This window comes from uncultured Pseudomonas sp. (genome assembly GCF_913777995.1).
GTDB lineage: Bacteria > Pseudomonadota > Gammaproteobacteria > Pseudomonadales > Pseudomonadaceae > Aquipseudomonas.
Genome location: NZ_CAJYVE010000054.1, coordinates 1 through 57,509 on the forward strand (window position 1 = coordinate 1; position 57,509 = coordinate 57,509).

Annotated in this window: 46 protein-coding genes, 1 tRNA gene, 2 pseudogenes and 1 riboswitch (1 of these 50 running past the window's edge); of the genes and pseudogenes, 26 read left to right on the top strand and 23 right to left on the bottom strand. The window is 64.6% G+C overall.

Going from position 1 to position 57,509, the window contains the following annotated elements:
* Positions 1-96 (top strand): annotated as a pseudogene (locus QZ497_RS21545) (IS110 family transposase); the annotation flags it as partial.
* Positions 97-259: 163 nt separating this feature from the next.
* Here the strand turns inward: QZ497_RS21545 and QZ497_RS21550 are convergent.
* Positions 260-1,006, bottom strand: coding sequence for an anti-sigma factor (locus QZ497_RS21550; protein WP_295479468.1), 747 nt, complete (start codon positions 1,004-1,006; stop codon positions 260-262).
* A complete protein-coding gene (locus QZ497_RS21555) occupies positions 1,003-1,512 on the bottom strand; it encodes a sigma-70 family RNA polymerase sigma factor (protein ID WP_295479471.1) in 510 nt (169 codons plus the stop codon). Before QZ497_RS21555 ends, QZ497_RS21550 begins: the two co-directional genes overlap by 4 nt.
* Before the next feature lie 159 nt (positions 1,513-1,671).
* Here QZ497_RS21555 and QZ497_RS21560 point away from each other — a divergent pair, with 159 nt between their 5' ends.
* The 3 genes from QZ497_RS21560 to mrdA all read left to right on the top strand — a co-directional run bounded on the left by QZ497_RS21560 (position 1,672) and on the right by mrdA (position 5,431).
* A complete protein-coding gene (locus tag QZ497_RS21560) occupies positions 1,672-2,709 on the top strand; it encodes a catalase family peroxidase (protein ID WP_295479474.1) in 1,038 nt (345 codons plus the stop codon).
* Positions 2,709-3,257, top strand: a complete 549-nt coding sequence (locus tag QZ497_RS21565; RefSeq protein ID WP_295479476.1) for a cytochrome b/b6 domain-containing protein — start codon at positions 2,709-2,711, stop codon at positions 3,255-3,257. The genes QZ497_RS21560 and QZ497_RS21565 overlap by 1 nt, the downstream gene beginning before the upstream one ends.
* Positions 3,258-3,538: 281 nt before the next feature.
* Complete coding sequence (mrdA, locus tag QZ497_RS21570; protein WP_295479480.1) at positions 3,539-5,431, top strand: penicillin-binding protein 2; 1,893 nt, start codon at positions 3,539-3,541, stop codon at positions 5,429-5,431.
* Positions 5,432-5,482: 51 nt separating this feature from the next.
* Here the strand turns inward: mrdA and QZ497_RS21575 are convergent, their stop codons facing one another.
* Complete coding sequence (locus QZ497_RS21575) at positions 5,483-5,734, bottom strand: DUF1161 domain-containing protein (protein ID WP_295479482.1); 252 nt, start codon at positions 5,732-5,734, stop codon at positions 5,483-5,485.
* Positions 5,735-6,230: 496 nt separating this feature from the next.
* On the opposite strand from QZ497_RS21575, the gene QZ497_RS21580 reads away from it, so the two are divergent.
* A complete protein-coding gene (locus QZ497_RS21580) occupies positions 6,231-8,084 on the top strand; it encodes an ABC transporter ATP-binding protein (RefSeq protein ID WP_295479485.1) in 1,854 nt (617 codons plus the stop codon).
* An 87-nt stretch (positions 8,085-8,171) separates the two neighbouring features.
* On the opposite strand, the gene QZ497_RS21585 is transcribed toward QZ497_RS21580, so the two are convergent.
* Positions 8,172-9,785 (bottom strand): methyl-accepting chemotaxis protein, encoded by a 1,614-nt coding sequence (locus QZ497_RS21585; protein WP_295479487.1) that lies wholly within the window; start codon positions 9,783-9,785, stop codon positions 8,172-8,174.
* Between the two features lie 250 nt (positions 9,786-10,035).
* Here QZ497_RS21585 and QZ497_RS21590 point away from each other — a divergent pair, with 250 nt between their 5' ends.
* Positions 10,036-10,476, top strand: a complete 441-nt coding sequence (locus QZ497_RS21590) for a hypothetical protein (protein ID WP_295479490.1) — start codon at positions 10,036-10,038, stop codon at positions 10,474-10,476.
* A gap of 181 nt (positions 10,477-10,657) precedes the next feature.
* Here QZ497_RS21590 and QZ497_RS21595 read toward each other — a convergent pair whose 3' ends face one another.
* From QZ497_RS21595 to QZ497_RS21605, 3 genes and pseudogenes are all read right to left on the bottom strand, one after another.
* Positions 10,658-11,134, bottom strand: a complete 477-nt coding sequence (locus QZ497_RS21595) for a hypothetical protein (protein ID WP_295479493.1) — start codon at positions 11,132-11,134, stop codon at positions 10,658-10,660.
* 136 nt (positions 11,135-11,270) lie between these two features.
* Positions 11,271-11,450 (bottom strand): annotated as a pseudogene (locus tag QZ497_RS21600) (ParA family protein); the annotation flags it as partial.
* Positions 11,451-11,646: 196 nt separating this feature from the next.
* Positions 11,647-11,722, bottom strand: a tRNA-Asn gene (locus tag QZ497_RS21605).
* Positions 11,723-11,881: 159 nt separating this feature from the next.
* Here QZ497_RS21605 and QZ497_RS21610 point away from each other — a divergent pair.
* Positions 11,882-13,507 (top strand): NADP-dependent glyceraldehyde-3-phosphate dehydrogenase, encoded by a 1,626-nt coding sequence (locus tag QZ497_RS21610; protein ID WP_295479496.1) that lies wholly within the window; start codon positions 11,882-11,884, stop codon positions 13,505-13,507.
* A gap of 57 nt (positions 13,508-13,564) precedes the next feature.
* On the opposite strand, the gene QZ497_RS21615 is transcribed toward QZ497_RS21610, so the two are convergent.
* The 4 genes from QZ497_RS21615 to QZ497_RS21630 all read right to left on the bottom strand — a co-directional run bounded on the left by QZ497_RS21615 (position 13,565) and on the right by QZ497_RS21630 (position 19,751).
* Positions 13,565-13,891, bottom strand: a complete 327-nt coding sequence (locus QZ497_RS21615) for a DUF2790 domain-containing protein (protein ID WP_295479499.1) — start codon at positions 13,889-13,891, stop codon at positions 13,565-13,567.
* Between the two features lie 158 nt (positions 13,892-14,049).
* Positions 14,050-17,178, bottom strand: coding sequence for a CusA/CzcA family heavy metal efflux RND transporter (locus QZ497_RS21620; RefSeq protein ID WP_295479502.1), 3,129 nt, complete (start codon positions 17,176-17,178; stop codon positions 14,050-14,052).
* Positions 17,179-17,189: 11 nt separating this feature from the next.
* On the bottom strand, positions 17,190-18,488 hold the full coding sequence (locus QZ497_RS21625; protein WP_295479504.1) for an efflux RND transporter periplasmic adaptor subunit: 1,299 nt from the start codon (positions 18,486-18,488) through the stop codon (positions 17,190-17,192).
* A gap of 60 nt (positions 18,489-18,548) precedes the next feature.
* Complete coding sequence (locus tag QZ497_RS21630) at positions 18,549-19,751, bottom strand: TolC family protein (protein WP_295479621.1); 1,203 nt, start codon at positions 19,749-19,751, stop codon at positions 18,549-18,551.
* Between the two features lie 261 nt (positions 19,752-20,012).
* Between QZ497_RS21630 and QZ497_RS21635 the strand changes: the two genes are divergently transcribed.
* Genes QZ497_RS21635 through QZ497_RS21645 form a run of 3 tightly spaced genes read left to right on the top strand, consistent with a single transcriptional unit; the run spans position 20,013 to position 22,571 of the window.
* Positions 20,013-20,687 (top strand): heavy metal response regulator transcription factor, encoded by a 675-nt coding sequence (locus QZ497_RS21635; protein ID WP_295479507.1) that lies wholly within the window; start codon positions 20,013-20,015, stop codon positions 20,685-20,687.
* Positions 20,684-22,147 (top strand): heavy metal sensor histidine kinase, encoded by a 1,464-nt coding sequence (locus QZ497_RS21640; RefSeq protein ID WP_295479510.1) that lies wholly within the window; start codon positions 20,684-20,686, stop codon positions 22,145-22,147. The genes QZ497_RS21635 and QZ497_RS21640 overlap by 4 nt, the downstream gene beginning before the upstream one ends.
* A complete protein-coding gene (locus QZ497_RS21645) occupies positions 22,119-22,571 on the top strand; it encodes a DUF411 domain-containing protein (RefSeq protein ID WP_295479624.1) in 453 nt (150 codons plus the stop codon). Before QZ497_RS21640 ends, QZ497_RS21645 begins: the two co-directional genes overlap by 29 nt.
* Before the next feature lie 113 nt (positions 22,572-22,684).
* On the opposite strand, the gene QZ497_RS21650 is transcribed toward QZ497_RS21645, so the two are convergent.
* Both QZ497_RS21650 and QZ497_RS21655 read right to left on the bottom strand, forming a co-directional pair.
* Positions 22,685-24,157, bottom strand: a complete 1,473-nt coding sequence (locus QZ497_RS21650) for an MFS transporter (RefSeq protein ID WP_295479513.1) — start codon at positions 24,155-24,157, stop codon at positions 22,685-22,687.
* A 60-nt stretch (positions 24,158-24,217) separates the two neighbouring features.
* The gene (locus QZ497_RS21655; protein ID WP_295479516.1) at positions 24,218-26,278 is read right to left on the bottom strand and encodes an ATP-binding protein; all 2,061 of its coding nucleotides are present in this window, start codon (positions 26,276-26,278) and stop codon (positions 24,218-24,220) included.
* Between the two features lie 253 nt (positions 26,279-26,531).
* Positions 26,532-26,724, top strand: a riboswitch (cobalamin riboswitch).
* Positions 26,725-26,859: 135 nt separating this feature from the next.
* Here QZ497_RS21655 and QZ497_RS21660 point away from each other — a divergent pair.
* From QZ497_RS21660 to QZ497_RS21670, 3 genes are read left to right on the top strand one after another with little or no spacing between them, the layout of a single operon-like run.
* Positions 26,860-27,873 (top strand): ABC transporter substrate-binding protein, encoded by a 1,014-nt coding sequence (locus QZ497_RS21660; protein ID WP_295479518.1) that lies wholly within the window; start codon positions 26,860-26,862, stop codon positions 27,871-27,873.
* Positions 27,870-28,892, top strand: a complete 1,023-nt coding sequence (locus QZ497_RS21665; RefSeq protein ID WP_295479627.1) for an iron chelate uptake ABC transporter family permease subunit — start codon at positions 27,870-27,872, stop codon at positions 28,890-28,892. Before QZ497_RS21660 ends, QZ497_RS21665 begins: the two co-directional genes overlap by 4 nt.
* A complete protein-coding gene (locus tag QZ497_RS21670) occupies positions 28,889-29,680 on the top strand; it encodes an ABC transporter ATP-binding protein (protein WP_295479521.1) in 792 nt (263 codons plus the stop codon). Before QZ497_RS21665 ends, QZ497_RS21670 begins: the two co-directional genes overlap by 4 nt.
* A gap of 18 nt (positions 29,681-29,698) precedes the next feature.
* Here QZ497_RS21670 and QZ497_RS21675 read toward each other — a convergent pair whose 3' ends face one another.
* Positions 29,699-30,382, bottom strand: coding sequence for an RraA family protein (locus tag QZ497_RS21675; RefSeq protein ID WP_295479524.1), 684 nt, complete (start codon positions 30,380-30,382; stop codon positions 29,699-29,701).
* 226 nt (positions 30,383-30,608) lie between these two features.
* Here QZ497_RS21675 and QZ497_RS21680 point away from each other — a divergent pair, with 226 nt between their 5' ends.
* On the top strand, positions 30,609-31,583 hold the full coding sequence (locus tag QZ497_RS21680) for a hydroxyacid dehydrogenase (protein WP_295479527.1): 975 nt from the start codon (positions 30,609-30,611) through the stop codon (positions 31,581-31,583).
* A 68-nt stretch (positions 31,584-31,651) separates the two neighbouring features.
* Positions 31,652-32,980, top strand: a complete 1,329-nt coding sequence (locus QZ497_RS21685; RefSeq protein ID WP_295479530.1) for an MFS transporter — start codon at positions 31,652-31,654, stop codon at positions 32,978-32,980.
* Between the two features lie 133 nt (positions 32,981-33,113).
* On the opposite strand, the gene QZ497_RS21690 is transcribed toward QZ497_RS21685, so the two are convergent.
* Together QZ497_RS21690 and QZ497_RS21695 are read right to left on the bottom strand one after the other, a co-directional pair.
* Entirely contained in the window at positions 33,114-33,803 is a 690-nt protein-coding gene (locus tag QZ497_RS21690) for a helix-turn-helix domain-containing protein (RefSeq protein WP_295479533.1), read from the bottom strand.
* A gap of 96 nt (positions 33,804-33,899) precedes the next feature.
* A complete protein-coding gene (locus tag QZ497_RS21695; protein ID WP_295479536.1) occupies positions 33,900-34,910 on the bottom strand; it encodes an AraC family transcriptional regulator in 1,011 nt (336 codons plus the stop codon).
* Positions 34,911-35,469: 559 nt separating this feature from the next.
* Here QZ497_RS21695 and antA point away from each other — a divergent pair.
* The 4 genes from antA (at position 35,470) to QZ497_RS21715 (ending at position 40,520) form a co-directional block, all read left to right on the top strand.
* Positions 35,470-36,867 (top strand): anthranilate 1,2-dioxygenase large subunit, encoded by a 1,398-nt coding sequence (antA, locus tag QZ497_RS21700; protein WP_295479539.1) that lies wholly within the window; start codon positions 35,470-35,472, stop codon positions 36,865-36,867.
* A gap of 2 nt (positions 36,868-36,869) precedes the next feature.
* Positions 36,870-37,361 carry an anthranilate 1,2-dioxygenase small subunit gene (gene antB, locus QZ497_RS21705; protein ID WP_295479542.1) on the top strand — a complete coding sequence of 164 codons (492 nt, stop codon included), beginning with the start codon at positions 36,870-36,872 and terminating at the stop codon, positions 37,359-37,361.
* 18 nt (positions 37,362-37,379) lie between these two features.
* Positions 37,380-38,405 (top strand): anthranilate 1,2-dioxygenase electron transfer component AntC, encoded by a 1,026-nt coding sequence (gene antC, locus QZ497_RS21710; RefSeq protein WP_295479545.1) that lies wholly within the window; start codon positions 37,380-37,382, stop codon positions 38,403-38,405.
* Positions 38,406-38,513: 108 nt separating this feature from the next.
* Positions 38,514-40,520: a U32 family peptidase gene (locus tag QZ497_RS21715; protein WP_295479547.1), complete on the top strand. Its 2,007-nt coding sequence runs from the start codon at positions 38,514-38,516 to the stop codon at positions 40,518-40,520.
* 133 nt (positions 40,521-40,653) lie between these two features.
* Here QZ497_RS21715 and QZ497_RS21720 read toward each other — a convergent pair whose 3' ends face one another.
* Both QZ497_RS21720 and QZ497_RS21725 read right to left on the bottom strand, forming a co-directional pair.
* A complete protein-coding gene (locus tag QZ497_RS21720; RefSeq protein WP_295479549.1) occupies positions 40,654-41,271 on the bottom strand; it encodes a hypothetical protein in 618 nt (205 codons plus the stop codon).
* The gene (locus QZ497_RS21725; RefSeq protein ID WP_295479552.1) at positions 41,261-41,773 is read right to left on the bottom strand and encodes a GNAT family N-acetyltransferase; all 513 of its coding nucleotides are present in this window, start codon (positions 41,771-41,773) and stop codon (positions 41,261-41,263) included. The genes QZ497_RS21720 and QZ497_RS21725 overlap by 11 nt, the downstream gene beginning before the upstream one ends.
* 398 nt (positions 41,774-42,171) lie before the next feature.
* Between QZ497_RS21725 and nirB the strand changes: the two genes are divergently transcribed.
* Together nirB and nirD are read left to right on the top strand one after the other, a co-directional pair.
* Entirely contained in the window at positions 42,172-44,733 is a 2,562-nt protein-coding gene (nirB, locus tag QZ497_RS21730) for a nitrite reductase large subunit NirB (RefSeq protein ID WP_295479555.1), read from the top strand.
* On the top strand, positions 44,733-45,113 hold the full coding sequence (nirD, locus tag QZ497_RS21735; RefSeq protein WP_295479558.1) for a nitrite reductase small subunit NirD: 381 nt from the start codon (positions 44,733-44,735) through the stop codon (positions 45,111-45,113). The genes nirB and nirD overlap by 1 nt, the downstream gene beginning before the upstream one ends.
* A gap of 2 nt (positions 45,114-45,115) precedes the next feature.
* On the opposite strand, the gene QZ497_RS21740 is transcribed toward nirD, so the two are convergent.
* Both QZ497_RS21740 and QZ497_RS21745 read right to left on the bottom strand, forming a co-directional pair.
* Positions 45,116-46,456, bottom strand: coding sequence for a sensor histidine kinase (locus QZ497_RS21740; protein ID WP_295479561.1), 1,341 nt, complete (start codon positions 46,454-46,456; stop codon positions 45,116-45,118).
* Positions 46,457-46,458: 2 nt separating this feature from the next.
* Positions 46,459-47,148, bottom strand: coding sequence for a response regulator transcription factor (locus tag QZ497_RS21745; RefSeq protein WP_295479564.1), 690 nt, complete (start codon positions 47,146-47,148; stop codon positions 46,459-46,461).
* 356 nt (positions 47,149-47,504) lie between these two features.
* On the opposite strand from QZ497_RS21745, the gene QZ497_RS21750 reads away from it, so the two are divergent.
* The 3 genes from QZ497_RS21750 to QZ497_RS21760 all read left to right on the top strand — a co-directional run bounded on the left by QZ497_RS21750 (position 47,505) and on the right by QZ497_RS21760 (position 51,572).
* Positions 47,505-48,830, top strand: a complete 1,326-nt coding sequence (locus tag QZ497_RS21750) for an OprD family porin (RefSeq protein WP_295479568.1) — start codon at positions 47,505-47,507, stop codon at positions 48,828-48,830.
* A gap of 304 nt (positions 48,831-49,134) precedes the next feature.
* A complete protein-coding gene (locus QZ497_RS21755; RefSeq protein ID WP_295479570.1) occupies positions 49,135-51,144 on the top strand; it encodes a DNA topoisomerase III in 2,010 nt (669 codons plus the stop codon).
* A 59-nt stretch (positions 51,145-51,203) separates the two neighbouring features.
* Positions 51,204-51,572: a hypothetical protein gene (locus tag QZ497_RS21760; RefSeq protein ID WP_295479573.1), complete on the top strand. Its 369-nt coding sequence runs from the start codon at positions 51,204-51,206 to the stop codon at positions 51,570-51,572.
* 307 nt (positions 51,573-51,879) lie between these two features.
* Here the strand turns inward: QZ497_RS21760 and yghX are convergent, their stop codons facing one another.
* On the bottom strand, positions 51,880-52,767 hold the full coding sequence (yghX, locus tag QZ497_RS21765; RefSeq protein WP_295479576.1) for a YghX family hydrolase: 888 nt from the start codon (positions 52,765-52,767) through the stop codon (positions 51,880-51,882).
* A 167-nt stretch (positions 52,768-52,934) separates the two neighbouring features.
* Here yghX and QZ497_RS21770 point away from each other — a divergent pair, with 167 nt between their 5' ends.
* Both QZ497_RS21770 and QZ497_RS21775 read left to right on the top strand, forming a co-directional pair.
* Positions 52,935-55,046: a TonB-dependent siderophore receptor gene (locus QZ497_RS21770; protein WP_295479579.1), complete on the top strand. Its 2,112-nt coding sequence runs from the start codon at positions 52,935-52,937 to the stop codon at positions 55,044-55,046.
* Between the two features lie 23 nt (positions 55,047-55,069).
* Complete coding sequence (locus QZ497_RS21775) at positions 55,070-55,801, top strand: DUF4198 domain-containing protein (protein ID WP_295479582.1); 732 nt, start codon at positions 55,070-55,072, stop codon at positions 55,799-55,801.
* Positions 55,802-55,852: 51 nt separating this feature from the next.
* Here QZ497_RS21775 and QZ497_RS21780 read toward each other — a convergent pair whose 3' ends face one another.
* The gene (locus tag QZ497_RS21780) at positions 55,853-56,311 is read right to left on the bottom strand and encodes a thiol-disulfide oxidoreductase DCC family protein (RefSeq protein WP_295479585.1); all 459 of its coding nucleotides are present in this window, start codon (positions 56,309-56,311) and stop codon (positions 55,853-55,855) included.
* 154 nt (positions 56,312-56,465) lie between these two features.
* Positions 56,466-57,509 carry the 3' portion of an MFS transporter gene (locus QZ497_RS21785; RefSeq protein ID WP_295479588.1) on the bottom strand. It continues 279 nt past the right edge of the window, so only the last 1,044 of its 1,323 coding nucleotides appear in the window; its start codon lies beyond the right edge, outside the window; its stop codon occupies positions 56,466-56,468.

Sequence of the window (57,509 nt, forward strand, 5' to 3'; positions counted from 1 at the left end):
TCGACCGAAGCCTTAGTCATGCTGGCTCGCAAGCTTGCCCGAGTGGCGTTCGCTCTGTTGAAAAACCAGAGCGAATACCAAACGAAGATGGTTTGAAGGCTTCCCTAAAACCATAGAATCTCCCACAGCCTCAGAGCGCCTGACTGACCTGTGTTGAGCCTGAAACCAGTACTGTTCGCTTAAGCTACATGTGGCCCGGTGGGAGCGGCTTCAGCCGCGAAGCGACCGCCCGTTCACAACAGATGCAGTGAATTTCAGCCTAAAACCCCACCATTTTCCCCACCCTTTCAGCCAACGGGTCATCACTGCGGCTGACCACCGCGTAGTTGTAGCCGCCGTGGCTCCAGTAGCGTGTCAGCAGGTCGCCTTCGGTACGCTGCCCCGGCGGCAGCAGCTCGTTGTGCGAGCCCGGTGGGCGGATAAAGAAGGTCAGGCGGCGGCCCTGGCCATCCTCGTAGATCACCAGCGCCGCCGCGCCTTGCTCGGTGGCCAGCAGACGCGCACCGACCGTCTTCAGGCCGACGCGATCCATGGCCGGCGGCGGCGTGGCATCTTTCAGGTAGCGCGCCAGCCAGTTGCGCAGTTCGCCCCCCTCGTGCAGGTCGAGGACGTTCTGGTCGGCGCCGGCGAACAACCGATATGCCTGTACCGCATCCTGCATCGGCAGGCTGTGCCGTGCCACGCTATCACCGCGCATCTGCCAGCCGCCCAAGCCGCCGACACCCAGTGCCACGAGCAGGGCCGCTGCGGTGGCCAGCCGTGCCTGCCAACGCTGCCGAAGGCCGCGGCGAATGCTTGACGGGTCGAGTCGCTCAGGCAGCGGCCCACCACCCTGGCCGGCGAAAGCCGCACGCAGCTGCTGGGCATCCTGTCGCCAACCCTGCACACGCCGGGCATCTTCGGGATGAGCCGCCAGCCAGGCTTCCAGCCACTGGCGGTGTGCAGGTTCAAGCTGGCCGTCGAGATAGGCGTGCAGCTCATCTTCGTGGGGAATGCGTTCTTTCATTTCAGTACCCGTAATGAGGGTGTCGTGGCCTGTCCCTCGCTCAGGCTGCGCAGCGCCTGGCGGGCGCGCGACAGCCGGGACATGACCGTACCCATGGGAATATCCAGCGCCTGGGCGACTTCGCGATAACTCAGCCCTTCGACGCTGACCAGCTCCAGTAGCGCTCGCTGTTCGGCGGGCAGGCGCTCGAAGGCTTCCAGGGTCGAACGGGCGCTGACGATTTCTTCGGGCGATGCGCTCGCCAGGTTGTCTGCGCCGAACAGGCTGAGGATCCGCGCGTAGCGCCGCGCGCGGCGCTGGCCATCGATGAAGTGGCGGTAAAGGATCGAGAACAGCCAGGCGCGCAGGTCGCCTTCGGCGCGGCGCTCGCTCCAGGCCGACAGCGCCTTTTCCAGCGTGGCCTGGACCAGGTCGTCGGCGCTGCTGGTGCTGCGGGTCAGCGACAGGGCGAAGCGCCGTAACCGGGGCAACAGGTCGCGCAGTGATTGGTCATCCAGTGTGTGCATCGCAACGCCGGCAGTGGTGGGTCGAGCGGTAAAGACGAATCGGGTGCCGATCTATTCCCGACCCTGGCGAAAAAATTTCTTCGCTTTCTACGGGAATAACCGCCTTCATGGTGCGTCGTACCGCTTCGATGCATTCAGCCTAAGCCCAAGGAAGCGTAAATGACAGGTACTACAACCAACATTCCCCTGCGCCTGGCCGCCATCGCCGCCGTGGTGCTGGGCACGGCCGCCGCGTTCGCCTACGCGGGTGGCTGGCTCGACCCGCAACGGCTGACGCCGGCCAAGATCATCAATACCCTGGAAGCCAACGGCGGCGTACACCCCGGTTACCGACGCAACCATGCCAAGGGGCTGTGCGTGATCGGGCACTTCGAAAGCAATGGCGCGGCCGCCGAGTTGTCACGGGCTGCACTGTTCGCCCCGGGCCGCGTTCCGGTCGTGGGCCGTCTGGCGATTCCCGGTGGCAACCCGGCGGCCAGCGACGGCGCCGCACCGATCCGCAGCCTGGCGCTGCGCTTCCAGCCCGCCGAGGGCCAGGAATGGCGCACCGCGATGAACGCGATGCCGGTGTTCGTGGTCCGTGACGTGGTCAGCTTCTATGAGCTGCAGAAAGCCACGGCCCCGCAACCCGACACCGGCAAGCCCGACCCGGAAAAAGCGGCGGCCTTCTTCAAGGCGCACCCGGAGACCCAGGCCTTCCGCGACTGGGCTAAATCTTCCACGCCCTCCTCCAGCTATGCCAATGGCGCCTACTACAGCCTCAACGCGTTCTATCTGGTAGATGGCAAGGGGCAGCAGCATCCTGTGCGCTGGTCGGTGCAACCCGTCGCGCCCTACGAGCCGCTGGCGGCCGACAAGCGTGGCGACGCCAATTTCCTCGCCGATGAACTCGCTCAGCGCCTGGCCCAGGGCCCGCTGAGCTGGCGCTTGCGATTCACCCTGGGTGAGCCGGGCGACAGCACCGTCGATGCTACCCAGGCGTGGCCCAAAGAGCGCACCCAGCTGGACGCCGGTGAACTGGTGATCGAGCGCATGCAACCCGAGATTGGGGGCGACTGCCGCGACATCAACTACGACCCGCTGATTCTTCCCGATGGCATCCGAGCCTCTGACGACCCGCTGCTCAGCGCACGTTCGGCGGCCTACTCGGAATCCTTCAACCGCCGTACCCGTGAACAGGCCCAGGAGAACCACTGATGAAGCCGACTCATTTCCCGTTGGTCATGCGCGTCTTCCACTGGCTGATGGCTCCCCTGGTTCTGGCCATGCTGCTGGTCGGCCTGGGCATGGTCGCCAGCGTTGCCCCGCACTACGCAACGCTGGTGGTCATTCACAAGACACTGGGGGCGGCGTTGCTGGTGATGGTCCTGCTGCGTATCGCAATACGCCTGACGCAGCGCATTCCAGCACTGCCCCGCGACATGCCCGGCTGGCAACGTGGCGCCGCGCACCTCTCGCACCTGGCGCTCTATGCCCTGCTGCTCGCCCAGCCCCTGCTGGGCTGGAGCATGCAGTCGGCCGGCGGCTACCCGGTGGTACTCTGGGGCGGTCTCGAACTGCCCGCGCTGGTGTCGCCCTCGGTGCAACTGCACGCGATACTGCGCAGCGCCCATACCTGGGTTGCCTATGCGCTGCTGCTGACGATCCTGCTGCACCTGGCCGCCGCGCTGTACCACGGGTTGATCCGCCGCGACGCGGTACTGCCCAGCATGACGGGCATGGCGTTACCTGATGACCCGCACTAAAGCGCTCCCCCTGTGGCCCTGCTTCCTGCGGGCGACGCGGAATATGGACCGGGCCTTCATGAACAATTGTTCATGAAGGCCCGGAGGCACTTGATCACGACTAAAATAGCGCCGCTCAGACGGCGGGCCTGACCCGCGCAAAACCCGCATTTTCCTCGATTGGCCCCTGCCAGCCAGGCCCCGCACATGCCACCGGGCATCCATCATCCTCGTCGTGCTGTCGGGCTCTGCTGTGCGCCCTGCAGGAAAGAAATCCATTTTTACAGTGATCAGTACCCGCCATGCCACAACCTCTTCGCCTGAAGGAGCACGAACAAGAACGCAGCCTGGTCAACGGACGCGTCAAGGCCTGCGCCTTGCTGGTGCTCAGCCTGGCCGCCATATTGGTCGGCCGCTTGTATGTGCTGCAGGTCTTGCAACATGACCAGCAGACGGCGGTGTCGGAAAACAATCGCGTACATGTGCTGCCGATTCCTCCAGAGCGCGGCCTGATCTACGACCGCAATGGCGTGCTGCTGGCAGAAAACACGCCCAGCTTCAACCTGACCATGACCCGTGAACGCGCAGGTGACGCAGCCAAGGTGCTCGACAGCCTGGTCGACGTCCTGGCGCTGTCGCAGGAAGATCGCCAACAGTTCGACAAGGACCTGCGCCGGGCGCGAAAGCCATTCGAGCCGGTCACCCTCATGTTCGACCTCAACGAAGAACAGATCGCCCTGCTCGCGGTAAACCAGTTCCGCCTGCCCGGGCTGGATGTCGAGGCGCAGTTCATCCGCGAATACCCCTTGGGTGAACATTTCGCCCATTCGGTGGGCTATGTCGGGCGGATCAACGAACGAGAAACCAAGTTCCTCGACGCGACTGAGTACCGGGGTACGCAGTCGGTGGGCAAGACCGGTATCGAGCACTTCTATGAAAAGCAGCTGCACGGCCACGTAGGCTATGAAGAGGTCGAGACCAACGCCCAGGGTCGGGTCATGCGGGTGCTGAACCGCCACGACCCGGTGCCAGGCGAAGATATCCATCTCAGCCTGGACGCCCACTTGCAACTGGCGGCGGAAAAAGCCCTGGGAGAACGACGCGGCGCGGTGGTGGTGCTGGACCCTGCGAACGGCGACGTGCTGGCGATGGTCAGCAACCCGGCCTTCGACCCCAACCTGTTCGTCAAGGGCATCAGCTTCAAGCAATACGCCGAGCTGCGCGACTCGATCGACCGGCCGCTGTTCAACCGGGTGCTGCGCGGCCTGTACGCGCCGGGCTCGACGGTCAAGCCCGAGGTGGCGTTGGCCGGCCTCGACAGCGGCGTCATCACCCCGTCCAGCCGAGTGTTCGATGCCGGCTACTACGAACTGCCCAACTATGACCACAAGTACCGCAACTGGAACCGCAGCGGCGACGGCTGGGTGGACATGTACACTGCCATCATGCGTTCCAACGACACCTACTTCTACGACGTTGCGCACAAACTGGGCATCGATCGCCTGCATGACTACCTGACCGAATTCGGCCTGGGCCAGAAAGTCTCGCTGGACATGTCCGAGGAAGCCCCTGGCTTGATGCCATCCCAGGACTGGAAACGTGCCACCCGCCGTCAGGCCTGGTACCCCGGCGAAACCCTGATTCTCGGCATCGGCCAGGGCTACATGCAGGTGACACCGCTGCAACTGGCCCAAGCGACCAGCCTGGTGGCCAGCAAGGGCGTATGGCACAGACCGCACCTGGCGCTGAGCGTCGGCGGCCAGCCACCGGTGGATGAACACCCGATGCCTGACATCGTGCTGCACGACAAACGCGCCTGGGACCAGGTCAACCAGGGCATGCAGATGGTCATGCATGACCCTCGCGGCATCGCCCGTGCCGCCGCTGCCGGAGCGCAGTATCGGATTGCCGGCAAGAGCGGTACGGCGCAGGTGGTGGCGATCAAGCAAGGCGAACGCTACAACCGCGACAAGACCCTGGAGCGCAATCGCGACAACGCATTGTTCGTCGGTTTTGCCCCCGCCGACCATCCGAAGGTGGTGGTGGCGGTGATGATCGAAAACGGCGAAGCCGGCGGCCGCGTGGCCGGGCCGGTGGTGCGCGAAGTGATGGACAGCTACCTGCTGGACAAGGACGGTCACCTCAAGGGCGAGTATGCCGGAGCCTCCCCCGCCGCACCGGTTCCGCATACCTGAGGGGCAGCCATTTCCGACGGCTTGGTCGTCGAGGTCGCCCTCACAGCACCTTTACATTATCTGCGAGCCAATCAGGTCGGTACGCTGGTAGACCAGCTTGCGGCTACCCCCATCACAGGTGCCGATCACCCTGGCGTCGACTTTCTGGTCGCTGGGTACGATTTCCAGCGTATAGCTGGACACCCCGGCAGCCTGAATCTTCAACTCGACCTCCTTCTTGAGCTCTTCGCACGACTTGGGCGTGGCCCAGGCATTGCTGCTCAGCACACCCAGCGCCAGCAGCACTGCCGTACATCCTTTCATACCGATCATCCTGCACCTGTCGTTAGCCCACTCTACTCTCGGACAGCAGCCGGGGCAGACAGTTGTACCCACCGCTGCGCTTGGGTGCGGTGGCTTGCAGCGCAAGGGGGTCACGTCCAATACAGCTCGATTAAGCGCTTCTCGGCTTTCGTTGGAGCTTGCTCGCGAAAAGCGGGCCACGCCGCTGTATCTGCTGTGAACATGGCGCAGCCATCGCGAGCAAGCTCCAACGGTCTGACCAAACAGTGTTGGGCTCAATTCAAGCCACAGGCTTCGCCGTTTACCTCTAGCGCTCATTGCGGCTGGGCAATCCGGCTGTTGTCAGCTACCGAATAAGCGCAACTTTGCAGGGCTCGGCACAGCTGTGCCAGAAGCAATCCTCCGGGGCTCGCATGGCGCCCGAGGCGTGGAACGTTTTACCGCCCAATGACACCTAACTCACTCAAAGCTCTAAGTCGGTGACACAATCTCCCTGACGGATCAATTGGAGACCACAATGCTGCGCATGTTCGAACGCTGGCTCGACCCCTTCCCGCCTGACGAGACGCCGCCCCCGCCGATGGGTCTGGTGCGTTTTCTTTGGGCCTGTACCCGGGGCGCCCGCGGCTACATCCTGCTGTTTGCGCTACTCAGCGCAGCGGTATCGATCTACGAAGCTTGGCTGTTCGCCTTTCTCGGTCAAGTGGTCGACCTGCTCTCGACCTGGCAGGCCGGCGGTGCCGTGAGCGGCGAGGAACGCCAGGTTCTCTGGGGCATCGGTATCGTGCTGGTGGTCAGCATTGGCCTGGTGGCACTGCGAACCATGGTCCAGCACCAGGTGCTGGCTATCAACCTGCCACTGCGACTGCGCTGGGACTTTCACCGGCTGATGCTGCGCCAGAGCCTGTCGTTCTTTTCCGACGAGTTCTCCGGGCGGGTCACCACCAAGGTCATGCAAACGGCCCTGGGGGTGCGTGAAGTGCTGTTCACCCTCATCGAGATCATTCCCGGCATCGGCGTGTATTTCATTGCCATCATCGCCCTGGCCGGTGGTTTCGCCCTGAAACTGATGCTGCCGTTCATGGCCTGGATCGCCCTGTTCGGCCTGGCCATGCTGTACTTCGTACCGCGCCTGGGTAAAGTCGGCCAGGAACAGGCGCATGCACGCTCGTCAATGACCGGCCGGGTATCCGACGCCTACACCAACATCACCACCGTGAAGTTGTTCTCGCACTCCAAGCGCGAGGCGCACTTTGCCCGTGCGGCGATGGAAGACTTCAAACAGACCGGCTTTCGCCAGATGCGCCTGGTCAGCCAGTTCGAGATCGTCAACCAGGCTCTGGTCGTCGCCTTGATCATGGCTGCCGGTGGCTATGCCCTGTGGCTATGGCACCTGGGCGAGGTCGGTGCCGGCGCGGTAGCGGCGATCACTGCCATGGCCTTGCGCATCAACGGCATGTCGCACTGGATCATGTGGCAGATGACCTCGCTGTTCGAGAGCATCGGCACCGTGCAGGACGGCATGGAAACCCTGACCCGCGGCCCCAAGGTCCAGGACGCGCCCAATGCCGGCGAGCTGGTGACCACCGGCGGCGCGGTGAGCTTCGACAAGGTGAGCTTCAACTACAACGGCGAACGCCAGGTGCTCGATGGCTTGACCCTGAACATCCGAGCGGGCGAGAAAGTCGGCCTGGTGGGCCGTTCCGGGGCCGGCAAATCGACGCTGATCAATCTGCTGCTGCGCTTCTACGATGTCGACAGCGGCGAGATTCGCATCGACGGGCAGAACATCGCCCAGGTGACCCAGGACAGCCTGCGCAGCGCCATCGGCATGGTCACCCAGGACACCTCGCTGCTGCATCGCACCATCCGCGACAACATCGCCTATGGTCGCCCGGACGCCACCGACGAGCAGATCCAGCGCGCGGCCATCAACGCTCAGGCCGACGGCTTCATCCGCCAACTGAGCGACAAGCAGGGCCACAGCGGCTACGACACACTGGTCGGCGAACGTGGCATCAAGCTCTCCGGTGGCCAGCGCCAGCGCATCGCCATCGCCCGCGTGATGCTCAAGAACGCCCCGATCCTGCTGCTCGACGAAGCCACCAGCGCCCTGGATTCGGAAGTGGAAGTGGCGATTCAGGAAAGCCTCGATGAAATGATGGTCGGCAAGACCGTCATCGCCATCGCCCACCGCCTCTCGACCATCGCCGCCATGGATCGGCTGATCGTGATGGACGAAGGACGCATCATCGAACAGGGCACCCACGCTGAACTGCTGGCGAAGAACGGCGTTTATGCGCGGCTTTGGCAGCACCAGAGTGGCGGATTCCTGGGAGAGGACCAGGGGGTGCTGGAAGAGGTGGAATAGAAAGGCGTCGGCCCGCGCAGACATCGTCTGTGCGGGCCGGCAGCCCGTTTCGGTTGGGGGCTGGGCGGCCCTTGCGTCGTGACTGCCTTACAACCTGAACCTTGACACCGACGTGCGCAGCCCCGCCGCCAGCACTTCAAGCGACTTTACGTTTCTGTTGGCACTGGCTACGGAGTCTGCGGTGGCCTCGACCATGTTGGAGATACGCTCGATATTCTCGGCGACACTGGCGCTCGCCTGGCTTTGCTCGCTCGTCGAAGCCGCCACCTCGCGCACCTGCACCAGTGTGGCAGACGCTTCATGATTGATGGTTTGCAGCGCCTTGGCGGCTTTTTCCGCAAGCCCCACTCCTGTGACAACCTGCGGCATGACCGCCCCCATACCGGTCACGACGGAGCCGGTATCGGCCTGGATGGAACCGATCATTGCGGTAATTTCCTCGGTCGCCACCGAGGTGCGCTGTGCCAGGCTGCGCACCTCGTCGGCAACCACCGCAAAGCCTCGGCCTTGCTCACCAGCGCGTGCCGCTTCAATCGCCGCGTTGAGCGCCAGCAGGTTGGTCTGGCTGGCGATGTTCTTGATGACCCCGGTGATCCCGTCAATTTCGTGGGTACGTTTGACCAGCCCGGCGATCAACCTGGAAGCATCCTCCACTTGCACCGACACCTGCTGGATAGCCGAGGCGGCATCGTTCACCAGGCCTTCACCCTCGGCCGCCAAGGTCGAGGAGTTGGCCGAGTTTTTCTCCGTCTCACCGGCGCTGTAGGAAATGTGCTCAATCGTCACAGACATTTCTTCGATCGCTGCCGCCGTGGCAGTGGTCGCATCCGAGGTTTGCTGAGCAACCGAATCCAGCGTGCTCATCTGCCCGGTGAGGCCAACGGACGCTTCGCCCAGCTTTTCTGCGCCAGACTGGATAGAAATGATCATCTCGCGCAAATTGCCCTGCATTTGTGCCACGCTGGCCAACAAACTGCCTTGGCCAGCAGAGTGAACGACGCTCTGGCTGAGGTCACCGTTGGCAATGGTCGACAAAACCTGTGCCGCGTAGCTCGGCTCACCGCCGAGATTGCTATAGATACTTTTCGAAATCCGCCAGGCCACCACCACAACGACAATGATCAACACCAGGCCAATGCCGAGAAAATTGAATGCCAGTTGCCAATAGGCGTCTTCAATATCGCTGGTATACACCCCGAAACCAACCAGCCAGTTCCAACCCTCGATCTTGGTAACACCATTGATCTTGGGCGCCATCTTGTCGGTGTCGGGGTTCTTGGCAATGTCATCGAAATAGGCAAACTGCGTAGTTGCCAGTGTATCGATATAGTTCTGAAAGTTGGTTTTGCCGTTCGCTAACAGCGCTCCGAAGTCTACTTTACCGATCACGTCCTTGTTCGGATGCACCAGACCTACGCCCTCTATACTCCGCGCCCAGAGATAGACTTTCTTGCCCACCCGCAACGCCGACAGCGCCTCAATGGCGGCGGCCTGAGCTTGGGCCCGATTCAACTTGCCGCTTTGTTCCTGTGCCTGGTAATAGGCCACTTGCTGCGCAGCCAGGCTGAGCACGGTATGAATTTCGCTGCGCTTGTCGTCCTGCATCGATGAGTGCAGGGTCCTGAGCGACAGCCCTGCAATCAGTATCAGACCGAAAACGGCACAGGCCACCATTATTATTAGACGATTGGAAAGCTTCACAGCGAACTCCTCATACCTGCGCTTGATACGCATTTTTGTTGCCAAGGTATCGACGCGGCATGAAGGAACTTGAGGAGGTTAGTTCATGACCGAAACGTACATGTACTGACCGAGTAAGGAGATCGACCGCCTACCACCTGAACCCCAGCGAGTGGACCTTGTCCCTCCAAGGGGCGAATGAGGTTATGGGTAGCATGCCAAGCTCGCGCCCTCCCCTTAGACCAAAGGTTACGTACCAAGGAGAACGACCGTGGGAGTACTTGCAGATTTTTTCGTGGCGAGTGAAGCCGATGCGTTGCGCTACGCCGCTCGAATCGAAAAACTCGATGGCGGTGAAGAAATTGAAGCGCTACTGAAGCCTGTCCAGTACAAGAGCTTTACCGATCTTGAAATCAGCACACTCTGGGCAATCCTGGAAGAGCAGGAATGGGACGACGAAAGACACATGCCTGAGGACATCTTCCTGGGGGATGACGGTGAGTCCTGGCTGTACCGGTTTCCCAATGAACTGACGGAAGTCCTGGCGCACGCGAATGAAGTCGCGGTGAGCAAGGCATCAGTGCTGTGGTCCGCAACCGAAGAACTCAGCTGCGAACCCGAAGACCTCGTACCGGTGCTGAACGATTTACAGAGTCTGGCCAAGCAGGCGATGGAAAGTGGTAAATCGCTTTACCTGTGGGGTTGCCTGTAAAGATACCTGCCTACTTCCATTGATCGGGCGGCGCATTGTGCATCTCGGCAGCGCTCCGGCCCCCTGCCCTTCACGCGAGGTTCTGTGTATGGCTGATCAGTGCAGATAAGGGCCAGTGCTGAATTGGTCGGAATGCCTCGAAAGAAATGTTCGAGCATCAATCAGCCACTTGTATAAAGAATCAACCCAACTCCCTCACCGCAGCCTTGCCAAACTCCTTGTCGCCCTGAATAGCTTGCAATGCTTCTCGAGCGACCAGCAAATGCTTGTGCTGAGCGATCAGTGAAAAAGCAGCCGCCTTGATCAAAATATATTCATCGCTCTTGACCAGCTCCCTGGATGCGTTGACCTCAACAGCACCGACATCCAGGAAAGCCAGCGAGTTTAAGGCATGCACTCTTACCTCATCATCCTCACGTTCACACAGAGCGATGGATAAGATTTTCTTTTGTATCTCGCTGCAGTCATACGCGCCTTTGTACAAACCAATGACCTTCATCGCCTCGATTCTGAGAAGCTCGTCCTGGTCAGGATCGCTGGCAAGATCTGCCAGGAAATTCGCAAATTCAAGTTTCAAAGCGCCATCGAAATGGGCTAAAAATTCGATCTTGCTACGGTCATCGAGCGACTTGAAACGACTGGCATCTGCACTTTCCATCACAACACCTTTCAAGATTCAACCTGACAGGCCCAACCCCCATTTATGCCACTGGACTGGATATCCCACCCCGCATGGCTTACGACCGCAACCACCGATGAATGGTGCGACCTGATCCGAGGGTGCCTGGGAAGAAATCGAAGATACCGCCAGGGGCTTCGTGCTCCAGGCGATAGAACGACGACAGCGACGGCTGGGTGTCGAGGTCGATGAGCAGGGTTCGGAGTTGGGCATCGGCGCAGAACGCGCCCAGGTTGGCGGTGACCGTGGTCTTGCCGGGGCCGCCCTTGGTGGAAACGATGGATGCGATGTTCATGGTGCACGCCTCTAGATCGATTGATTAGAGACGGCATGGGCACACCCGAAGCGGCAATCCGAGCTTTTTGTAACAGGAAACGAAAAAAGGTCTTACGTGCTTATCACTGGTATCGCGTGCCAGTGACATCTGCGTCATCACTGGTGCGATCTCTCAGCGTGAGCTGCGTAAGACCTTGATTCCTATTACAAAATTCTGGCTCCACGACCTGGACTCGAACCAGGGACCCAGTGATTAACAGTCACTTGCTCTACCAACTGAGCTATCGCGGAATTGGCGCCATCATACCGCGTTGAAGATTAACGTCAAGCACCGAGATGAAAAAAGTTGATAAAAATCAGTCTGTTCGCAAATTCGGGGTTCTTTGCCGGGTTGGGCAGGCGTAGTGTGTGGGGCTCTTCCCTTTTCACCCATCGAGCGAGGTGATCGTCATGCCGCAGGCCAGTCGTCTTGAAACGCTGTTCCCCACCCTTGAGCAGATTCCGCAGACCTGGCAGCCGGGGCCGGCCATCGAGCAGCGCGAGTACCTGGTCGATGGCATTCTGGAAAGCTGGTCAGGGCCTCTGGCGCCGGTGCGCAGCCCGGTGTGTCTGCGTGAGGGTGAGGCGTTGCAACCGGTGATCCTCGGCAGCACGCCGCTGATGGATGCCGACACCGCCATGACCGCGCTGGACGCCGCCGTGCGCGCCTATGATCGTGGCCAGGGCGCCTGGCCGACCATGCGCGTGGCCGAGCGCATCCGCCATGTCGAGCAGTTCCTCAAGCGCATGCGCGAGCAGCGCGAGCCCGTGGTGCGCCTGCTGATGTGGGAGATCGGCAAGAACCTCAAGGACTCGGAGAAGGAGTTCGACCGCACCTGCGACTACATCGTCGACACCATCAATGCCCTCAAGGAACTGGACCGCCGCTCCAGCCGCTTCGAGCTGGAGCAGGACGTGCTGGGGCAGATCCGCCGGGTGCCGCTGGGTGTGACGCTGTGCATGGGCCCGTACAACTACCCGCTGAACGAGACCTTCACCACCCTGATACCGGCACTGATCATGGGCAACACCGTGGTGTTCAAGCCGGCCAAGTTCGGTGTACTGCTGATTCGCCCATTGCTGGAGGCGTTCCGCGACAGCTTTCCGGCCGGGGTCATCAACGTGATCTACGGGCGTGGCCGCGAAACGGTCAGTGCGCTGATGGCCACGGGCAAGATCGATGTGTTCGCCTTCATCGGCACCAACAAGGCCGCCAGCGACCTGAAGAAGCTGCACCCGCGCCCGCACCGTCTGCGCGCCGCCTTGGGCCTGGATGCCAAGAACCCCGGAATCGTGCTCAAGGACGTCGACCTGGACAACGCGGTGAACGAGTCGATCACCGGCGCGCTGTCGTTCAATGGCCAGCGCTGCACGGCGCTGAAGATCCTCTTTGTGCATGAAGACGTGGTGCAGCCGTTCCTGGAGAAATTCCAGGCCAGGCTGGCGCAGCTCAAGCCGGGCATGCCGTGGGAGCCGGGCGTGGCGCTGACACCGCTGCCGGAACCGGGCAAGACCGACTACCTGCAGGGCCTGGTGGCCGATGCCGTGGACAAGGGTGCGCAGGTGGTGAACGAAGGCGGCGGCGAGGTGTTGCAGAGCTTCTTCTACCCTGCCCTGCTCTACCCGGTGACCCCGGCGATGCGCGTGTACCACGAGGAACAGTTCGGCCCGGTAGTGCCGGTGGTGGCCTACAACGACCTGCAGACGGTGATCGACTATGTGCTCGACTCCGACTACGGCCAGCAACTGAGCCTGTTCGGCAACGATCCGGCCGAGGTCGGGCGCCTGGTGGACGCCTTCGCCAACCAGGTCGGGCGGATCAACATCAACGCGCAGTGCCAGCGCGGGCCGGACCAGTATCCCTTCAATGGCCGCAAGAACTCTGCCGAGGGAACCTTGTCCGTGCATGACGCCTTGCGCGTGTTCTCCATCCGCACCCTGGTCGCCACGCGCTTCCAGGACAGCAACAAGACGCTGGTCAGTGACATCATCCGCAATCGCGACTCGAGTTTCCTGACCACCGATTACATCTTCTAGATGCTGTACGCCGGACAGCCGCTGCCTTGCGGTGGCCGCCCGGCGCGACGTCCTGACTCACTGGTTAGAGCGGCAACCGCTCATGACCTGGTAGCGCATGGCTTGCAGGTCACCCTGGCTGTTCTCGTAGACCATCAGCCGCGGCACCGCCTGGCAGCTCTTGTCCAGTGGGCTCTGGAAATGCATCTTGGCGACGTCCAGCGGCATGCCATAACGGTATTCGGTGATCGCCGGTGCGGGCCGACCGCTCTGCTCGGCGAAATGCTCGACGGTGCCGCGCCAGTCTTGGGGGCCCTGCGGGCGGACGTGCTCAGGGCTGTTGGCCTGGGCGGCCAGGGGCAGGCCGAAGACGAGGATGGCGGCGAGGGTCTTGAGGGTTTTCATTGGGGTTCTCCTTCAAAAGATGGAGCCAGCTTAACCAGCCGTGAATTAACCCGGCATGACCCCAGAATGACCATTTCGTCATCTGCAAAACCCCAGGCTCAATAGGCAGAACGCCCGCTGTCTTGCGACCGCGGGCGTTCTGCGCTGGCGCTGGTGAATCAGTCGGGATCGCGGCGATGCGCCCATTGATAGAGCGCTGGCAGCACCAGCAGGGTCAGTGCCGTGGACGACAGGATGCCGCCAATCACCACCGTTGCCAGGGGCCGCTGCACCTCGGCACCGGTGCCGGTGGCCAGGGCCATGGGAATGAACCCCAGTGACGCCACTAGGGCTGTCATCAGCACTGGGCGCAGACGGGTCAGCGCGCCTTCGTGCACGGCGTCAGCCAGCGAACGGCCCTCCTCGCGCAGGTTGCGGATGAAGGCGAGCATCACCAGACCATTGAGTACCGCCACGCCAGACAACGCGATGAAGCCCACGCCCGCCGAGATGGACAACGGGATGTCGCGCAGCCACAAGGCCAACACCCCGCCAGTCAAGGCGAAGGGAATGCCGGTGAACACCAGAAGGCCATCCTTGAGGTTGTTGAACATCATGAACAGCAGCGTCAGCACCAGCAGCAAGGCGATGGGCACGACGATCTGCAGGCGTTGCGCCGCCGATTGCAGTTGCTCGAACTGGCCGCCCCAGGAGGTCCAGTAGCCCGCGGGAATACGCACCTGCTCCTGCAGCCGCTGGCCGGCCTCCTGGACGAACGACCCGAGGTCACGACCGCGCACGTTGGCGCTGACCACCACCACACGCTTGCCATTCTGGCGGCTGACCTGGTTGGGTCCCAGTTCCAGATCCAGGCTGGCAACCTGTGCCAGGGTGATGAAGCCGATCTGCTGGCCCGCGCCACCGGGCACCGGGATCAGCAGACTGGCCAGGGCATCCAGGTCGGTGCGCAGGCTGTCGGGCAGGCGCACCACCATGTCGAAACGCCGGTCGCCCTCGTACAGCGTACCGGCCTCTCGACCGCCAACGGCGATCGCGACGGCGTCCTGCACGTCGCCGACATTCAGGCCGAAGCGAGCCGCCTGGTCACGGCGGATATTGATGTTCAGTACCGGCAGGCCGGTGGTCTGCTCCACCTTCACTTCCGAGGCACCAGGCACGCCCTGCAGGCTGGCGGCGATCTGTGTGGCGGTCTGGTTCAACACCTGCATGTCGTCACCGAACACCTTCACCGCCACGTCGCTGCGCACCCCGGAAATCAGCTCGTTGAAGCGCAGCTGGATGGGCTGCGACAGCTCATAGTTGCTGCCTGGCACACCGGCAGCCACCGCCTGCAATTCGGCGATCAGGGTGTCGCGGGGCTTGTCCGGGTCGGGCCATTCACTGCGCGGCTTGAGCATCACGTAGCTGTCGGAAATGTTCGGCGGCATCGGGTCGGCGGCGATTTCCGCCGTTCCGGTACGGGCGAAGATCCGCTCGACTTCCGGCATGCGTTCCATCACGGCCTTTTCCAGGCGCTGCTGCATGTCCACCGACTGGCTCAGGCTGGTGCCCGGCACGCGCAGGGCCTGCAGGGCAAAGTCGCCTTCGCTGAGGCTGGGGATGAACTCGCTGCCCATGCGGCTGGCGGTAAAACCGGACACCCCCACCAGCAGGACCGCCACGCCGAAGGCCAGGTTGCGATGGCCCAGCACCCAGCCCAGCACCGGGGCATAGCTTTCGCGCGCCTTGCGCATCAACAGGCCCTCTTCTTCCTTGATCTTGCCAGTCACGAACATGGCAATGGCGGCCGGTACGAAGGTCACCGACAGGATCATCGCGCCCAGCAGGGCAATCACCACGGTAAAGGCCATGGGCTGGAACATCTTGCCCTCGACCCCGGTGAGGGCAAAGATCGGCAGGTACACCACCATGATGATCAGTTGCCCGAAGATCAGCGGTCGGCGTGCCTCACGGGCGGCGACGAAGACCTCGTGGAAGCGTTCGGCCCGGGTCAACAGGCGGCCGTGACGATGCTGGGCGTGGGCCAGGCGCCGGATCGAGTTCTCGACGATCACCACGGCCCCGTCGACGATGATGCCGAAATCCAGGGCGCCCAGGCTCATGAGGTTGGCACTGACCCGGTTGCCGAACATCCCGGTGAAGGTGAACAGCATCGACAGCGGAATGACCATGGCGGTGATCAGCGCCGCACGGATGTTGCCGAGGAACAGGAACAGGATGGCGATGACCAGCACCGCCCCCTCGACCAGGTTCTTCTTCACCGTGGCGATGGCCTTCTCCACCAGATTGGTGCGGTCGTACACGGTGACGGCCACCACGCCTTCGGGCAGGGTGCGGTTGATCTCTTCCAGCCTGGCCGCCACGGCCCTGGAGACGCTGCGGCTGTTCTCGCCAATGAGCATGAACACCGTGCCGAGCACCACCTCACGACCGTTTTCGGTGGCGGCGCCAGAACGCAGCTCTTTACCGATCATCACCTGCGCCACGTCGCGCACCCTGACCGGCGTGCCCTGGGCACTGCTGATCACCACGTCGGCAATATCGTCCAGGCCGCTCAGCTGACCTGGGGCGCGGATGACCAGCTGTTCGCCACTGCGCTCCATGTAGCCGGCACCGACGTTGGCGTTGTTACGCTCCAGCGCGGTGAGCAGGTCATTGAGGGTCAGGCGATAGGCCGCCAGCTTGCGCGGATCCGGGGCGATCTGGAATTGCCGGGCGAAGCCACCGATGGTGTTGATCTCGGCCACACCCGGCACATTGCGCAATTGCGGCTTGATGATCCAGTCCTGGATCACCCGCAGGTCTGTGGGCGTATAGGGCGTGCCATCGTCCTTGAGAGCGCCGGGGCGGCTTTCCACCGTCCACAGGAAGATCTCGCCCAGGCCGGTGGAAACCGGCCCCATCACCGCATCCACGCCGGTTGGCAGCTGCTGGCGAGCGTTCTGCAGGCGCTCGCTGACCCACTGGCGGGCGGCGAACAGGTCGGTGCCTTCCTGGAAGATCACCGTCACCTGTGACAGCCCGGTGCGTGACAGCGAGCGGGTCTGCTGCAGCCCCGGCAGACCGGCCATGGCGGTTTCGATGGCGAAGGTGATGCGTTGCTCGGTTTCCAGCGGCGAGTAGCCCGGCGCAGCGGTATTGATCTGCACCTGGACATTGGTGATGTCCGGCACGGCATCGATGGGCAGCTTCTGGTAGCTGACGATACCCAGGCCGGCCATCAGCAGCACGGCGAGCATCACCACGATGCGCTGCTCGATGGCGAATTGAATCAGGCGTTCGAACATGTAGGGCGGCCTCAATGAGCGTGTTCGGCCGAGCCTTTGCCCAGCTCGGACTTAAGAACGAAGCTGCCGGCGACGGCCACTTCAGTGCCGGCCTGCAGGCCGTCGAGGATCTCCACCTGGCCATTGGCCCGGCGCCCGGTCTTCACCGGCTGCGCCTTGAACCCCTCGGCATTGCGCAGGAACACCACACTGGCGTTGTCGACGGTCTGCAGCGCCGCCTCCGGCACGCTGAGCACCGTCGGGGCCTGACCCACCGCGACTTCGATATCCACCAACAGGCCCGGACGCCAGGCACCCTGCGGGTTGGCCAGGGTGACGCGTACCGGTGCCGCGCGGTTCTGTTCGCCAAGCAGGCTGCCGACATAGCCCACGCGCCCTTGCACCTGAGTCGCGAGTTCCGGCGCACTGACCAGCACCTCGCGGCCGACCCGCACCTTGTCCAGGTCCCTGGCCGTGACCCCGAAGGTCGCCCAGACCCGCGACAGGTCCGAAAGGGTGAAGGCGTTGCTCGCCTCGCCCACCACCTCACCGATGCTCAAGTGCTTTTCCACCACCATCGCATCGAAGGGCGCGACCATTTCATAACGGTTGCCGCCGGCCGGATTGCCCCCGCCCCCGATTACCGAAAGTTTCTGCCGGGCGTTGGCCAGGTTGATCTGCGCCTCTTCGAAAGCCTGGCGGGCCAGTTGATAGTCCTGCTCGGCCGAGATGCGGTCCTGCCACAGGGTCTTTTCCCGCTCCAGAGTGCGGCGCGCGGTTTCCAGGCGCCGTTGTGCGGCGCGCAGCTCGCTTCTCTGGTCGGCGATCTGCGGGCTGGCAATTACCGCCAGCACCTGGCCCTTCTTCACCGGCTGGCCAAGTTCGACCAGGACCTGTTCCACCACACCACTGACACGCGGCACCAGGTGCGCGGTACGGTCTTCGTCGAAGCGGATCTCGCCAGGAAAACTCACCGAAGCACTCATCGGCCGCAGCGCAGCCACGGCCACGTCGATACCGGCGCTGCGTATCTGCTCGGCCGAGAGCGGCACCTGCCCCGCCTCCTCATGGCCGTGCTCACCTTCATGCGGCTCTTCGCCTTTGCCCTGCGCATCGCCGTCCTCGGCCCCATGCGCCGCTTCGGCGGCTTTCCGCGATTTTTCATCCGGTTTGGCGGGCGGGGGTTCGGCATGATCGTGGTCGTGCTCATCGCTCGTGGCGGCCTGCGCGCCGGCCAGCGGCAGGCCCCGTTCGTCGTTGACCGTCAGGCCGCCGATGACGCCCAAGGCGACCAGTGCCACGGCAATGGCCAGGCTGCGTGTGTTGTTCATGAGTGCTCCTGCTTGGGTGACAGGCCCGCACCACACAGTGGCAAGGGCGCGGATCGAAAATCAGGGTTGGCTGGCGCCGTAGATACGCTCTATGGCCACTCTCGCCTCGCTGCCGGCGGCCAGGGCTTCGAGGTAGCGGGTGCGGGCATCAATGAGGGTGCGCTGGGCATCGAGCACGTCGAGGAAGGCGAACTTGCCCATCTCGAAGCCCCGCGAGGCGCTGTCTACGGCGGTGCGCGCGGCCGGCAGGATCACCTGGCTGAACGACTCCACCTCATTGGCCGCCGTGGCCCACTGTTCCAGGGCCGAGCGGGTTCGGGTACGCAAGTCCAGCTCTACGGCGTTGCGGCGGTCGCGGGCCTGGTCGGCACGCCGGGACGCGGCCAGGACATTGCCCTGGTTGCGATCGAACAGCGGCAACGGCATCGACAGGCCGACGACATTCACCCGCTCGCGCTCCTGCTCGCTGTACTGGCTGCCGACGCTGACCGTCAGGTCGGGAATTCGCTGAGCACGCTGCGCACCAAGGTCGGCCTCGCGCTGGCGGATCTGCATCTCGGCCAGGCGCAGCGCCGGGGTCTGCGCCAGGCGCCCCAGCAGGTCGGCGGCGGCGGGCGCACTGCCGGGTGCCAGCGCCTGCCCGCCGAGGCCATCGATGCCCTCGGCGGGCAGGCCGGTGAGCCTGGCCACCTGGCGCAGGTTGTCGTCGCGCAGGGCCCGGGCCCTGCGCAGTTGCAGCTCGGTTTCCGCCAGTTGCACCTGGGCGCGGGTGCTTTCTATGGGCGAGACCTGACCGGCACGCACCCGCCCCTGCGCCACCTGCAGGCCACGCTGGGCCAACTGCCGGGACTGCTCGGCCAGCTCTACGGCGGTGTACGCCCGCGCCGCCGCATGGAAGGCCGCGACCACGTCGGCGCGCAGCTCCAGGGCCTGGCGTTCCAGTTCCAGCTGCGCGGCGTCCTGGCCACGCTCGGCCGCCTCGATGCGCGCACCACGCTTGCCGCCCAGCTCCAGGGCCTGGCTGAGCATCACCGTCGTGGTGCGGCTATCACGACGGGTGTCTTCGGCCTCCCACGACAGTTCCGGGTTGGGCATCAGCCCCGCCTGGCGCCGTTCGCCGGCGGCGATACCGAGTTCCTGGCGCACGGCGGCCAGCTCGGGATTATTGGCGAAGGCCGCCTCGATGGCCGCCGCCAGGCTCAGGTCGGCAGCCTGGGCCGGGCCTGCGCCGAACAGCAACGCGCACAACAGCCCGCACGCCAAGCGCGACGGCAGTAAAGGATTTCGATCCCCGGACACGTTCAGACCTCCCCAGGTACAACGCGCAGACGAGCCCGGACGGCCCGCCCATTCAGTGCCGGGGACTGTAGAAAGGCGCCGTTATCGCCAGGATTGCCCGGAAATTACAATTCTGTAAGGCAGCCCAACGCCCAGAGCCCCTGTATTAGAGTTTCCAGCGGCTTGACCCTGTAGCAGCTACAACCTGCAGAATCGCCGCCCTGCCACCCAGCACAGGAAACATCCATGCGGATCCTAGTTGTCGACGATGAACCCAAGACGGCCGAATACATGCATCAGGGCCTGTCGGAGAACGGCTACGTGGTTGACATCGCCAGTACCGGTATCGACGGCCTGCACCTGGCGCGTACTCAGGACTACGAGCTGATCATCCTCGACGTCAACCTGCCGCAGCTCGAAGGCTGGGAGGTGCTGGCGGCACTGCGTGCCAGAAGCCATACGCGGGTGATGATGGTCACCGCACGCGGGCGCCTCGAAGACCGGGTCAAGGGTCTGGACATGGGGGCCGACGACTACCTGGTAAAACCCTTCGAATTCCCCGAGCTGCTGGCCCGGGTGCGCAGCCTGCTGCGCCGCAGCGACCAGCCGGGGCTGCCGAGCGTGCTGCGGGTCGCCGACCTGGAGCTGGACCACGGTCGCCATCGAGCTTTTCGCGGCCATCGGCGCATCGACCTGACCACCAAGGAGTTCGCCCTGCTGCACCTGCTGATGCGCCACAGTGGCGAGGTGTTGAGCCGCACGCGCATCATCTCGCAGGTCTGGGACATGAACTTCGACTGCGACACCAACGTCGTCGAAGTCTCGATCCGCCGCCTGCGCGCCAAGATCGACGACCCTTTCGAAAGCAAGCTGATCCACACCCTGCGTGGCGTAGGCTATGTGCTGGAGTACCGGGAATGAAGCCTGCGCGCCCCTCGATGCGGCTATCCATGCGTCTGGGCCTGACCGTCAGCGCACTGTGCGCGCTGCTGGTGCTGGGCATGGCGACCCTCTCCTGCCTGACCATCTCTCGCCAACTGGACGACCGGGCGCGCAACGAGCTGACCGACAAGCTCAACCAGGTGCGCCATAGCCTCACCGAGGGCTACTGGTCCGGCGCCGACCGGGGGCTCAACTCCCACAGCCTGCGCGACCAGATCATCGGCCACGACAACTTCACCCTGACCCTGCTGGACAGCAGCGTGCCGCGCAAGCGTCTGCTGGTGATCGGCAAGGATGAGGACACCGTGCTGCCGCCGCTATTCGGCAGCGGCCAGCCCGACGACTTCGTCAACCTGAGCAGCCCCCAGGGCCACGACCTGTTGAGCGCATCGCGGCTGATCCAGCTGCGTAGCGGGCAACAGGTCATGGCGGTACTGACCCTGGACCGTCAGGATGATGCCAACCTGCTGCAGGCCTACGTACAGTCCACGCTGGTGGCCATGCCGGTGATCTTCCTGCTGGCCGGTGGCGGGGCCTGGTGGGTGGTGCGTCGCGCGCTGCGTCCACTCAAGGCATTTCGCAAGGTGGCCGGCCGGGTGTCGGCACGCGACCTGTCGCAGCGGCTGACCAGCGACGGCCTGCCCGACGAGCTTCAGGAACTGGCCAAGGCCATCAACATCATGCTGCAGCGCCTGGACGACGACGTTCGCCAGCTCACGCAGTTTTCCGATGATCTGGCCCACGAACTGCGCTCGCCGATGAACAACCTGATGGGCAAGGCCCAGGTGACCCTGTCCCGCCCGCGCCCTGCGCAGGACTACAAGCAGGCGCTGGAATCCTGCACCGAGGAGCTGGAGCGCCTGTCGCGCATGGTCTCGCAGATGCTCTACCTGGCCAGCGTCAGCCAGCCCTCCGCGCCCTTGGCAGCCAGTGAACTCGACCTGCGCGCCGAAGCCGAACGCGTGGTGGAACTGTTTGCCCTGACTGCCGAAGACAAGGGCATCCGCCTTGAGATCGAAGGCCAGGCCACGGCACTTGGCGACCGCCTGATGGTGCAGCGCGCCTTCTCCAACCTGCTATCGAATGCCATCCGCCATGCTCCGGACTGCAGCCCTGTGCGCCTGCAACTGCGCATGCGCGACGGGCAGGCCAGCCTGGCGGTCAGCAATCCCGGCGAAGGCATCGCCGCCGAGCACCTGCCACGCCTGTTCGACCGTTTCTACCGCGTGCACGCCAGCCGCGCGCGCCACCAGGGCGGCACCGGCCTGGGCCTGGCCATCGTGCGCTCGATCATGCACGCTCATGCCGGGCAGGTGTCAGTCAGCAGTGAAACCGATGGCCTGACCACCTTCACCCTGACCTTCCCGGCGCCGACATCCACGCCTCACAAAGCGAGTAAAGCCCATGCGCTTGCAGAACTTCAGCACGCCTCTGCGTAACCTCATCCTGGCCGCCGTCGCCAGCAGCGCCACCCTCGCCCAGGCCGCGCCGCCCCTCGACGTGCACCGCGATGCCAATTGCGGCTGCTGCAAGCAGTGGATCAAGCACCTGCAGGACAACGGTTTCACCGTCAACGAGCATGTCGAAACCGACATGGCCGCCGTCAAGCAGCGCCTGGGCGTTCCGCAGAGCCTGGGTTCGTGCCATACCGGCGTGATCGGCGGCAAGTTCGTCGAAGGCCACGTGCCGGCGCAGCAGATCATCGACCTCGACAAGCGCCCCGAGCTGCTGGGCATCGCCGTACCGGGCATGCCAATGGGCTCGCCGGGCATGGAATATGGCGACCGCCAGGATGCCTACCAGGTCATCGGCGTGACCGCAGCGGGGGAACGCCAAGTGGTGGCCGACTACCCTGGCCGCTGAAGGCGCTGACCAAACGGCATCACCGCCAAAGCCAGTACGTTCGGTTGGAACGGGTAGGTAGCGGCTGAAGCCGCTCCCACCGGGCCACAGCCGCTTAAGCGAACAGAGGGTGCCTAAGCCTGCGACAACGGCCTGGCCACATCCTCCAATGCGCGGCGCTCTGCTGCCACGCCCCAGCGAGCCTGCACGCCGGCGGCGAGAATCATCAGTGCTGCGCCGAGCAGGTAGCCGAGCAGCAGTTGGCTGCGTTCGCCGCTGTCGATCAGCGCGCCGAACAGGGTCGGGCCAAGGATGCCGCCCAGGCCGGTGCCGAAGGCATAGAACACGGCGATGGCCAGGGCACGGATTTCCAGGGGAAAAGTTTCAGCCACGGTGAGGTACGCCGAGCTGGCCGCCGCCGAGGCGAAGAAGAAAATCACCATCCAGGCAATGGTCTGTTCGACGACCGTCAGCAGGCCCTGTGCGAACAGATAGCCACTGATTGCCAGCAGCACGCCGGAGAGGAAGTAGGTCGCGCTGATCATCACCCGCCGCCCCACCACGTCGAACAAACGGCCGAGCAGCAGGGGGCCGCAGAAGTTACCGAGGGCGAAGGGCAGCACGTACCAGCCGACCTGCGCCGAGGGCACGGCGTAGAAGTCGGTGAGCACCAGGGCGTAGGTGAAGAAGATCGCGTTGTAGAAAAACGCCTGTGCGGTGAGCAGGCTCATGCCCACCAGGGCGCGCACGCGGTGCGCGACGAACAGCGTGCTGAACACTTCCCGCAGCGGAGTGTGGTGACGGGCGCGCAGGCGCAGTGGTGGGCTTTGCACAGGCGGCAGGTCGATGCCCCGTGCGCGATAACCGGCCTCGATAGCCTCGACGATGCGCCGGGCTTGCTCGGGGCGGTCGTGGATCATCAGCCAGCGTGGGCTCTCCGGGATCCACAGGCGCATGAACAGGATCAGCAAGCCAAGCAGCGCACCGATGCCAAAGCACAGGCGCCAGCCGGTTTCGCTGCCAACGAAGTTCGGGTCCAGCAACACGATGGCGCCCAGCGCGCCCAGTGCCGCGCCGATCCAGAAAGTGCCATTGATGGTCAGGTCCACCCAGCCGCGAAAGCGCGCCGGGGTGAACTCCTGGATGGTCGAGTTGATCGCCGTGTACTCGCCGCCAATGCCTGCCCCGGTCAGGAAGCGGAACAGCAGAAAGCTCGCCAGGCTCCAGGAAAACGCCGTGGCAGCGGTGGCGCCGATGTACAGGAACAAGGTGATGAAGAACAGCTTGCGCCGCCCCAGGCGGTCGGTCAGCCAACCGAACAGCAACGCCCCGAGCACCGCCCCGGCAATGTAGGCCGCACCGGCCAGGCCGATGTCGGCGTTGTTCAGGCGCAGCACGGGGCTGTCTTTCAGCGCACCGGCCACCGAGCCGGCCAGGGTCACTTCCAGTCCGTCGAGCAGCCAGGTGATACCCAAGGCAAAGACCAGCAACGTGTGGAAGCGGCTCCAGGGCAGCCGGTCGAGACGCGCCGGCAGGTCGGTTTCATAGACATGCACGGCATTGGAGCCCTGCGGCTCCAGGCGTTTTTGCAACGAAGGCGAGTGCATCGCCGACCCTCCCTGTGTGTCGATCCCCTGCCCTTGTGATTCAACCGCTTCAGGCAGAGTTCAACGCCTCGCGTGCGACGCGCGCCTTTCGAGCATCTGCGCCACCTGATGGGCCAACACGTCGAGGCTGAACGGCTTGGTCAGCAAGTGCATGTCAGGGCCGAGGAAGTCCTCGCGCTTGATCGCGCCCTCGGCATACCCGGTGAGGAACAATACCGGCAGCCTCGGGTACAGCTGCTGTAGCACCTCGGCCAGTTGCCGACCATTCATGCCGGGCAGGCCCACATCGCTGACCAGCAGGTCGAGGCTCGGAAGGTCGTCGAGCAGGCGCAGCGCCTCTTCGGCCTGACGTGCGACCACCACCTGGTAGCCAAGCTCTTGCAGCACTTCCTGATTGATCAGCCGCACCGAGTCGTCGTCTTCCACCAGCAGGATGGTCTGCCCGTTGCCCGGTATGGCGGCCGAAGCCATGACTTCGGCGTCCTCGGTCCTGGTCACGCATTGCGGCAGGCTGATGGTCACCGTCGTGCCCTCGCCCTCCTCGCTGGCGATGCCCAGATGCCCGCCACTCTGGGTGGCGAAGCCATACACCATCGACAGGCCCAGGCCGGTGCCCTGGCCGATGGGTTTGGTGGTGAAGAACGGCTCCAGCACCTTGTCCAGCAGGCGACGGGGAATGCCGGCCCCGCTATCGCGCACGCTGATATCGACCATTTCCTGCCCACCCTTGCCAGGATGCAGGCCGGTGGCGATGGTCAGCACGCCGCCGTCGGGCATGGCGTCGCGGGCATTGATCACCAGGTTGAGTACGGCATTTTCCAGCTGATTGGCGTCGGCCCAGATCCACGGATCCTCGCTGCACAGTTGCAGTTCTACACGCACCTGCTCGGTGAGCAGGCCTTCGAGCAACTGCTGGAACGCCAGGATCAGGGTATTGACCTGCACCGGTCGGGAGTCCAGTGACTGGCGCCGAGAGAACGCCAGCAGACGCTGGGTCAGCGAGGCGGCACTCTGCGCCGAGCTGTACGCGGCATCCATGAAGCGTTCGACGCCGTCGAGCCGGCCTTTGCCCAGACGCAGGCGGATCAGCTCCAGGGCACTGATCACGCCGGTGAGCATGTTGTTGAAATCGTGCGCGATGCCGCCGGTCAGTTGCCCCACCGCCTCCATTTTCAGCGACTGGCGCAGTTGTTCTTCGGCCCGTGCGCGCTCGGCACTCTCGGCCTTGAGTTGCTGCAGGGCACTGTCCAATGCCTGGGTACGCGCCTGCACCTGGGTTTCCAGCTCGTCGGCGAAGCGGCGCAGCGACAGTTCCGCCTGCTTTTCCTTGTTGATGTCGACGATCACCGAGGCGGCGCCGATGATCTTGCCCTGCTCGCCGTACAGCGGCACGGCACTGACACGCATCCAGGACGGCATACCGTCTTCGAGGGTGTGACGAAACTCGATGCCATTGACCGGCACACCGCGCAGCGCCTGGGCGCCGGGGAACATGTCGCGCGGCAAGGGACTGCCGTGGTCATCCAGCGCCACCCAGCGCAGCGCGTTTTCCGGCGAACGAGAGGGAATCAGGTCATCCGGCACGTAGCGCCGGTACAGCGGATTGCGGATCAGGCTCTGGCCGTGTTCGTCCATGAAGCACACGCCGACCGGAATGTTTTCCAGCAGTGCTTGCAGGCGACCGCGCTCTTCGGCCAGTTCGGCCAGGCGGTCGCGCATATCGTACTGGCGGGCGCGGGCGTGCCAGCAGGCGGCGACCATGCTGAGCAAGGTGTTGAGGCTGAACGGGCGTTCCAGGACCACGACATGGCCGGCCTCTTCCGGCAACGCATGGTACGCCTGGTCGGCAGCGCCCAGCTTGCCAGGGGTCAGCAGCATGATGGGCACCTGCGACCATTCCGGCTGCGCGCGCAGCGCGGCGGCCAGGGTGCAAGGATCGTCACGCAGCGTCTGTTGAGTCAGCAGCAGCAGGCCGGTGTCCATACCGACGCGGCGTGCCACCGCCTGCAGGTCGTCGTACAGCTCGACGCGGTAGAACGGCAGAAGCAGCGCGCGGAGTTCTTCGGCCTGCGCAGGGTCTGGCGTGCAGAGCAGCAAGACGGGAGCAGTTTCAGCGGTCAACGGCAAAGGGCTCCATGAGCGAAGGCTTGGTCGAAAAGCGCCAAGGGGTCGAGGGCAGGCACGGCCAATGCCGGATCGGTCTCCCGCGACAGGATGGGGCCGAGGCGGACAGCCAAGCGGCGCGAGCATAGCCGGTAAGCGGGGAGTTTTGACACACAACGCCAGGCTTTTATCCGCCCCCCCGTATATTTTCGGACCACCTGTCTGAAATCCGGGACCGCTGTACGTGTATTCGCCTCGGCCGGACAGATCGTTTACCATCGCCGCCGTCGGTTTCCGAGAGGAACTAACAGGGAATTCGCAGGCCTGCGTACAGGCCAAACCGAAACTGCCCCCGCAACTGTAGGCATCGAGCCGCTCCATACCGCCACTGGGCCACCCCGGGAAGGCCGGAAGCAGGCCATGACATGCCAGTCAGGAGACCTGCCGACACATTCGATCACTGACCGGCGGGGTGTCCGGGAAGGACATCCGCACCTGCGTTTCGGCAGGTCGGGTCGCACCTTGCCCGAGGGCATGCGACCGGGGTGTGTTTCCTTCGGTGCGCCGCCCGCTACCACCACGCAAGGAGACCGCGCCGCATGCCCACACCCCGCCTGTTGCTGCTCGCCGCCGCCCTGGGGTTCAGCGCCACGGCCGTGGCCGAGCCTACCCGCTACCCCCTGACCCTGGCAAACTGCGGCATGCCGCTGACCTTCACCCAGGCCCCGGGCCAGGTGGTGACCATCGGCCAGGCCGGCACCGAGATGCTCTATGCGCTGGGGCTGGGCGAACGCCTGGCCGGCACCTCGCTGTGGTTCAACGATGTGGACCCGCGTTACCAGGCCGAGAACGACAAGGTCGAGCGCCTGGCAGACAACGCGCCGAGCTTCGAGGCGGTACTCGGCAAGCGGCCGGGCCTGGTACTGGTGCAACTGGAGTGGATGGTCGGCAAGCAAGGCGTGGTCGGCACCCGCGAGCAATTTCACGAACTGCACATCCCCACCTACCTGATGCCCTCCGACTGCGAAGGCAAGGACAACCTGGTCGGCGCCGACGGCACCCGGCTGGAGGCCTTCCGCATCGACACGCTGTACCAGAGCGTCGAACAGCTGGCGCAGATTTTCGATGTCCAGGAGCGCGGTCAGGCACTGGTCGCGCAACTTCGACAGCGCCTCGCGGCGGCAGTCGCCCATGCGCAGCACAATCGTCAGCGCGACCTTTCGGCGGTGTTCTGGTACTCCAGCGCCGACCTCGACATCGACCCCTACGTGGCCGGTCGCAAGGGTATCCCGGATTTCATGCTGAACAGCCTGGGCATGCGCAACATCGTCGAATCCGACGAGGAATGGCCAACCGTCGGCTGGGAACGCATCGCCAAGGCCAACCCCGACATCCTGGTGATCGCGCGCATGGACCGTCGACGCTTCCCGGCCGACGACTACCGCAAGAAACTCGAATTCCTCAAGCGTGACCCGGTGACCCGCAACATGGACGCGGTGCGTCACGACCGCATCGTGGTCATCGACGCCGAAGCCATGCAGGCCGGCCTGCGCCTGTTCACCGGCCTCGAAGAACTGGCAGCCGCCGCCGACCGCATCACGGGTGCGCGCTGAACATGCCACGCATCCTTGTGCACGGCCTGTGGGTGAGCGCCCTGCTGCTGGTGGCCATCATCGTCGGCGCCAGCATCGGTGAAACCCACATCAGCACGCAGGTGGTCGCGCAGATCCTGGCCAACAAACTCTGGCAGGCCGGTTACCCCGTCGATCCCATCGACGCAGGCATCATCTGGAACTACCGGCTGACCCGTGCCATCGTCGCCGCCGCCTGTGGCGCCGGCCTGGCGCTGTCCGGGGTGGTGCTGCAATCGCTGCTGCGCAACCCGCTGGCCGAACCCTACCTGCTGGGCATTTCCGCCGGGGCTTCCACCGGCGCGGTACTGGTGGCGCTGCTGGGTCTGGGCGCCGGGGCAATTTCCCTGTCGGCCGGAGCCTTCGTCGGCGCGGTGGCGGCCTTCGCCATGGTCAGCCTGCTGGCGCGCTCGTCGCAGCGTGCGAATGCCGCCAGCCACATCATTCTGGCGGGCATTGCCGGCTCGCAGCTGTTCAATGCCCTGACCTCGTTCCTGATTACCAAATCGGCCAGTTCCGAGCAGGCGCGCGGCATCATGTTCTGGCTGCTGGGCAATTTCAGTGGCGTGCGCTGGCACTCGGTGGCCCTGGCCGTACCCGTGGTGCTGGCCGGATTGTTGGTGTGCCTGTGGCATCGGCGCGCCCTGGATGCCTTCCTGTTCGGCAGCGACTCGGCGGCCTCGCTGGGCATCGCGGTACGGCGCGTGCAGGTATCGTTGATCGGCTGCACCGCACTGGTCACCGCCGTGCTGGTGTCGATCGTCGGCTCCATCGGCTTCGTCGGCCTGGTCATCCCGCACGCGGTGCGCCTGCTGGTGGGCGTACGGCACGCCAGGCTGCTGCCGCTCAGCGCCCTGTGCGGTGCGCTGTTCCTGATCGCCGCCGACGTGCTGTCGCGCACCCTCATCAAGGGCCAGACCGTGCCGGTGGGCGTCATCACCGCGCTGATCGGCGCGCCGGTGTTCGCGCTGATCCTGATCCGGGGGCAACGTCCACGATGAATGCCTTCAATCAGGCCCAAGGGACCACGGCACTGGCCTGTCGCGCACTGACCTGCATCATCAAGGGCCAGGCCCTGCTGCAGGACGTGAGCCTGGGAGTGATCCCGGGCGAAACCCTAGGCATCGTCGGCCCCAACGGTTCAGGCAAGTCGACGCTGCTCCGGCTGCTGGCCGGCCTGCAAGCGCCAGCCAGCGGCGAGCTGTGGCTCGACGGCCTGCCCCTGGCCAGCCTGAACCGCCGCGACGTTGCGCAACGGCTGGCGTTGGTGGAACAGCAGGCCGAGACCGCCGATGCGATCAGCGTGCGCGATGCCGTGGAATTGGGCCGCACGCCTTGGCTGTCGGCGCTGGCGCCCTGGAGCAGCGAGGACCAGCGCATCGTGCAGCAGGCCCTGGCCGATGTGGACCTGCTGCATCTGAGCGAGCGCCGCTGGCAGACGCTGTCCGGTGGCGAGCGCCAGCGCGCGCACATTGCCCGGGCGTTGGCCCAGCAGGCACGCATCCTGCTGCTGGACGAGCCCACCAATCATCTGGATATCCAGCACCAGTTGAACATCCTCGGACTGGTCAAGGCGTTGCCGGTCACCAGCGTCATCGCCCTGCATGACCTCAACCAGGCTCTGCAGTGCGACCGCCTGGCGGTGTTGCATCAGGGCCGGCTGGTGGCCCTCGGCGCACCGGAGACGGTGCTGACACCCGAGCGTCTGCAGGCGGTGTTCGGTGTGCAGGCGCGCTGGCTGAGCGATCCGCTGGACGGCACCCGCTTTCTACGCCTGACACCGCTCTGACGAGGGCGTCGGTGGGCCTCAGTGCCCTTCTGGCAGCTGGCAGCCCTTCTTCTTCAGGCTGTCGATCACCCAGCTGCGGTCGTTGGTGCCCAGGGCGATCTGCTCCATCTGCTTCTGTTCGGCGCCGTGCTTGGCCGCCGCACGATCGTAGACCTCGGCGACCTGGTCGTAGGGCACGCACAGCAGGCCGTCTTCGTCGCCGATGACCAGGTCGCCGGCTTCGATGACCATGCCGTCGATGGCGATGGGTACGTTGATTTCACCCGGGCCGTCCTTGTACGGGCCGCGGTGGGAAATGCCGGCGGCGAACATCGGGAAATCCCCGGCACCGATGGCGCCGGCATCACGGATCGCGCCATTGATGACGATACCGGCGACCCCCCGCTTGACCGCATAGGCCACCATCATTTCGCCGATCAGCGCATTGCTCAGGTCACCCCCGGCATCGACCACGATCACATCGCCCGGCTCGGCGATGTCCAGCGCGTAGTGCAGCATCAGGTTGTCGCCGGGGCGGGCCTTGACGGTCACCGCCGGTCCGGAGAGCACGCCCTTGGCATGCATCGGACGCAGGCGCGCACCGCCGGCGGTCATGCGATTCATCGAATCACTGACGTTGGCCACCGGCACTTCGCGGTAGCGCTCCACCCATTCGGCACTGACCTTGCGTACACGCTGCAGAACGCGGAATCCGATGCTCATGTGCTTTTCCTCTCTTGGTGTTGTAAGGGATGCCTCACCGACGGTGATGGCTTTTTTCAGAATGTCATTTCATTTTTAACCTTTCAATAGGTATACACGTTAGATAATCGAAAGGTATCGGTGCATAAAATTGATTTATTGAAATGGTGTTTCATTGTGATAGGGTATTTGCGTCAATGCGCCGCAGCCAGGCGCCCGTAGACACAAATAACAACAAGGTGCCCCCATGACCCGTACCATTGTGCTCACCGGCCCGGCGTTGACCGCCGAAGCCATGAACCACGCCGCCGCCCATGGCGTGCGTGTGGTCCCCACCACGCCTTACGCCGCCGACGAGCTGCTGCAGGTGATCCGCGCGGAACAGCCAGATGCGATCATCGTGCGCCAGGGCAAGCTGACTCAGGAAATGATCGACGCCTCCGCCAAGCTCTCGATCATCGCCAAGCACGGCGTCGGCTACGACAATATCGACCTGCAAGCCGCCGCCGCGCGCCGCATACCGGTCACCATCGCCCTGGGTGCCAACGCCCAGTCGGTCGCCGAGCACGCCTTCGCGCTGATGTTCAGCGTGGCGCGCCAGACCGCCCTGCTGGACGCACGTATGCGTGACGGCCACTGGGACAAGGCCACCGCCAATGGCGTGGAACTGTTCGGCAAGACCCTGGGGCTGGTGGGCATGGGTTCGATCGGTGCCATCCTCATGGACCTGGTGGCCCCCCTGCGCATGCAGGTGAAGGTCTATGACCCCTACCTGAAGCAACTGCCGGAACGTGAATACCTGCAACGCGAAGAGAACTTCGAGCGCTTGCTGGAAAGCTGCGACATCATCAGCCTGCATTGCCCGCTGACCGATGCCAACCGCCACCTGTTCAGCACCGCGCAGTTCCAGCGCATGCGCACAGGCAGCCTGCTGATCAATACCGCGCGGGGCGAGCTGATCGACACCGAGGCACTGATCCAGGCACTGGGCGAGCGCCGCATCGGCGGCGCCGGTCTCGACACTTTCAGCCCAGAGCCACTGCCAGCGGACAGCGGACTGTTCGGCCTGCCCAATGTGGTCCTGACACCGCATGTCGGTGCCAATACCCAGGAAGCGCGCGACCGGGTCGGCATGCTGGCACTGCAACAGATCATCGGCCTGTGGGACGGCCAGGCCCCAGACCCACGCTGTGTCGTCAATCGCCACCTGCTGGACAACTGATCCGTCTCGATGATGCGCCTCCACCGGGGCGCCTGTGCTACTCCAGAAAAACAACAACGGAGAGTCTCATGACCTCAGTCACTCAACCGATCAGCGAACTCGAACGCTCGACCATGCGCCGCGTCACCTGGCGACTGCTGCCGTTCCTGATCATCTGCTACCTCATCGCGATCATCGACCGCGGCAACATCGGTATGGCCTCCCTGCAGATGAACCAGGACCTGGCGCTGTCGGCCAAGGTCTTCGGCTTTGCCAGCAGCCTGTTCTTCTTCGCCTACTTTCTGGTGGAAGTGCCCAGCAACCTGGCGCTACAGAAGTTTGGCGCACGCATCTGGATCGCCCGGATCATGATCACCTGGGGCCTGATCTCCGCCGGCACCGCCTTCGTACAAGGGCCCAATTCGCTGTACGTGATGCGCTTCCTGCTGGGCGCGGCCGAAGCCGGCTTCTTCCCCGGCGTGCTGCTGTACCTCACTTACTGGCTGCCTTCAGCCTACCGCGGACGCCTGGTGGCGCTGTTCATGGTGGCGATTCCGGCCGCCAACTTCGTCGGTTCGCCACTGTCCGGGCTGCTGCTGAGCCTCGATGGCTGGATGGGCATGCGCGGCTGGCACTGGCTGTTCATCCTCGAAGGCATCCCCGCCGTGCTGCTGGGCATCGCCTGCCTGTTCGTACTCACCGACCGCCCGGAACAGGCGCACTGGCTGAGCGACGAGCAGCGTGGCTGGCTGACCGGCCGCCTGGCCGAGGAAAGCAGCAGAAAAACCGCCATCGGCCACATCTCACTGTGGAAGCTGCTGCGCCACAAGGATATCTGGGTGATGGCGCTGATCTACTCCGGTGCGTCGGCAGCGGGTACCACGCTGAGCGTCTGGGGGCCACAACTGCTCAAGTCGTTTGGCCTGACCTCCATGCAGGTCGGCCTGGTCAACGCCATTCCCTACGGCCTGGCGTCGGTGCTGATGATCGTCTGGGGGCGCAACTCGGACCGTACTGGTGAACGCCGCTGGCACACCGCCTGTACCCTGCTGATGATCACCGCCGGCCTGATGATGACCCTGTTCACCAGCAACCTGGCCCTGACCGTGGTCATGCTCAGCCTGGTACTGATCGGTGCCTACTCGATGAAGGGGCCGTTCTGGGCCCTGGCCTCCGGCTGGCTGTCGTCGTCCACCGCCGCTGCCGGCCTGGCCGCCATCGGTGCGATGGCCAACCTGATCGGTGGCGGGCTGATGGTCAACGTGTATGGCGCGATTCACGACGCCACCGGCAGCCACTCGCTGGCACTGATGCCACTGGCGGCACTGTGCGCCCTGGGTGGTTTCATGGTGGTGGTGATGGGCCGCAAGCGTCAGGCCGAAGCGGCCGCACAGGACAAACCGCTCAGCGCCAGCTGAGACCATTGCCAACCAAGAGCCGCTCCTGCACAGGGAGCGGCTTCAACCGTGCAAAATCCCACACCCATCCCCGGCTCAAGCCAGTCCCGTCCCTTCAGCCAAGCGCCCTCTTCCCCCGGGAATACTTCGCGGCTCAGCCCTTGCACCCGAGCGTGCGCATCAGGGTCTGCGCCGCATCGTGCAGCTGCCCTTGCACGCTGCGGGCGTACTCGGCGGTCAGGCGGCTGGCCGGACCGGAGATCACCAGGGCTCCGACCAGCTCGCGCTGGGCGTCATACACCGGCAAGGCCATCGAGGCCGCGTGGGGATCGGTGGCGCCGCAGGAATAGAACGCCGTCTCCAGCGTTGCGCCCTTGTCGAACGGCGTGCGCAGCGCCTGGGCTCCGGCCGCGTTGTCCATCGGTCGCATGTCGCCAGGCTGCAGGTGCAGGCGCAGGCTGTGCTGCGAGTTGACCCGGTACTGGCACAGACGGTAGGCGCCATGGCGCACGTAGAAGGATGCCGTTTCGCCGATACCTTCGGTCAACTGGTGCAGCAGCGGCATGATATGCCGTTCCAGGTCCAGGGCATCCTGATACACCGCATTGAGGCGCATGACTTCGCTGGCCAGCTGGTAGCGGCCGTCGGCCATGCGGTTGATCAGCCCGTGGGTTTCCAGCGACACCATCAGGCGCATGATGGTGCTTTTGTTCAGCTGGGTACGCTCGGCCAGTTCGGCCAGGCCCAACGCGCTATCGCCGATGCGAAATGCAGTCAGTACGGTCAGTACCCGGTCAGCAGACGCCACTCCATTCACCGCTGGACGCGGTTTAACTTTCACCATCTCAAACCTCGATTCGCATAACCCTGGAGTCCGGCCAGGGCGACATGGCCGGGGATTATCCGTCAAAGAGGTCGTCTGCCGCCATGGGCGGCCCGGTCAATGCGCGCGGGGGCGATGCCGCTCAGCCTGTTGCTGGGTCATGCTCGGCGTTTCGTCGAACAGCTTGCGGTATTCACTGGAAAAGCGCCCCAGGTGATTGAAGCCCCACTCCATGGCGATACCAGAGATATTGCGCCCGCTGCGGTCCTCGAGGATGGTCTGGCGTACCGCGCTGAGCCGGTACTTCTTCAGGTAAGCCATGGGCGACAGGCCGAAATGCCGGCGAAAGCCGTCGAACAGCTTGAAGCGCGACACCCCGGAGGCCGCCTCGATGTGCTCCAGGTGCAGTTCCTCGCGGGCATGCGCGTGGATGTAGTCACGGGCACGCAGCAGATAGTGCGGCAGGCGCACCTCCAGGTTCTCGCGCAGCTGTTCGCTGTAGTTGTTCGGCTGGGCGAGAATCAGCCCCTTGACCAGCGCGCTCTCCAGGTCGCGGCTGAACAGCGGCTGATGGTACAGCTCGCCCTGCTCCATTTCCTCGATGAAATGCCGGGCCATGCGCCACCAGGAAGCGGTGGCGCCGCTCAGCGCGTCCATGCGAGCGGTGAAGCGCAACGGCTCGCTGACCGGGCGTTGCAGCATGTCTTCCAGGGTCTTGGTCATGGCCGTGCGGCTGATCACCACCTGCAGCTTGCGGCAGTCGCCGGCGATGCTCAGCGCCTGGCTTTCGTTGGGGGCGACGATGATCCCGTAGTCGCGGTTGGAATGCAGGCGCTCGCCGTTCTTCACCAGTTCCTGCTCGCCGCACAGGGGCAGGCTGACGCTGTAGCTGTTGAAGGTCTGCGGCTCGGCGATGTCCACCGTCACGTCGGTGCCGTACTCGATGATGCCCAGCGTGGTGGACATCGAGCGCAGCACGCTGGCGCTGTGGCGAAAATGCAGGCGCCCCGGGCGGCTGGCCACCAGGTGGTGAGGGCCACAGATATCCGACATCCAGGAACGCGCGCCGGCAAGATCGGAATGATCGGCATGGATATCACGCAAGGGTGATTCAGGCTTCGGGGTCATCACGGCACTCTCAGGCTGTTTTTCTCGATGCACGCTCTGCGGCGTATCTACAGACGCACGATGCAAGCGACACGCCATCGCCGCGTTCACCCATCGGAAGGCTCACTAAGCGGATAGTGATCGACAAGTTTTCGGACAGTCCGCCATCGGGCGGGGCCTGCCCCCACACCCCCGCCCGGGCGCCGCAGCCGCGGCGCAGAGCCTGGGCCGCACCGTCAGGCAGCCTGCCGGCCGATGCGTGACCTGCCCTGGTGCAAACCCTGGCATCGACGCGCCAATGGCGCCAGCCGTTGCACGAATGAGTACTCCCGACACAAGTCTGTTACCGCCGCGCTGCCAGCGCTGCGTTTTATGGATAACGACGCTGCAGGAAGCGGCAAGACGTGCCCTGCGCCGAGTGTTATACGCGCCCGCCCGAAGGCCCTGGCAGAACGAAATTTACGGACCGGGTTTGCCAAAAAAGCGGATAGACCCTGTAGCGCGCCGCTTCGTTAAATGGCCCCAACCGAGGGTGCCAGCGAGCACCTGCCGAATCGCCCGATGTGACAGGTACAGGACCATGAACCCAACAAGAAGCGTCGATCAGTGGAAGGACTTCATCAACGGCTGCCTGGACTTTCGCCCCGCCGAAGGCGTATTCCGCATCGCCCGGGACATGTTCACCGAGCCGGAGCTGTTCGACCTGGAGATGGAGCTGATCTTCGAGAAAAACTGGATCTACGCCTGCCACGAGAGCGAGATCGCCAACAAGCATGACTTCCTGACCATGCGTGCCGGTCGCCAGCCGATGATCATCACCCGTGATGGCGAAGGCCAGCTGCACGCGCTGATCAACGCCTGCCAGCACCGCGGCACTACCCTGACGCGGGTGATGAAAGGCAACCAGAGCACCTTCACCTGCCCCTTCCACGCCTGGTGCTACAAGAGCGACGGGCGCCTGGTGAAGGTCAAGGCGCCGGGCGAGTACCCCGAAGGCTTCGACAAGGCCACCCGGGGCCTGAAGAAGGCGCGCATCGCCAGCTACAAGGGTTTCGTGTTCATCAGCCTCGACGCCGAAGGCCAGGACAGCCTGGAAGACTTCCTCGGCGACGCCAAGGTGTTCTTCGACATGATGGTCGCCCAGTCGCCCACCGGCGAGCTGGAAGTGCTGCCCGGTAAGTCGACCTACACGTACGACGGCAACTGGAAGCTGCAGAACGAAAACGGCCTGGACGGCTACCACGTGAGCACCGTGCACTACAACTACGTGGCCACCGTGCAGCACCGCCAGCAGGTCAACGCCGAGAAAGGCGGCGCCAGCAGCACCCTGGACTACAGCAAGCTCGGTGCCGGCGATGCGCAGACCGACGACGGCTGGTTCTCCTTCCACAACGGCCACAGCCTGCTGTTCAGCGACATGCCCAACCCCACCGTACGCCCCGGCTATGCCGCAGTGATGCCGCGCCTGGTGGCCGAGTACGGCCAGGCCAAGGCCGAGTGGATGATGCACCGCCTGCGCAACCTGAACATCTACCCCAGCCTGTTCTTCATGGACCAGATCAGCTCGCAGCTGCGCATCGTGCGCCCGGTGGCCTGGAACAAGACCGAGGTCATCAGCCAGTGCATCGGCGTGAAGGGCGAGTCCGACGCCGACCGGGAAAGCCGTATCCGCCAGTTCGAAGACTTCTTCAACGTTTCGGGCATGGGTACGCCAGACGACCTAGTGGAGTTCCGCGAGGCCCAGCGCGGCTTCCAGGCCCGCCTGGAGCGCTGGAGCGACATTTCCCGCGGCCATGGCAAATGGCTCGAAGGCCCCACCGCCAACAGCGAGGCGATCGGCATCCAGCCCGCACTGACCGGCACCGAATTCACCCATGAAGGCCTGTACGTCAACCAGCACAACAACTGGCAGCGCTTCCTGTTGCAAGGCCTGGACAAGATCGCCCAGGACCAGCCCCTGAAGCTGCGCGAGGTATGAACATGAATCCGCAACTGCACTACCAGATCGAGCAATTCTTTTTCCGCAAATGCGAGCTGTGCGACGCCCAGGACTGGGACGCCTACCTGGCACTGTTCAGCGAAGACAGCGAGTTCCACCTGCCGCAGTGGGAGTCCGAGCACAGCTACACCAGCGACCCGAAGAAAGGCATGTCGCTGATCTACTACGCCAACCGCTCCGGGCTGGAAGACCGGGTGTTCCGCATTCGCACCGGCAAGGCTGCCTCGACCATCCCGATGCCACGCACCCTGCACAACATCGGCAACCTGCGCATTGCCGAACGGGCGGGCGGCCAGCTGCAGGTCAAGGCCAACTGGACCACCCTGTACCACCGCCTGGGCCAGAGCGAGCAGTTCTTCGGCTACGCCACCTATGACCTGCGCCCGAGCGGCGACAGCTTCGTGATCACCCGCAAGCATGTCGTGCTGCTCAACGACACCATCAACTCGGTGCTGGACTTCTATCACCTCTGACTGCGCGGACGCCGAATCATGAATCACAAGGTCGCCTTCAGTTTCGCCGACGGCAAGACGCTGTTCTTCCCCGTCAACGGCAACGAGATCCTCCTCGACGCCGCGCTGCGCAACGGTATCAACATCCCCCTGGACTGCCGTGAGGGTGTGTGCGCCACCTGCATGGGCCGGTGCGAGTCGGGCAGCTACAGCCTCGACTACGTCGACGAAGAAGCCCTGTCGGAACAGGACCTGGCCCAGCGCAAGGTACTCACCTGCCAGACCCGCGTGCAGTCCGACGCCTCGTTCTACTTCGACTTCGACTCTTCGCTGTGCGGAGCCAACCGCACCGTGCAGGGCAGCGGCCGGGTCTGCCATGTGCAACAGGTGTCGGCCGGTACGGCCATCCTGCACCTGGACGCCAGCACCGACGATCGCCAGCTGGACTTCCTGCCCGGACAGTACGCACGCCTGCAGATTCCCGGCACCGACGCCTGGCGCTCGTACTCCTTCGCCAGCCAGCCCAGCGCCGACAACCGCCTGCAGTTCCTCATTCGCCTGCTGCCTGACGGGGTGATGAGCAACTACATCCGCGAGCGCTGCCAGGTCGGCGACGAGATCCGCTTCGAGGCGCCGTTGGGAGCCTTCTACCTGCGCCAGATCGAACGCCCACTGGTGATGGTCGCCGGTGGCACGGGTCTGTCGGCGTTCCTTGGCATGCTCGACCAGATCGCCGAGCGCGGCGGCTGCGGCCAGCCGGTGACGCTCTACTACGGCGTGCGCCAGCAGGCCGACCTGTGCGAGCTGGCGCGCATCGAAGCCTATGCCGAACGCATTCCCGGTTTCAGTTTCGTGCCGGTGCTCAGCGAGGCCGAACCTTCCTGGGACGGGCGGCGCGGCTACCTGGCCGAGCACTTCGACGCCGCTGCGCTGCGCCAGGCGCCATTCGACATGTACCTGTGCGGCCCGCCGCCGATGGTCGAGTCGGTGAAGACCTGGCTGAGCGAAAACGCCATCGACAACGGCCACCTGTACTTCGAGAAATTCACCGAGAGCAATACCTGAGCACGACCGGCGATCAGCCGCGACCATCGAAATACCGGGCGAAGGGTGCAGTGGCGCGCCGCTGCCACTACAATGCGCGCTTTGCCCTGCGCCCGGATTCCGCTCGTCATGTCCTTACCCAAACACCACCTGGAACTGCTCAGCCCTGCCCGCGATGTGTCCATCGCCCGCGAAGCCATCCTGCATGGCGCCGATGCCGTGTACATCGGCGGGCCGAGTTTCGGCGCACGGCACAACGCCTGCAACGAGGTCAGCGAGATCGCCGAGCTGGTGAAGTTCGCCCACCGCTACCACGCGCGGATCTTCACCACCCTCAACACCATCCTGCACGACGATGAGCTGGAGCCGGCGCGCAAGCTGATCCACCAGCTGTACGACGCCGGTGTCGATGCGCTGATCGTCCAGGACCTCGGGGTGATGGAGCTGGACATTCCGCCCATCGAGCTGCATGCCAGCACCCAGACCGACATCCGTACCTTGGAGCGGGCCAGGTTTCTCGACCAGGCCGGTTTTTCGCAACTGGTCCTGGCCCGTGAACTGAACCTGCAGGAAATCCGCCAGATCGCCGAGCAAACCGACGCCGCCATCGAGTTCTTCATCCACGGCGCGTTGTGCGTGGCCTTCTCCGGGCAGTGCAACATCTCCCACGCGCAGACCGGGCGCAGTGCCAACCGCGGCGACTGCTCGCAGGCCTGCCGCCTGCCCTACACCCTCAAGGACGAACAGGGTCGCGTGGTGGCCTTCGACAAGCACCTGCTGTCGATGAAGGACAACAACCAGAGCGCCAACCTGCGCGCCCTGGTCGAGGCCGGGGTGCGTTCGTTCAAGATCGAGGGGCGCTACAAGGACGTGAGCTACGTGAAGAACATCACCGCTCACTACCGGCAGATGCTCGACGAAATTCTCACCGACCGCCCGGACCTGGCACGCGCGTCCAGCGGCCACACCGCGCACTTCTTCGTGCCCGACCCGGACAAGACCTTCCACCGTGGCAGCACCGACTATTTCGTCAGCGAGCGCAAGATCGACATCGGTGCCTTCGACTCGCCGACCTTCACCGGTCTGCCGGTGGGCACCGTGGAAAAGGTCAACAAGCGCGACCTGATCGCCGTGACCCACGAGCCGCTGTCCAACGGTGACGGCCTGAACGTGCTGGTCAAACGCGAGGTGGTGGGCTTCCGTGCCAACATCGCCGAGCTGAAGGGCGAGTTCGAGGAAGACGGCGAGAAGCGCTGGCGCTATCGCGTCGAACCCAACGAGATGCCGGCTGCCCTCTCGCGCCTGCGCCCCAGCCACCCGCTGAGCCGCAACCTCGACCACAACTGGCAGCAGGCCTTGCTGAAAACCTCCGCCGAGCGACGCATCGGCATCCGCTGGCACGCCGTGCTGCGTGAAGACCGCCTGACCCTGACCGCCACCAGCGAGGAGAACGTGCAGGTTTCGGTGAGTCTCGACGGCCCGTTCGGCGCGGCCAACAAACCGGAACAGGCCCTGGAACAGCTGCGTGACCTGCTGACCCAGTTGGGCACCACGATCTATCACGCCCAGGACGTGCGGCTGGATGCGCCACAGGCGTTCTTCATTCCCAACTCGCAGCTCAAGGCGCTGCGCCGCGAAGCCATCGAGGCGCTGGACGCTGCTCGGGTAGCGGCGCACCCGCGTGGCGGGCGCAAGGCCGAGAGCAATCCACCGCCGGTGTACCCCGAGTCGCACCTGTCGTTCCTGGCCAACGTCTACAACCAGAAAGCGCGGGACTTCTACCACCGCCATGGCGTGCAGTTGATCGACGCAGCCTACGAGGCCCACGAAGAGCCTGGCGAGGTGCCGGTGATGATCACCAAGCACTGCCTGCGCTTCTCCTTCAACCTGTGCCCGAAACAGGCCAAGGGCGTGACCGGCGTGCGTACCAAGGTGGCGCCGATGCAGCTGGTACAGGGTGACGAGGTACTGACCCTGAAGTTCGACTGCAAACCGTGCGAGATGCACATCATCGGCAAGATGAAGGGCCACATCCTCGACCTGCCGCAGCCCGGCAGCGCCAAGGCCGGGGTGGTCGGACACATCAGCCCCGAAGAGCTGCTCAAGACCGCACGCCGCTTCCAGGCGCCGCACTGAGGCAACGCCCGCTCCCCCCGACCAACGCCGGGCGGGTGGGAGTGGCTTCAGCCGCGAAAAGGCCGGAACGCTCACCACATCTGCACGGCGGGTGGCTCAGCCATCGCGGCTGAAGCCTACCGAGCCAACCTTGTCACGCCTCCAACTGCTGAATCTCGGCCTGAAGGTTGCTCCTTGCCGTTGTTTCCCAGCGGGCCTGGCCGGCGGGCGTGGTGAAAATGGCCGGACGCTGCAGGAACTGCCTGAGCACCGCCACACGGCCAGGACGGTACAGCGCATCGGGGAAGCGGGCATACTCGCGGCGCACCGCCTCGGCATAGGCCTGGTACACCGGCCAGGGCGCGCCCAGGATCGACAGGTCGATATCCACCAGCAGGCGCTGGTCGTCGGTAGCCGGAGCATGCCGGTGATCGGTGGCCAGGATCAGCGCGGCAACCGCCTTGGCATCCTCCTCCAGGCCCACCTCGCGCAAGTCCAGTTCGGCCAGCTCGGCGCTGCGCGTCTCGTTGTCCTGGCGTGCCGTATCGTAGATCGCATCGTGATACCAGATGGCCAGCTCCACCTGGCCGACATCCACGGCTTGGGCATGCAGCTCATCCAGAGCGGCCAGGCAGGCGCGGATGTGCGCAGCACCGTGATAATGCCGGCCCGGCTCGGCATATAAGGCCTGCAATGCGGCGAACCGGCCAACAGGCGGTTCGGCCCCGCGCGCCTGCCACAGGCGCTGCCAGCGTTCGGCATCAAGACTCATCGAGGCGTTTCTCCATGTGCGTGGTCTGCCAGAGTGGGTCGTTCTCGACATCGACCACGGTAAAGCCGTGGCGTTGCCAAAAGGCGATGGCGCCGGGCAGGAACGGGTGGGTATGCAGGTACAGGGTCTCGATACCCTGCTTGCGCGCCTTCTCGGCCAGCGCCTCGAACAGCCGGCTGGCCAGCCCGGCGCCACGCCAGGCCGGCTCGACGAACAAGCGCAGCACTTCCACGGTGCGCTGGCCGCGATAGTCCAGTTGCGCGAAACGATGGTCATACGGCAGGTAGCCGATGGCGGCGACGATTTCCCCAGCCTGGCGGGCGATGAGAAAGCAGGCATCACCGCCCTGCTGGTAGACCGCCTCGAAACGTGCCAGGTCGTCGGGCAGCACGGCGGGGTCGAGCGTAGGGAACAGAGTGGCTCGGGCGCGCATCACGAAGGCGACGGTGGCGGGCACCTCGGCCTGGCTGACGGCGGTAATGTGAATGGCCGGTTCGGACATGAAGGGCCCCTGATTTGGCAAAGATCGGCATGGTAACCCATCGCCGCCCTGCTCCATGCCTGCACACGCACGCACCAATTCAAGGCATCCACCGTGTGTGCAAACCCGTGCCATCAGGCGCAAAGCCCGGCCCACCAGGCCCGTCTCGATATGGCACAGCCCCTGCATGAAGCCTGGCAAGCTCACCCACGCAGGTGCAGCGGCCCAGGCCGGTCGATGCCGATCGCCACTGTCGCCCGGTCCTTCCGGCACAGATGCACAGGGCTTACAGGTGCCACCGGCAACGAGGCCAGGCTGTCACCACATAACCAGAACAGGCAAAGGCGCCTGGAACCTCACGGTTCCGGGCGCTTTTTTTTGCTTCACAAAAACCTGATTGGCCTAGGCCGGGAATTGCCATGAACAGCACAAGCTCCCCAGACAACGATGTACAAACCCTGATCGTCATCGGTAACGGCATGGTCGGGCACCACTGCGTCGAGCAACTGATCGCCGGCGGCGCCCTGGCGAAACATCGCATCCATGTGTTCGGTGAAGAGCGCCAGCGCGCCTACGACCGTGTGCACTTGTCCGAATACTTCAGCGGTCGTGATGCCGAGTCGCTGGCAATGAGCGACGCCGCACTGTACCAGCAACCCGGCCTGACCCTGCACCTTGGCGTACCGGTACTGGAGATCGACCGTGCGCGCCGCGAAGTCATCACCGCTCAAGGTCGCTTCGCCTACGACAAGCTGGTGCTGGCCACCGGCTCGTACCCTTTCGTACCCCCCATCGAAGGTGCCGAAGGCGACTCGCGCCTGGTGTATCGCACCCTCGACGACCTGGACACCATCCGCGCCGCAGCCACCAAGGCACGTCGTGGCGTGGTGGTCGGCGGTGGCCTGCTGGGCCTGGAGGCGGCCAATGCGCTCAAGTCCCTGGGTCTGGAAGCCCATGTGGTGGAGTTCGCCCCACGGCTGATGCCCGTGCAGCTCGACGACCTCGGCGGCGCGGCGCTGAAGTCGCGGATCGAGGCTCTGGGGGTCGGTGTGCACCTGTCGCGTGCCACCCAGTCGATCAGCGCCGGCAGCGAATACCGCTACCGCATGAACTTCACCGGTGACCAATACCTGGAAACCGACCTGATCGTGTTCTCCGCCGGTATCCGCCCCCAGGATGCCCTGGCCCGCCAGTGCCAGCTGGAGCTAGGCCCGCGCGGTGGCGTGGCCATCGACGAGCACTGCCGCAGCAGCGATGCCGACATCTACGCCATCGGCGAATGCGCCGCCTGGAACGGCAGCATCTTCGGCCTGGTCGCCCCCGGCTACCAGATGGCCCGCAGCGTGGCCGCGCAGCTGTGCGGGCAGGATGCCGAAGCGTTCTTCGGTGCCGACATGTCCACCAAGCTCAAGCTGTTGGGCGTGGACGTCGGCTCCATCGGTGATGCGCATGGCGCGCTGGCCGGCGCGGTGAGCTACCGCTACATCGACGAAGCCACCGCCAGCTACCGCCGCCTGGTGGTCTCGGCCGACCGCAAACAGGTGCTGGGCGCGGTGCTGGTCGGCGACAACAGCTACTACGACACCCTGCTGCAGTACGCCCAGAATGGCATCACCCTGCCCGAAGACCCGGCCAGCCTGATCCTGCCGCACAGTGAAGGCGCTCCGGCGTTGGGCGCCGACGCTCTGCCGGCCACCGCGACCATCTGTTCGTGCCACAACGTCAGCAAGGCTTCGATCTGCGCCGCCATCGACGACGGCTGCAGCGACCTGGCCGGCATCAAGGCCTGTACCAAGGCGGCCACCGGTTGCGGCGGCTGCACGGCGCTGCTCAAGCAGGTCTTCGAGCACGAGCTGATCGCCCGTGGCGTGAGCGTGGACAAGAGCCTGTGCGAGCACTTCCCCTACACCCGCCAGGAGCTGTACTCCATCGTCCGCGTGGAGGGCATCGAGCGCTTCGAGGACCTGCTGCAGCGCCACGGACAGGGCGAGCATGGTTGCGACATCTGCAAGCCGGCGGTAGGTTCGATCCTCGCCTCGTGCTGGAACCGGCCAATCACCGACCCGCTGCTGATCCCGCTGCAGGACACCAACGACACCTTCATGGCCAACATGCAGAAGAACGGCACCTACTCGGTGGTGCCGCGCATCCCCGGCGGCGAGATCACCCCGGACGGGCTGTTGGCGATTGGCGCTGTGGCGAAGAAATACGACCTCTACACCAAGATCACCGGCGGCCAGCGCATCGATCTGTTCGGCGCACAACTGCATGAACTGCCAGACATCTGGGGCGAACTGATCGCTGCCGGCTTCGAGACCGGGCATGCCTACGGCAAGTCGACCCGCACGGTGAAATCCTGTGTAGGCAGCACCTGGTGCCGCTACGGGGTTCAGGACAGCGTGGCCATGGCCCTGCGTATCGAGGACCGCTACAAGGGCCTGCGCTCGCCGCACAAGCTCAAGTTCGCAGTCAGCGGCTGCACGCGCGAATGCGCCGAGGCGCAGAGCAAGGACGTCGGGGTGATCGCCACCGAAAACGGCTGGAACCTCTACGTGGCCGGCAACGGCGGCATGCGCCCGCGCCACGCCGAGCTGTTCGCCACTGACCTGGATGACGCAACCCTGATCCGCTACATCGACCGCTTCCTGATGCTGTACATCCGCACCGCCGACAAGTTGCAACGCACCTCGGTATGGCGCGAGTCGCTGGAAGGCGGCCTGGATTACCTCAAGGCCGTGGTCATCGACGACAGCCTGGGGCTGGCTGCCGAGCTGGAGGCGCAGATGCAGCTGGTGGTCGACCGGTACGAATGCGAATGGGCCAACGCCCTCAAGGACCCGGAAAAGCTCAAGCGCTTCCGCACCTTCGTCAACGACCAGCGCAGCGACCCGGACGTGCACTTCGTGCGTGAACGCGAGCAGCGCCGCCCGGCGAAAGCCGATGAACTCAACCTGATTCCACTGTTCAAGGAGGTGGTCTGATGAGCCAGACAAACGTCGCCTATGCCCAACCCGCAACCGCGCAAGCCCTGCACTGGCAGGCCCTGTGCTCACGCCAGGACCTGGTCGCCAATTCCGGCGTGGTCGCCTGGCTGCAGGGCCAGCAGATCGCACTGTTCTACCTGCCGGGCAACCCGTGCCCGCTTTACGCGGTAGGCAACCGCGATCCGAAATCCGGGGCTAACGTGATCGGCCGGGGCCTGGTCGGCCAACTGGGCGGCGAGCTGGTGATCGCCTCGCCGTTGTACAAGCAGCACTTTCGCCTCGAAGACGGCACCTGCCTGGAGTACCCGGAGCAGAACCTGCCAAGCTGGCCGGTGCGGCTGAACGGTGACGCCGTGGAGATCGGCCTGCCGGCCTGACCTCAAGCGGTCTGCAACACCGCGCGCAGCCCCGGTTGCGCGTCTTCGAGCAGCAACTGGTAGCCGTGGGTCCTGGTCACCGCCGCGACGATGGCCAGGCCCAGCCCGGTGCCGCTGCCCCGGGCTTCATGATGCCCGCGGGCGAAACGCTGCAGAACGGTATGGCGCTGGTCTTCGGGAATCCCCGGGCCGTTGTCCTGTACTTCGATACGCGTGCCGTGCGGCCCGGCCACCAGTTTCAGCCACACGCAGCCACCCGCCGGGGTGAATTTCACCGCGTTGTCCAGCAGGTTCATCAACGCTTCGGCCAGCAACTCCCGGTCGGCCAGCAACGGCGGTACCGGTTCGATGGCCAGGCGCAGCTCGATACCCGCCTCTTCGGCCACCGGCTGGTAATCCTCGAATACCTGCTCCAGCAGCGGCCCGCAGGCCAACGTGGTCATGCCCGCACGGCGCGCCTGGCTGTCGATCTCGGCAATGCGCTGCAGGGCGCGAAAACGACTGAGCAGGGCATCGGCGGCGTCCAGGGATTTTTCCAGGCGCTCGCGCAGCTGTTCGCGGGGCGCGTGTTCCCAGTCCATCAGGGTGCGGTGCAGTTGCGCGCGCATTTTGTTCAGCGGCGTGCGCAGGTCATGGGCGGCGTTGTCTTCGAGGCTCTTGACCTCATCGAGCAGGCGCCCGACCTCGACGACCATGCGGTTGACCAGCGATGACAGCATGTCCAGCTCGTCGCCACGGCGGGTGACCGGCAGGCGCTGGGTGAAATCGCCTTCGGCGATGCGCCGGCTGGCGGCCTGCACATGACGCATGCGGCGCAGCGGCGCGAAGCCCAGCAATATCGCGACCAGCAGGCCGACCACCAGAATCAGACAGGCGCTCCAGCCCAGGTAGCGCAGCAGGATGGCACGCAGCCCGGCGAGGGTCTTGGCTTCGTAGCCGATCACCAGCACCTGGCCATTGACCAGCTTGCGACCGATCAGCTTGGTACCGGCAGCGAACCCGGCCTCCTGCCACTCATGCGGCTGGCCGTCGAGCGGAATGTCTTCAGGAAGGTGCTGCAAAGCACCATGCAGATAACGCCCATTGGCCTCGAACAGGCCATAGGAAATCACCCCGCGCAGGTCGCCCTCCTCCAGCCGGGTGATTTCCTCGGGCAACGCTTCGGCGGGCAGGTAGAGCAACTGGCGCATCTCGCCGAGCATGATCTTGTCGGTCTGCCGCGACAGGTAGCCCTCCACTTGCCAGTAGATGAGCACGTTGAGCAGCAAGGCGCCCAGCGACAGCACCACCGCATAGGTGAGGGTCAGGCGAAAGGCGGTGGTGCGCAGCAGGCGGGCGCGCACGCTCACTGCTCCGTGCCGTCGACCAGCACGAAGCCGGAGCCACGCAAGGCATTGATCACCACCTTGCAACCCACCACATCGAGTTTGCGGCGCAGGCGTGTGAGGTGTACGTCGATCAGCTTGGTGCCGGGGTCGAAGTGATAGCCCCACACCGACTCGAAGATCAGCGCGCGGGTCACCACGGCTCCGGCGTTACGCATCAGGAACTCCAGCAACTTGAACTCGATGGGCGACAGCCCCACACGCTGCTCACCGCACAGCAGTTCGCGGCTGAGCAGGTCCAGGCCCAGGTCGCCGACCTGCAGCAGGGTTTCGCGCTCCGGCACCTCGCCATGGCGGCGCAGCAGCACCTCGATGCGCGTGGCCATCTCTTCGGAGACGAACGGCTTGACCAGGTAATCGTCGCCGCCGGCACGCAGGCCACGGATGCGGTCGTCCACGTCGGTCAGCGCACTGATCATCAGCACCGGGGTGCGCACCCCCGCACCACGCAGCCGGGTGATCACTTCCAGACCATCCAGGCCCGGCAGCATGCGGTCGAGGGTGATGGCGTCGTAGGCGCCTTGCAGCGCCAGCTCCAGCCCCTGCTGGCCATCCCCGGCACACTCCACGGCAAAGCCCATCCGGCCCAGCTCGGCGGCGATTTCATGAGCCGTGTCCTGGTCGTCTTCGATGCACAAGACCTTTCGCATGAAAGCCCCCCTATCCATTTGTGAGCTCATGTTAGCAAGCTGGCGAAGCCAGGCGAACAGCGCATTCATGGGAAATGGCCAGCAGGCCGCAACGCGCCTTTCGACAGCTCCGGCGCAGGGCTTGAAAACCCTGAACGAACGCTGCGGCGCAGCGTCGAATTGCCGTCTGAAAGTTACAGCTTTTTAACCAAGCCTTACCGCGCAGGCGCCTAACTCATTGAAATACCGTGATATAAAACGGCGCGCCGCTCACCCCGGTCGGGCACCACGCCCGCCTGCTGCCACCGCCCGAATTCGACCAAACGCCGGCCAGTTCCGCACCGGCTTCGGGCCCTGACACCAGAGGAATGCAAACCATGACCCCAAGACACTGGAGCGCCGTCGCCCTGGCGGTTTCTGCCTCGCTCAATCAACTGGCCATGGCCGAGACCATCGAAAGCCAGGACGACGCCAAAGGCTTCGCCGCCGGCAGCAGCATGTCGATACTGGCCCGCAACCAGTACTTCAACCGTGACCGCCAGGACGGCGACCGCGACAACCGTGACTGGGCACAAGGCTTCATCGGCAACTACAGCTCGGGCTTCACCCAAGGCACCGTCGGTGTCGGCATCGATGCCTTCGGCCACTTCGCCGTCAAGCTCGATGCCCAGGAAGGCGACAGCGGCACCGGCAACCTGCCTCTGAAGCGCGATGGCAAGGCCGCAGACAGCTTTGGCAGCGCCGGCGCGGCGCTCAAGTTGCGGGTGTCCAAGACCCAGCTGCGCTACGGCAACCTGCAGCCCACCGCTCCGGTATTCGCCGTGGGCGGCACACGCCTGCTGCCGCAGAGCGCCACCGGCCTGGAACTCAAGAGCAGCGAGATCGATGGCCTGGACCTGGAAGCCGGGCGCTACACCAGCACCAACAGCAACGTGACCACCAATCAGGACCACGATATCTACGCGCTGTACGCCAATGTCACGGCGCGCAAGGCGACCTACGCCGGTGGAGTGTACCAGATCACCCCGAACTGGACCGCAAGCCTCTACGCGGCGCAGTTCGAAGACGTGTGGAACCAGTACTACGCCAACACCAACTACGTGCTGGCCCTGGGCGGCGACCAGTCGCTGACCTTCGACGCCAACCTGTACCGCACCCTCGACCAGGGCCAGGCCAAGGCCGGCGCCATCGACAACACCACCGCCTCGCTGGCCGCGACCTACGCCTTCCTCGGTGCGCATTCGATCACCCTGTCGGCGCAGAAAGTGCACGGCGACACGCCGTTCGACTACCTGGCGGTGGGCAACAACGGCAATGGCGAAGGTGGCGACTCGGTGCTGCTGGCCCACTCGGTGCAATGGTCGGACTTCAACGGCCCCAACGAGCGCTCGTTCGGCATCACCTACAACCTGGACATGACGCCCTACGGCGTGCCCGGCCTGAGCTTCATGGCCCGCCACATGCGCGGTTACGACGTCGACGGCACACGGGTGTCGGCCGACAGCGCCTATGCCGGACTGTATGGCGCAGACGGCAAGCACAACGAAACCGACCTGGAAGCCAAGTACGTGGTGCAGAGCGGCGCGGCCAAGGACCTGTCGCTGCGGGTACGCCAGGCCTTCCACCGTGCCAACGCCGACCAGGGCGAAGGCGACGTATCGGAACTGCGCCTGATCGTCGACTACCCCATCACCTTGCTGTAACGCTGGATGGGCGAGGCTTTAGCCGCAATACAGGTCAGTTAAACCGGGTAGGAGCGGCTTCAGCCGCGAAGCGACCGCATGTTCACAACAGATGCAGTGAGTTTCCTGGCGTTTTCGCGGCTAAAGCCGCTCCCACCAAGCCACATAACGACTAACTGCACTGTATTGGCTTTAGCCGCAATACAGGGCTGCGAAGGCAAGGACCCCGGCCTTTTCACTGTATGCCCATACATATAAAACTTGATCTGCCCGAGGCCCTGGCGCATCCTGTCGGCCTCGACCGATTGAAGAAAGCTTGCCGGCCATGCGCCTGTTTCTCTGCGAAAAACCTTCCCAGGCCAAGGACATCGCCGCCGTGCTGGGTGCCACCCGACGCGGCGACGGTTGCCTGAGCGGCGCCGGCGTCACCGTCACCTGGTGCATCGGCCACCTGCTGGAAACCGCCCCGCCCGACGCCTACGACGCCCGATACAAGCGCTGGGTGCTGCAGGACCTGCCCATCGTGCCCGGCACCTGGAAGATGCAGGTCAAGCCCAAGACCGCCAGCCAGTACAAGGCGGTCAAGCGCCTGCTTGGCGAGGCCCGCGAGCTGGTGATCGCCACCGACGCCGACCGCGAAGGCGAGATGATCGCCCGCGAACTGGTCGAGCATTGTCGCTATCGCGGGCCGATCCAGCGTCTGTGGCTGTCAGCGCTGGACGACGCCTCGATCCGCAAGGCGCTGGCGGCGCTGCGTCCGGGCGCCGATACCTTCAGCCTTTATCATTCGGCGCTGGGCCGGTCGCGGGCCGACTGGCTGATCGGCATGAACATGAGCCGTCTGTTCACCCTGCTCGGGCGCCAGTCCGGCTACCAGGGCGTGTTGCCGGTGGGCCGGGTGCAGACCCCTACCCTGCGTCTGGTAGTAGACCGTGACCGCAGCATCGCCGACTTCGTACCAGTACCCTACTGGGCCATCGACGTCGGCCTGCGCCATGACGGCCAGGACTTCACCGCCCAGTGGCGCGCGCCTGGCGAATTCTGCGACGAACAGGACCGCTGCCTGAACCAGGCCCTGGCGCAGCAGGCCGCCCACGACATCACCCAGGCCGGCAGCGCCCGGGTGGCGCGGGTACGCACCGAGCGGGTTCGCGAAGCCGCGCCGCTGCCCTTCGACCTGGGTACCCTGCAGGAAATCTGCTCGAAGAAGCTCGGCCTCGGCGCCCAGGAAACCCTGGATATCGCCCAGGCGCTTTACGAAACCCACAAGCTGATCACCTACCCGCGCAGCGACTGCGGCTACCTGCCCGTCAGCCAGCATGGCGAGGCGGCCGGTATCATCGCCGCCCTGTGCGCCGCCGACCCGAGCCTGCAGCCGTTGCGTGAACACCTCGACGCGCAGCGTCGCTCGCGGGCCTGGAACGACGCCAAGGTCAGTGCCCACCACGGCATCATTCCCACCGCCGCGACACGGGCCTTCGAACGCCTGAGCGGCAAGCCGCGCGCGGTGTACAGCCTGATCCGCGCCCGTTACCTGGCGCAGTTCCTGCCCAACCACGAGTACGACCGGACCCAGGCGGATTTCGACTGCGCCGGGCAGGCCCTGCGCGCGGTCGGCAAGCGGGTCATCGAACCCGGCTGGAAACGCGCCCTGCCCGAGGCCCTGGCCCCGGCCAAGGGCAAGCAGGCTCCGCCGCCGCAGGCATTGCCGGCCCTGCGCCAGGGCGACAACTGCCCAGTCACCGGGGTGCAGCTCAAGGACCTGTGGACCCAGCCGCCCAAGCCCTACACCGAGGGCGACCTGATCAAGGCCATGAAGAACGTCGCGCGCCTGCTCGAAGACCCGCTGCTCAAGCAGAAGCTCAAGGAGACCACCGGCATCGGCACCGAAGCGACCCGTGCGGGTATCATCCAGGGCCTGCTCGACCGGGGCTATCTGCGCAAGGACGGCAAGGCGCTCAGCGCCACCCCTCCGGCGTTCAGCCTCATCGACAACGTGCCGCGGGCGATTGCCGACCCCGGCACCACGGCGATCTGGGAGCAGGCACTGGACATGGTGCAGAGCGGCGAGATGAGCCTGGAAGAGTTCGTCGCCAAACAGGCGGCGTGGATGAGCAAGCAGGTCGAACGCTGCCAGGGCCTGCGTCTGAACCTGCAGGGCATGCCCGCACCGGCGGGTGCGGCGCCGTGGAAGAAATCCCGCAAGCGCAAGGCGTCCGGCAACTCGCGCGGCGCCAAGGGCGGTACGTCGAACAAGACCACGGCAAAGGCTGCAGCGACCAGCGCCGCCGCCAAGCCACGCCGCAGCAGCCGCAAGCCATCGGGCAATGCATGAATTTCCCAGGCGCTGGCAAGCGTGCAAGACTGGGCGCTTTTTCCGCAGACTGATCCGCCATGTCCTTATCCAAGCGCGAACAGGCGCACCTCGAACGCCTGCTCGGCCGCACCCTCACCGAAGCCTGCGAAACCGCCAAGGCGCAACTGCCAGGCTTCCAATGGTTGACCCATGAGGTCGATTACCAGCGTTTCCCTGCCAGCCTGCTGGTGACCTGGGTGTTCGACACCGAAGCCAGTCGCCAGGCGGCGCTGCTGGCCGGCCAGGACCAACGCTTGAACGAACTCACCGGCATGGCCCTGGCCGAAGCCGGTATCCACCTGGAACAGGTGGAACGCCATGTGTCTTGCGACAGCGAGCAAGCCTGCCAGCGCAGCCACGCCGGCGACTGGCAGGCACGCCTGGCGCGTCGACGCGGGCGCCACTGAAACTCTGCAAATCCCGGATAAAGCCGATCTGTTCGCTTAAGCGGCATGTGCCCCGGTGGGAGCGGCTTTAGCCGCAATACTGTTCGCTTAAGCGGTATGTGGCCGGTGGGAGCGGCTTTAGCCGCGAAAGCGCCAGGAAATTCAGTGCATCTGTTGTGAACAGGCGGTCGCTTCGCGGCTGAAGCCGCCTACCCGGCCTAACTGACCAGTATTGGCTTTAGCCGCGAAAGTGCGAGTAAATTCAGTGCATATGTCGCGAACAGGCGGTCGCTTCGCGGCTGAGGCCGCTCCTACCCGGCCCTGAGTTTCACACCAGGTAACGCCTGAACCAACCCAGGGTCCGCTCCCACGCCAGCTTGGCCGCCGCTTCGTCGTAACGTGGCGTGGAGTCGTTGTGGAAGCCATGGTTGGCGCCCTTGTAGATCCACGCCTCATACGGGGTGCCAGCCGCCTTCAGGGCCTGTTCGTAGGCCGGCCAGCCTTCATTGATTCGCGTGTCCAGCTCGCCGTAGTGGATCTGCACCGGCGCCTTGATACGCGGCACCTCTTCGGCCCTGGGCTGGCGTCCGTAGAACGACACCGCCGCCCCCAGTTCCGGGTAGGCCACCGCCGCCGCATTAGCCACACCGCCGCCATAGCAGAAACCGGTGATACCGACCTTGCCAGTAACAGCCGGGTCGGCCATCAGCCACTCGATGGCGGCAAAGAAGTCATTCAGCAGCTTTTCCGGGTCGACCTGCTGCTGCATTTCCCGACCCTTGTCGTCGTTGCCGGGGTAACCGCCCAGGGAACTCAGCCCATCCGGGGCCAGAGCGATGAAGCCAGCCTTGGCGACACGCCGTGCCACGTCCTCGATGTAGGGGTTCAACCCACGGTTCTCGTGCACTACCACCACGGCGGGCAGCTTGCCGGCAACCTTGGCGGGGCTGACCCGGTAGGCACGCACCTGGCCGTGGCCCTTGGGCGACGGGTAGGTCACGTATTCGGCGACGATGTCGGGGTCGGTGAACGGCACCTGCTCGGCCAGCGCGTAGTCCGGGCTCAACGCGGTCAAAACGGCCACGGCGGTAAGGCTGCCGGCGGTGAACTTCGCCGCCCGGTCGAGAAACTCGCGGCGGTTGATCTGGCCATGGGCGTAGTAGTCGTACAGCTCCAGCAGTTCAGGCGAAAAATCACGGGCGGTGAGTCTGGACATCGCGGGGGCATCCTCGGGTAGGGAAGTCAGGATTGCGGCCCCCAAGCATAGCCTGCGGCCAGGCAAACCACCGAAACCTGCGCAACCGGCAGAAAATTGCCGACACGAATGCTAATAAATCTTGATTGGGATGTTATATTGTAACCATAACTATCAGGAAACCCTCCATGTCGTCCCGCACAATCGCCTCTTTCGCCGGCTTCGCGTTCAGCGTGCTCGGCGCCCCGCTCTACGCTGCCGACCCTGCTTCCCCCATCGAACTCGACGCCCTGACGGTCAGTGCCGAGCAGGACTACGAAACCGCCAGCGGTCCGGTCAAGGGCTACCGCGCCACGCGCTCGGCCACCGCAACCAAGACCGACACCGCGATCAAGGACATTCCCCAGTCGATCAGCGTAGTGCCCGCCACCGTGCTCCACGACCTCGGCACCAGCCAGGTGGAACGTGCCCTGGACTACGCCGGCGGCGTGTCCAGGCAGAACAACTTCGGCGGCCTGACCCTCTACGAGTACAGCATCCGCGGCTTCACCACGTCGGAGTTCTACAAGGACGGCTTCAGCGCCAACCGCGGCTACCCGGCCACCCCGGACACCGCCAACGTCGAGCGCATCGAGGTGCTCAAGGGGCCGGCCGCCAGCCTGTATGGGCGTGGCGACCCTGGCGGCACGGTCAACATCGTCACAAAGCAGCCCCAGCGCGAAGCCTTCACCACCCTGCAGGCCAGCGCCGGCAGTTGGGACCGCTACCGCACCGCGCTGGATGCCAACGCCCCGTTGAACACCGAAGGCACGCTGCTGGGCCGCGTCAACCTGGCCGTGGAAGACAACCACAGCTTCCGCGACCACGTGCAAAGCCACCGCGTATTCGTTGCCCCGTCGCTGCGCTGGGAACTGAGCCCGGACACCAGCCTGCTGGTGCAGACCGAGTTCGTCCGCCACGACTCGATCTTCGACCGTGGCATCGTCGCGCCGAACAACCGCTGGAGCGGCGTGTCGCGTTCGACCTTCCTCGGCGAGCCGGACGACAAGATCGACAACGACAACAACCTGATTCAGGCGATCCTGGACCACCGCCTCAACGACAGCTGGTCGCTGCGCCTGGCCAGCCATTACAAGGAAGGCGAGCTGGGTGGCTTCGCCAGCGAGTCGCGTCCGCTGAACGCTGATGGCCATACCGTCAACCGTCGCTACCGCGAACGAGACATGAACTGGCACGACAGCATCACCCAGCTGGAGCTGCGCGGTTTCTTCGACACCGGAGCCCTGCAGCACGAGGTACTGATCGGCACCGAGTACGAGAACTACCGCAAGAACGAGCGGGTCACCACCATCGCCGGCAGCCCCTACGCCACCGATATCTACAACCCGGTGTACGGCCAGGCCAAGCCCAACGGCGCGCGTTCCGGCACCGACTTTTTCGAGCACGTGGAAAGCCGTGCCTTGAACCTGCAGGACCAGATCATCTTCACCGACAAGCTGCGCGGCATGCTCGGGGCACGCTACGAGCACTTCGACCAGCAGATCGACAACTACGCCGGCAACAGCACCCAGCGCCAACGCCACGATGCCTTCACCCAACGTGCCGGCCTGCTCTACCAGCTGACCCCGCAAGTCGGTCTGTTCGCCAACGCCTCCACCTCGTTCAAGCCCAACAACGGCTTGGATGCCGCCGGCAAGAGCTTCGACCCCGAAGAAGGCGTCGGCTATGAAGTGGGCATCAAGAGCGAGCTGTTCGACGAGCGTCTGAGCACCACCCTCGCCGCCTTTCATATCGACAAGGAAAACGTCCTGGCCCTCGACCCGGGCAGCGATACCAGCCGCGCGGTGGGCAAGGCCCGCAGCCAGGGCCTTGACCTGCAGCTGACCGGCCAGCTGACCGATGCAGTTCGGGTCATCGGCGCCTTCGCCTACATCGATGCCGAAGTCACCAAGGGCGACCGCAGCATTCCCACCGGCAGCCGTATCCTCGGCGTGGCCAAGCGCAGCGGCAGCCTGCTGGGCGTGTACGAGTTCCAGGAAGGCACGCTGCGCGGTTCGGACCTGGGCGCAGCGTTCAACTACGTGGGTGATCGCTCCGGAGAATCGGGTTCGAACTTCGAGCTCCCGGCCTACCACACCGTCGACCTGCTGGCGCACTACAAAGCCACCGACAACCTGACGGTGGGCCTGAACCTCAACAACATCTTCGACGAGAAGTACTACGAGCGCTCCTACAGCAATTACTGGATCGCACCAGGCGAACCGCGCAATTTCACCGTCAGCTTCACCCTCAACCTCTGATCGATAAGAAAAAAGGAAACACCATGCGTTTCAACTCCTCTTTGCTGGCACTGGGCATCAGCGGCGCCCTGCTGTGCGCCGGCCAGGCTTCGGCCCATGGCCTGTGGACCGAGCAACGTCGCGGCAACATCGAAGTGATCTACGGCCATGGCGCCGAAGACAACGCCTTCAAGGCGCAGAAAGTCAGTGGCGCCTGGGCCTATGACCTGGCCGGCCGGCAGGTGCCGGTGACCGTCGAGCGCCTGGACGACCATGCCCGGCTCAAGCCGATCAAACCCGTGGCGATCATGAGCGTGGCCCTGGACAACGGCATGTGGACCCGCGACAAAGACAAGAAATGGATCAACCAGGGACGCAGCAAGGTGCCGGGGGGCACGGACTCGATCCACACCTTCAAGTACAGCCTGGCGATCTATGCGCCCGGTGCCCGGCTGCCAGCGCTGGACAAATTGAAGATGGTCATCGTGCCGCTGGCCGATCCGCTGAAGGTCGGGCCGGGCAAGCCGCTGCCGGTCAAGGTGCTGGTCGATGGCAAGCCCGCCGCCGGTATCAAGCTGATCGGCGACTACCGCAGCGAGCCGGATGAAGTCAGCGCCGAAACCGACGCCGAAGGTCGCGCCAGCGTGGTGGTGCGCAACGAAGGCCTGAACGTCATCGCCGCCGAAGTCACCCTGCCGGTCAAGGGCGATGCCGACATCGAAGCCCGAGGCCTGTTCACCTCGCTGACCTTCGTGGGCGAAGAGCACCACGACTGACCCCGGCATAACCTGCTGCGCCGCGTTACCCGGCGGTGCTGCAGGCTCGGGTCAGCGCGGCACATCACTGCGCAGGAACCGTCGCTGGTGGTCCGCTGTGGGCATCAGGCATTGCGCATGGCGGCCGAACCAGCGGTAACGGTTACGCGCCACCCAGTCGTAGCCCAGGTCACGCAGCCGCTCCGGCACCACACGCAACACCCGCAACCACGGCCACAGCCCCGGCAACTGCCGCACCACCTCGAAGAAGGCTTCGGAACGCACCCAGTAGTGCCGGTCACGAATGGTCGCCATGGTATCGAAGCGATCCAGCGGCAGCCCGGCCCAGGCCAGCAGCGCCTGGCCTTCGGCCGACTGTACGGTGGCCAGGCGGATGCGCTGCCGGCGGTCGTGACGGATCACGAACTGCGCCCAGCCGTTGCACAGCTTGCACACCCCATCGAACAGCACCACAGTCTCGCCGGGAGCCAGCAACGGCGCAGGTTCGGGGCGCAAAAGAGAAGAAACCATCCAGGGCCTCGTGGGTGTCGAGTCGCGAAGCCCCGACCCTAACCGAGAAAGCCAGGCATTGACCAGCGCAGCACGTCAGTGACCGCTTCAGCCTACACACGCCGCCGGATTGCAAGGCGGGCCGCCTGACGACCACCCGCCCCGCAAGCCGCGGTCAGTGTGCAGCCGTGGCCAGCGTGCCCGACAGCTGTTCTTCGCCCACCACCGCCGGAGCGGTCTCGCGCATCTTCAACGCGCAAGCGGTGGAGATCACCCCCAGGGCGCTGAACAACAGGGCCGGTCCGATCCAGCCGACCATGGCGTAAAGGCCGGTGGCCAGGAATGGCAAGGCACCGGCCACCAGCGAGGCACCGTTGTAGCCCAGGGAAATGCCCGACGAGCGGACGTTGGCCGGGAACTGCTCGGTGAACCAGCTTGCCTCCACGGCGAATATCGGGTCGTGGCTGAGCAGCAGCGACAGCGCCACCGCGACCACGATCAGCACCACCACGCCGGTGTTGATCAGCAGGAACAGCGGAATGCCGAAGGCGATGGTGAACAGCGAGCCGATGAGGAACACCTTCTTGCGCCCGATGCGGTCACTGAGCGCGCCGAAGAACAGGTGGCTGCCCAGCCCCAGCGCCGAACCGACCAGGGTGCCCCACAGCACGTTTTCCTTGCTCGCCACCCCGGCCAGCAGCACGTACGACAGCATGAAGCTGGTGGCCAGGTAGTAACCGCCGGTTTCCGCCAGGCGCAGGCCGACGATCTGCAGGATCTTGCGCCAGTCGTTGCGGATCACGGTCAGCGCCGGCTGCTGGATCAGGGTGTTCTCGGCTTTCATCTTCTCGAATTCCGGCGACTCGCTGACCCCCAGACGAATCCACATGCCCACGCCGACCATCACCACCGAGGCCAGGAAGGGTGCGCGCCACACCCAGTCGCCTTCGAGCAACGCACCGGAGAGCAGGAACGCGCCGTTGGCCATCAGCAGACCAAGCGGAATGCCGATCTGCGGCACCGCGCCGAAGAAGCCGCGGCGCTGCGGTGGCGCATGCTCACAGGCCATCAACACTGCACCGCCCCACTCCGCGCCAAAGCCGATGCCCTGGATCATGCGCAACAGAATCAGCAGCAGCGGCGCGACGACCCCGGCCTGTTCGTAGGTGGGCAGCGCACCGATCAGCACCGTGGCGCCGCCCATCAATAGCAGCGACCA

What these genes read in the sequence shown, in the direction of transcription:
- QZ497_RS21550 (WP_295479468.1), bottom strand. Translation starts at nt 1,006, where the DNA reads ATGAAAGAACGCATTCCCCACGAAGATGAGCTGCACGCCTATCTCGAC.
- QZ497_RS21555 (WP_295479471.1), bottom strand. Translation starts at nt 1,512, where the DNA reads ATGCACACACTGGATGACCAATCACTGCGCGACCTGTTGCCCCGGTTA.
- QZ497_RS21560 (WP_295479474.1), top strand. Translation starts at nt 1,672, where the DNA reads ATGACAGGTACTACAACCAACATTCCCCTGCGCCTGGCCGCCATCGCC.
- QZ497_RS21565 (WP_295479476.1), top strand. Translation starts at nt 2,709, where the DNA reads ATGAAGCCGACTCATTTCCCGTTGGTCATGCGCGTCTTCCACTGGCTG.
- mrdA (WP_295479480.1), top strand. Translation starts at nt 3,539, where the DNA reads ATGCCACAACCTCTTCGCCTGAAGGAGCACGAACAAGAACGCAGCCTG.
- QZ497_RS21575 (WP_295479482.1), bottom strand. Translation starts at nt 5,734, where the DNA reads ATGAAAGGATGTACGGCAGTGCTGCTGGCGCTGGGTGTGCTGAGCAGC.
- QZ497_RS21580 (WP_295479485.1), top strand. Translation starts at nt 6,231, where the DNA reads ATGCTGCGCATGTTCGAACGCTGGCTCGACCCCTTCCCGCCTGACGAG.
- QZ497_RS21595 (WP_295479493.1), bottom strand. Translation starts at nt 11,134, where the DNA reads ATGGAAAGTGCAGATGCCAGTCGTTTCAAGTCGCTCGATGACCGTAGC.
- QZ497_RS21610 (WP_295479496.1), top strand. Translation starts at nt 11,882, where the DNA reads ATGCCGCAGGCCAGTCGTCTTGAAACGCTGTTCCCCACCCTTGAGCAG.
- QZ497_RS21615 (WP_295479499.1), bottom strand. Translation starts at nt 13,891, where the DNA reads ATGAAAACCCTCAAGACCCTCGCCGCCATCCTCGTCTTCGGCCTGCCC.
- QZ497_RS21620 (WP_295479502.1), bottom strand. Translation starts at nt 17,178, where the DNA reads ATGTTCGAACGCCTGATTCAATTCGCCATCGAGCAGCGCATCGTGGTG.
- QZ497_RS21625 (WP_295479504.1), bottom strand. Translation starts at nt 18,488, where the DNA reads ATGAACAACACACGCAGCCTGGCCATTGCCGTGGCACTGGTCGCCTTG.
- QZ497_RS21635 (WP_295479507.1), top strand. Translation starts at nt 20,013, where the DNA reads ATGCGGATCCTAGTTGTCGACGATGAACCCAAGACGGCCGAATACATG.
- QZ497_RS21640 (WP_295479510.1), top strand. Translation starts at nt 20,684, where the DNA reads ATGAAGCCTGCGCGCCCCTCGATGCGGCTATCCATGCGTCTGGGCCTG.
- QZ497_RS21650 (WP_295479513.1), bottom strand. Translation starts at nt 24,157, where the DNA reads ATGCACTCGCCTTCGTTGCAAAAACGCCTGGAGCCGCAGGGCTCCAAT.
- QZ497_RS21660 (WP_295479518.1), top strand. Translation starts at nt 26,860, where the DNA reads ATGCCCACACCCCGCCTGTTGCTGCTCGCCGCCGCCCTGGGGTTCAGC.
- QZ497_RS21670 (WP_295479521.1), top strand. Translation starts at nt 28,889, where the DNA reads ATGAATGCCTTCAATCAGGCCCAAGGGACCACGGCACTGGCCTGTCGC.
- QZ497_RS21675 (WP_295479524.1), bottom strand. Translation starts at nt 30,382, where the DNA reads ATGAGCATCGGATTCCGCGTTCTGCAGCGTGTACGCAAGGTCAGTGCC.
- QZ497_RS21680 (WP_295479527.1), top strand. Translation starts at nt 30,609, where the DNA reads ATGACCCGTACCATTGTGCTCACCGGCCCGGCGTTGACCGCCGAAGCC.
- QZ497_RS21685 (WP_295479530.1), top strand. Translation starts at nt 31,652, where the DNA reads ATGACCTCAGTCACTCAACCGATCAGCGAACTCGAACGCTCGACCATG.
- QZ497_RS21690 (WP_295479533.1), bottom strand. Translation starts at nt 33,803, where the DNA reads ATGGTGAAAGTTAAACCGCGTCCAGCGGTGAATGGAGTGGCGTCTGCT.
- QZ497_RS21695 (WP_295479536.1), bottom strand. Translation starts at nt 34,910, where the DNA reads ATGACCCCGAAGCCTGAATCACCCTTGCGTGATATCCATGCCGATCAT.
- antA (WP_295479539.1), top strand. Translation starts at nt 35,470, where the DNA reads ATGAACCCAACAAGAAGCGTCGATCAGTGGAAGGACTTCATCAACGGC.
- antB (WP_295479542.1), top strand. Translation starts at nt 36,870, where the DNA reads ATGAATCCGCAACTGCACTACCAGATCGAGCAATTCTTTTTCCGCAAA.
- antC (WP_295479545.1), top strand. Translation starts at nt 37,380, where the DNA reads ATGAATCACAAGGTCGCCTTCAGTTTCGCCGACGGCAAGACGCTGTTC.
- QZ497_RS21715 (WP_295479547.1), top strand. Translation starts at nt 38,514, where the DNA reads ATGTCCTTACCCAAACACCACCTGGAACTGCTCAGCCCTGCCCGCGAT.
- QZ497_RS21720 (WP_295479549.1), bottom strand. Translation starts at nt 41,271, where the DNA reads ATGAGTCTTGATGCCGAACGCTGGCAGCGCCTGTGGCAGGCGCGCGGG.
- QZ497_RS21725 (WP_295479552.1), bottom strand. Translation starts at nt 41,773, where the DNA reads ATGTCCGAACCGGCCATTCACATTACCGCCGTCAGCCAGGCCGAGGTG.
- nirB (WP_295479555.1), top strand. Translation starts at nt 42,172, where the DNA reads ATGAACAGCACAAGCTCCCCAGACAACGATGTACAAACCCTGATCGTC.
- nirD (WP_295479558.1), top strand. Translation starts at nt 44,733, where the DNA reads ATGAGCCAGACAAACGTCGCCTATGCCCAACCCGCAACCGCGCAAGCC.
- QZ497_RS21745 (WP_295479564.1), bottom strand. Translation starts at nt 47,148, where the DNA reads ATGCGAAAGGTCTTGTGCATCGAAGACGACCAGGACACGGCTCATGAA.
- QZ497_RS21750 (WP_295479568.1), top strand. Translation starts at nt 47,505, where the DNA reads ATGACCCCAAGACACTGGAGCGCCGTCGCCCTGGCGGTTTCTGCCTCG.
- QZ497_RS21755 (WP_295479570.1), top strand. Translation starts at nt 49,135, where the DNA reads ATGCGCCTGTTTCTCTGCGAAAAACCTTCCCAGGCCAAGGACATCGCC.
- QZ497_RS21760 (WP_295479573.1), top strand. Translation starts at nt 51,204, where the DNA reads ATGTCCTTATCCAAGCGCGAACAGGCGCACCTCGAACGCCTGCTCGGC.
- yghX (WP_295479576.1), bottom strand. Translation starts at nt 52,767, where the DNA reads ATGTCCAGACTCACCGCCCGTGATTTTTCGCCTGAACTGCTGGAGCTG.
- QZ497_RS21770 (WP_295479579.1), top strand. Translation starts at nt 52,935, where the DNA reads ATGTCGTCCCGCACAATCGCCTCTTTCGCCGGCTTCGCGTTCAGCGTG.
- QZ497_RS21775 (WP_295479582.1), top strand. Translation starts at nt 55,070, where the DNA reads ATGCGTTTCAACTCCTCTTTGCTGGCACTGGGCATCAGCGGCGCCCTG.
- QZ497_RS21780 (WP_295479585.1), bottom strand. Translation starts at nt 56,311, where the DNA reads ATGGTTTCTTCTCTTTTGCGCCCCGAACCTGCGCCGTTGCTGGCTCCC.